General features: G+C 70.7%; 43 protein-coding genes. 27 read left to right on the top strand and 16 right to left on the bottom strand.

Annotated features, from left to right (window positions below; all coding sequences use genetic code 11):
• Positions 1 to 73 precede the first annotated feature (73 nt).
• The 3 genes from ACVMLK_RS06665 to ACVMLK_RS06655 form a co-directional block, all read right to left on the bottom strand.
• Positions 74 to 1,366 carry a hypothetical protein gene (locus ACVMLK_RS06665; RefSeq protein ID WP_457485941.1) on the bottom strand — a complete coding sequence of 431 codons (1,293 nt, stop codon included), beginning with the start codon at positions 1,364 to 1,366 and terminating at the stop codon, positions 74 to 76.
• A 1,169-nt stretch (positions 1,367 to 2,535) separates the two neighbouring features.
• Positions 2,536 to 3,228, bottom strand: a complete 693-nt coding sequence (locus ACVMLK_RS06660) for an anti-sigma factor (protein ID WP_198365811.1) — start codon at positions 3,226 to 3,228, stop codon at positions 2,536 to 2,538.
• Positions 3,225 to 3,767: a sigma-70 family RNA polymerase sigma factor gene (locus ACVMLK_RS06655; RefSeq protein WP_422921800.1), complete on the bottom strand. Its 543-nt coding sequence runs from the start codon at positions 3,765 to 3,767 to the stop codon at positions 3,225 to 3,227. Before ACVMLK_RS06655 ends, ACVMLK_RS06660 begins: the two co-directional genes overlap by 4 nt.
• A gap of 392 nt (positions 3,768 to 4,159) precedes the next feature.
• Between ACVMLK_RS06655 and ACVMLK_RS06650 the strand changes: the two genes are divergently transcribed.
• Both ACVMLK_RS06650 and ACVMLK_RS06645 read left to right on the top strand, forming a co-directional pair.
• The gene (locus tag ACVMLK_RS06650) at positions 4,160 to 5,401 is read left to right on the top strand and encodes an MFS transporter (protein WP_198365813.1); all 1,242 of its coding nucleotides are present in this window, start codon (positions 4,160 to 4,162) and stop codon (positions 5,399 to 5,401) included.
• A 132-nt stretch (positions 5,402 to 5,533) separates the two neighbouring features.
• Positions 5,534 to 6,010 carry a YqhA family protein gene (locus ACVMLK_RS06645; RefSeq protein WP_457485940.1) on the top strand — a complete coding sequence of 159 codons (477 nt, stop codon included), beginning with the start codon at positions 5,534 to 5,536 and terminating at the stop codon, positions 6,008 to 6,010.
• A gap of 65 nt (positions 6,011 to 6,075) precedes the next feature.
• Here the strand turns inward: ACVMLK_RS06645 and ACVMLK_RS06640 are convergent, their stop codons facing one another.
• Entirely contained in the window at positions 6,076 to 7,275 is a 1,200-nt protein-coding gene (locus tag ACVMLK_RS06640) for an MFS transporter (protein WP_457485939.1), read from the bottom strand.
• A 127-nt stretch (positions 7,276 to 7,402) separates the two neighbouring features.
• Here ACVMLK_RS06640 and ACVMLK_RS06635 point away from each other — a divergent pair, with 127 nt between their 5' ends.
• Positions 7,403 to 8,395 carry a lipid A deacylase LpxR family protein gene (locus ACVMLK_RS06635; protein WP_457485938.1) on the top strand — a complete coding sequence of 331 codons (993 nt, stop codon included), beginning with the start codon at positions 7,403 to 7,405 and terminating at the stop codon, positions 8,393 to 8,395.
• A gap of 32 nt (positions 8,396 to 8,427) precedes the next feature.
• Positions 8,428 to 9,483, top strand: a complete 1,056-nt coding sequence (locus ACVMLK_RS06630) for an AI-2E family transporter (protein WP_198365819.1) — start codon at positions 8,428 to 8,430, stop codon at positions 9,481 to 9,483.
• Between the two features lie 61 nt (positions 9,484 to 9,544).
• Here the strand turns inward: ACVMLK_RS06630 and ACVMLK_RS06625 are convergent, their stop codons facing one another.
• A complete protein-coding gene (locus ACVMLK_RS06625) occupies positions 9,545 to 11,179 on the bottom strand; it encodes an MFS transporter (RefSeq protein ID WP_422921795.1) in 1,635 nt (544 codons plus the stop codon).
• 42 nt (positions 11,180 to 11,221) lie between these two features.
• Positions 11,222 to 12,229 (bottom strand): glutaminase A, encoded by a 1,008-nt coding sequence (gene glsA / locus ACVMLK_RS06620; protein ID WP_457485937.1) that lies wholly within the window; start codon positions 12,227 to 12,229, stop codon positions 11,222 to 11,224.
• 314 nt (positions 12,230 to 12,543) lie between these two features.
• Here glsA and ACVMLK_RS06615 point away from each other — a divergent pair, with 314 nt between their 5' ends.
• Together ACVMLK_RS06615 and ACVMLK_RS06610 are read left to right on the top strand one after the other, a co-directional pair.
• A complete protein-coding gene (locus ACVMLK_RS06615) occupies positions 12,544 to 13,674 on the top strand; it encodes an efflux RND transporter periplasmic adaptor subunit (protein WP_457485936.1) in 1,131 nt (376 codons plus the stop codon).
• A complete protein-coding gene (locus tag ACVMLK_RS06610; RefSeq protein WP_457485935.1) occupies positions 13,671 to 16,802 on the top strand; it encodes an efflux RND transporter permease subunit in 3,132 nt (1,043 codons plus the stop codon). Before ACVMLK_RS06615 ends, ACVMLK_RS06610 begins: the two co-directional genes overlap by 4 nt.
• Here ACVMLK_RS06610 and ACVMLK_RS06605 read toward each other — a convergent pair.
• Entirely contained in the window at positions 16,759 to 17,358 is a 600-nt protein-coding gene (locus tag ACVMLK_RS06605) for a substrate-binding domain-containing protein (protein WP_457485934.1), read from the bottom strand. The genes ACVMLK_RS06610 and ACVMLK_RS06605 overlap by 44 nt on opposite strands.
• Before the next feature lie 103 nt (positions 17,359 to 17,461).
• Between ACVMLK_RS06605 and ACVMLK_RS06600 the strand changes: the two genes are divergently transcribed.
• Together ACVMLK_RS06600 and ACVMLK_RS06595 are read left to right on the top strand one after the other, a co-directional pair.
• Complete coding sequence (locus tag ACVMLK_RS06600) at positions 17,462 to 17,710, top strand: hypothetical protein (protein ID WP_457485933.1); 249 nt, start codon at positions 17,462 to 17,464, stop codon at positions 17,708 to 17,710.
• Between the two features lie 311 nt (positions 17,711 to 18,021).
• Complete coding sequence (locus tag ACVMLK_RS06595; RefSeq protein WP_457485932.1) at positions 18,022 to 19,404, top strand: aminotransferase family protein; 1,383 nt, start codon at positions 18,022 to 18,024, stop codon at positions 19,402 to 19,404.
• A gap of 47 nt (positions 19,405 to 19,451) precedes the next feature.
• On the opposite strand, the gene ACVMLK_RS06590 is transcribed toward ACVMLK_RS06595, so the two are convergent.
• Positions 19,452 to 20,057: a thiamine pyrophosphate-dependent enzyme gene (locus ACVMLK_RS06590; RefSeq protein WP_198365850.1), complete on the bottom strand. Its 606-nt coding sequence runs from the start codon at positions 20,055 to 20,057 to the stop codon at positions 19,452 to 19,454.
• A gap of 4 nt (positions 20,058 to 20,061) precedes the next feature.
• Positions 20,062 to 20,613 carry a phosphonopyruvate decarboxylase gene (locus tag ACVMLK_RS06585; protein ID WP_370591962.1) on the bottom strand — a complete coding sequence of 184 codons (552 nt, stop codon included), beginning with the start codon at positions 20,611 to 20,613 and terminating at the stop codon, positions 20,062 to 20,064.
• Between the two features lie 181 nt (positions 20,614 to 20,794).
• Here ACVMLK_RS06585 and ACVMLK_RS06580 point away from each other — a divergent pair, with 181 nt between their 5' ends.
• The 4 genes from ACVMLK_RS06580 to ACVMLK_RS06565 are packed head-to-tail and all read left to right on the top strand — an operon-like array spanning position 20,795 to position 24,612.
• Positions 20,795 to 21,826 (top strand): extracellular solute-binding protein, encoded by a 1,032-nt coding sequence (locus tag ACVMLK_RS06580; protein WP_422921788.1) that lies wholly within the window; start codon positions 20,795 to 20,797, stop codon positions 21,824 to 21,826.
• Complete coding sequence (locus tag ACVMLK_RS06575; protein WP_457485931.1) at positions 21,826 to 22,935, top strand: ABC transporter ATP-binding protein; 1,110 nt, start codon at positions 21,826 to 21,828, stop codon at positions 22,933 to 22,935. Before ACVMLK_RS06580 ends, ACVMLK_RS06575 begins: the two co-directional genes overlap by 1 nt.
• Positions 22,932 to 23,807: an ABC transporter permease gene (locus tag ACVMLK_RS06570; RefSeq protein ID WP_198365856.1), complete on the top strand. Its 876-nt coding sequence runs from the start codon at positions 22,932 to 22,934 to the stop codon at positions 23,805 to 23,807. The genes ACVMLK_RS06575 and ACVMLK_RS06570 overlap by 4 nt, the downstream gene beginning before the upstream one ends.
• Positions 23,808 to 23,817: 10 nt before the next feature.
• Positions 23,818 to 24,612, top strand: a complete 795-nt coding sequence (locus ACVMLK_RS06565; RefSeq protein ID WP_198365857.1) for an ABC transporter permease — start codon at positions 23,818 to 23,820, stop codon at positions 24,610 to 24,612.
• Positions 24,613 to 24,648: 36 nt separating this feature from the next.
• Here the strand turns inward: ACVMLK_RS06565 and hydA are convergent, their stop codons facing one another.
• Positions 24,649 to 26,103: a dihydropyrimidinase gene (hydA, locus tag ACVMLK_RS06560; protein WP_457485930.1), complete on the bottom strand. Its 1,455-nt coding sequence runs from the start codon at positions 26,101 to 26,103 to the stop codon at positions 24,649 to 24,651.
• A 115-nt stretch (positions 26,104 to 26,218) separates the two neighbouring features.
• Positions 26,219 to 27,169, bottom strand: a complete 951-nt coding sequence (locus tag ACVMLK_RS06555) for an MYG1 family protein (RefSeq protein ID WP_457485929.1) — start codon at positions 27,167 to 27,169, stop codon at positions 26,219 to 26,221.
• A 188-nt stretch (positions 27,170 to 27,357) separates the two neighbouring features.
• Between ACVMLK_RS06555 and ACVMLK_RS06550 the strand changes: the two genes are divergently transcribed.
• The 10 genes from ACVMLK_RS06550 to ACVMLK_RS06505 all read left to right on the top strand — a co-directional run bounded on the left by ACVMLK_RS06550 (position 27,358) and on the right by ACVMLK_RS06505 (position 38,643).
• Positions 27,358 to 29,037 (top strand): Na/Pi cotransporter family protein, encoded by a 1,680-nt coding sequence (locus ACVMLK_RS06550; RefSeq protein WP_457485928.1) that lies wholly within the window; start codon positions 27,358 to 27,360, stop codon positions 29,035 to 29,037.
• A 237-nt stretch (positions 29,038 to 29,274) separates the two neighbouring features.
• A complete protein-coding gene (locus tag ACVMLK_RS06545) occupies positions 29,275 to 31,188 on the top strand; it encodes a ribonucleoside-diphosphate reductase subunit alpha (protein ID WP_422921783.1) in 1,914 nt (637 codons plus the stop codon).
• 112 nt (positions 31,189 to 31,300) lie between these two features.
• Positions 31,301 to 32,338 (top strand): ribonucleotide-diphosphate reductase subunit beta, encoded by a 1,038-nt coding sequence (locus tag ACVMLK_RS06540; RefSeq protein ID WP_198365868.1) that lies wholly within the window; start codon positions 31,301 to 31,303, stop codon positions 32,336 to 32,338.
• A 76-nt stretch (positions 32,339 to 32,414) separates the two neighbouring features.
• Positions 32,415 to 33,092, top strand: coding sequence for an SCO family protein (locus tag ACVMLK_RS06535; RefSeq protein ID WP_198365870.1), 678 nt, complete (start codon positions 32,415 to 32,417; stop codon positions 33,090 to 33,092).
• Between the two features lie 230 nt (positions 33,093 to 33,322).
• Entirely contained in the window at positions 33,323 to 33,526 is a 204-nt protein-coding gene (locus tag ACVMLK_RS06530; RefSeq protein ID WP_457485927.1) for a hypothetical protein, read from the top strand.
• 130 nt (positions 33,527 to 33,656) lie between these two features.
• Positions 33,657 to 34,292, top strand: coding sequence for a peroxiredoxin (locus tag ACVMLK_RS06525; RefSeq protein WP_198365873.1), 636 nt, complete (start codon positions 33,657 to 33,659; stop codon positions 34,290 to 34,292).
• Positions 34,289 to 35,302, top strand: coding sequence for a cysteine synthase A (locus tag ACVMLK_RS06520; RefSeq protein WP_457485926.1), 1,014 nt, complete (start codon positions 34,289 to 34,291; stop codon positions 35,300 to 35,302). The genes ACVMLK_RS06525 and ACVMLK_RS06520 overlap by 4 nt, the downstream gene beginning before the upstream one ends.
• A 106-nt stretch (positions 35,303 to 35,408) precedes the next feature.
• Positions 35,409 to 36,950, top strand: coding sequence for an acetolactate synthase large subunit (locus tag ACVMLK_RS06515; protein ID WP_198365876.1), 1,542 nt, complete (start codon positions 35,409 to 35,411; stop codon positions 36,948 to 36,950).
• Between the two features lie 444 nt (positions 36,951 to 37,394).
• A complete protein-coding gene (locus ACVMLK_RS06510) occupies positions 37,395 to 37,700 on the top strand; it encodes a YciI family protein (RefSeq protein WP_457485925.1) in 306 nt (101 codons plus the stop codon).
• Positions 37,701 to 37,731: 31 nt separating this feature from the next.
• Positions 37,732 to 38,643, top strand: a complete 912-nt coding sequence (locus ACVMLK_RS06505; protein ID WP_457485924.1) for a cation diffusion facilitator family transporter — start codon at positions 37,732 to 37,734, stop codon at positions 38,641 to 38,643.
• A 23-nt stretch (positions 38,644 to 38,666) separates the two neighbouring features.
• Here the strand turns inward: ACVMLK_RS06505 and ACVMLK_RS06500 are convergent, their stop codons facing one another.
• The 5 genes from ACVMLK_RS06500 to ACVMLK_RS06480 form a co-directional block, all read right to left on the bottom strand.
• Positions 38,667 to 39,434, bottom strand: a complete 768-nt coding sequence (locus tag ACVMLK_RS06500) for an enoyl-CoA hydratase (RefSeq protein ID WP_457485923.1) — start codon at positions 39,432 to 39,434, stop codon at positions 38,667 to 38,669.
• 54 nt (positions 39,435 to 39,488) lie between these two features.
• Positions 39,489 to 40,802: a dGTP triphosphohydrolase gene (gene dgt, locus ACVMLK_RS06495; protein ID WP_198365889.1), complete on the bottom strand. Its 1,314-nt coding sequence runs from the start codon at positions 40,800 to 40,802 to the stop codon at positions 39,489 to 39,491.
• A gap of 6 nt (positions 40,803 to 40,808) precedes the next feature.
• Positions 40,809 to 42,353: a D-glycero-beta-D-manno-heptose-7-phosphate kinase gene (gene rfaE1, locus ACVMLK_RS06490; protein ID WP_198365890.1), complete on the bottom strand. Its 1,545-nt coding sequence runs from the start codon at positions 42,351 to 42,353 to the stop codon at positions 40,809 to 40,811.
• Positions 42,354 to 42,425: 72 nt separating this feature from the next.
• Entirely contained in the window at positions 42,426 to 43,121 is a 696-nt protein-coding gene (locus tag ACVMLK_RS06485) for a metallophosphoesterase family protein (RefSeq protein WP_198365891.1), read from the bottom strand.
• Between the two features lie 110 nt (positions 43,122 to 43,231).
• A complete protein-coding gene (locus ACVMLK_RS06480; RefSeq protein ID WP_457485922.1) occupies positions 43,232 to 44,554 on the bottom strand; it encodes a PQQ-dependent sugar dehydrogenase in 1,323 nt (440 codons plus the stop codon).
• Positions 44,555 to 44,622: 68 nt separating this feature from the next.
• On the opposite strand from ACVMLK_RS06480, the gene pqqA reads away from it, so the two are divergent.
• Genes pqqA through pqqE form a run of 5 tightly spaced genes read left to right on the top strand, consistent with a single transcriptional unit; the run spans position 44,623 to position 47,785 of the window.
• Positions 44,623 to 44,811: a pyrroloquinoline quinone precursor peptide PqqA gene (pqqA, locus tag ACVMLK_RS06475; RefSeq protein ID WP_422921779.1), complete on the top strand. Its 189-nt coding sequence runs from the start codon at positions 44,623 to 44,625 to the stop codon at positions 44,809 to 44,811.
• A gap of 10 nt (positions 44,812 to 44,821) precedes the next feature.
• Entirely contained in the window at positions 44,822 to 45,718 is an 897-nt protein-coding gene (gene pqqB, locus ACVMLK_RS06470; protein WP_457485921.1) for a pyrroloquinoline quinone biosynthesis protein PqqB, read from the top strand.
• A complete protein-coding gene (pqqC, locus tag ACVMLK_RS06465) occupies positions 45,715 to 46,443 on the top strand; it encodes a pyrroloquinoline-quinone synthase PqqC (RefSeq protein ID WP_198365894.1) in 729 nt (242 codons plus the stop codon). The genes pqqB and pqqC overlap by 4 nt, the downstream gene beginning before the upstream one ends.
• Positions 46,440 to 46,700: a pyrroloquinoline quinone biosynthesis peptide chaperone PqqD gene (gene pqqD / locus ACVMLK_RS06460; protein WP_422921777.1), complete on the top strand. Its 261-nt coding sequence runs from the start codon at positions 46,440 to 46,442 to the stop codon at positions 46,698 to 46,700. The genes pqqC and pqqD overlap by 4 nt, the downstream gene beginning before the upstream one ends.
• Positions 46,697 to 47,785, top strand: a complete 1,089-nt coding sequence (gene pqqE, locus ACVMLK_RS06455; RefSeq protein WP_457485920.1) for a pyrroloquinoline quinone biosynthesis protein PqqE — start codon at positions 46,697 to 46,699, stop codon at positions 47,783 to 47,785. Before pqqD ends, pqqE begins: the two co-directional genes overlap by 4 nt.
• Positions 47,786 to 47,899: the final 114 nt, after the last annotated feature.

Genomic DNA, 47,899 nt, shown 5'->3' with positions numbered 1-47,899 from the left:
GGGGTGAGCCCCACTGCTTGTTTCAGGGGGGGGGGGGGGCCCCCCGGGCCCCCCCCCCCCGCCCGGTCAACGCCTACCGCGACGCGATCCTGCAGGCGCGGGGCTGCAACTCCACCCGGCGATCGAGCGCATCCGAGAGATCGTCCGTCCCGGTGCCGATCAGCAGCGCCGCCGCGCCCAGGCCGGTGGCCGTGGAGCGCGGCTCCAGTTCCGGCGCGCGGGCGACAAGGCCGCGGCGCACGGTCTCGGCCCGTCCGGCGGACAGGTGCTCGTTCCAGGCGGCGGTGCCGGTCGGGCTGGAATGGCCGGTCAGGTCGAGGCAGACGGCACGCGGGGTGGTCTGCGCGGCGATCTGGCGCAGCCACATCGGATAGTCGCCGCTGATCTCGGGGTTGGGCCAGAAGGCGGGCGTGCCGGGGCGGAACAGGAACTTCATCGCCAGCCGCCCCTGGTCCAGGCCCTGCTTCACCACCTGGCCGAAGGCCGCCTCCGCCGCCTCCGCGCGGCCGAGGGCGCGGTTGCTGAGATAGAGGCCGTTGCGGGCCTTCATCGGGCTTCCGCCCGGCAGAGCGACGGCTGCCTCATAGGCGGCCAGCGCGGCGGCGTATCGCTCGTCCTCATAGGCGCGGATGCCATCGGCGATCAGCGCCTGGGCCGGCAAGGCCTCCAGGTAGCGGGGATCGATCGGCTCGCCGGGATCGCGCGCGCAGGTCTGCAGGTAGGCGGCGGTGATGGCCTCCGGCGACCAGGCGGGGCTGTCGCGGAAGAAGCCGGTCGGCGCCATGTCCACCGCCTCGGCGCGGACCCAGGCGGTCTCGTGCGAGACGACCTTGCCCGTGCGGAGATCGCCCAGCACGGCCCAGATGCGATAGGTGCCGGGTCGCGGCGCGCTGCTCGCCGGGATGACGCCCGGACCCGGGACCGGCGTGATGGCGCCCATCAGCACCACAGGCCTTGCCCGCAGGCTCTCCGTGCCGAAGGGTTGCAGGGCATAGTCCGGGTAGCGCTGGCCGATGATCTCCGCCATCCGCGCCTCCATCCCGCGTGTCGCGCCGGTCTGGATGCCGGTCGCGCGGTCGATCAGCGGATCGATCACCAGAGGATGCCGGCCGGAGGGGCCTGGCGGGTCGATCCGTGCCCGGTCGAACAGGGCGATGGTCAGGTCCCGTACCGCCTCGTCCAGCGTCTGGGCGTCCCTGGGCGGCTTCGGCGCTTCCGCCACCCGCATGGGCAGGGTCGGGGCGGCGGCTTCGGGGGAGGGAGGGGTGGTGCATCCGGCCAGCAGGCCGAGGAGGCCGAGGCAGGACATGGCGCGGAACAGGGCAGGGGGGAACAGGGCAGGGGGGAACAGGGCAGGGGGGGACATGGCTCGGATCTCCGGAGGCTTCGTGGTCTGGATGGAGGTCAGGGCTGCCGCTCGCCGCAGCCATCGCGCAGCCGTTGCCGGTCCGCTGCGCCAAGCGCCTCGCCCAACTGCGCGCGCAGGATCGTGGCACGGCAGGCCGCCAGGGCCTCGGACCGCGGCGGCGCCGGAGCTGCCCGGCCCGGCGAGCTCACCGGGGCGGATGGCACCGGCCGGGGCGAGGCCGACCGGGGCGGGGTCGGGCCGGCCCTGTCCGGCCCATCCGGCCGCGCCAGTGGCGCCGAGGCGGGGCCGGGAGATGGAGCCGGCGTCGCGTTCTCCGGCCCCGGCGGCATGTCCGGAGCCGGGACGGGCGCGGCCAGGGCGTTGAGCCCCGGCGCGGTGTCCAGGGGAGCCTCCGCCGGCGCCTCCCCCGGAACAGGGGGAATCGGCAGAGCGATCACGGCGGGAGGGGCGATGGAGCTCAGGTCCTGCGGCGGCGGAAGCGCGCGCGGCGCCAGGCCGGATGCCCAGCGGCGCAGTGGCTCGGCGGGTGGGTCGCCCGGCCATGGGATGGCCAGGACCATGGCCACCCCGAGCACGCAGCCGGCCAGGCCCAGGCCCACCCATCCCGCCGGCCGCCGCCAGGGCGGATCGGAGCGGTCCACCGGCGCCGCCCCCGACCGCACGACCCGATAGGGCCCCGGATAGGGCCCCGGTGCGGCCGTGGCCGCGGCGGGCCGCCCGATCCCCGCATGCCAGGCAGCGAGATGCGCCGTGGACGGCGCCGGTGTGGGCAGCACCACCTGCGACGGGTCCGGCTGTGCCGCCTGGCCGAAGGCGGGGATCGCCGGGCGCGGCGCGCGGGGGGAAAGCCGTCCTGCATCCCCTGAGGAAGCGGAGGAGGCAGGCCGGATGCGATGCGCCGTATCCAAGTTGTTCTTCCTCTCGCCAATGACCGCCCCGGGGCTACGGCGGGAGAGGAAGATCAGATGCAGTCATCGCGATGCCGTGATCGGGGAAGGTCGGCCGGCGACAGGAAGATCGAGCGGACAGAGATGACGGGGTTTGGAATCAGGCCGAGAACAACTTCTTGGGTAAAAAACTGTAAGCCGTTGTTCTGGAACAATTCATTGCCCCTTCATGGGCCTGCCGGCTTGGCGGGGATGACGTTCCGTCGGGGGGCACCGGGTTCATGCGCCCCCGACGGCGGTCAGCCGGCCGATGAACAGAATGGGTCCCGTCGGCCTGCCGGTGGGCGAGCCCCCCGGAGGTTCCAGGCTGATCTCGATCAGCATGCCGGGAGACGGCGCAAGGCCGCCCGGCGTAACCGTGACGCTGCCGTCCCCGGGAATCAGGCCGAGCGAGGTCGGTGCCGTAGCGCCCTGCGGCAGCGCCCAGAGCTGCAGCACCCGGCTCGGATCGACCGGCTGCGGATTGAGCGCGGCCAGCCGCAGCGCGCCGCCCTGCGCCTCGACCAGCCAGGCCGGCTGGTCGCGCTGGGTGAGCAGGACGGTGGTCAGGCGCTCCGGCGCCGGCCGCAGCCACAGGAAGGCGGCCAGCCCGGCGGCGAGCGCCGTGCTGCCGAGCGCCCAGCCCCGCCACATCCAGCCGGCCTTCTCCCGGCGCGGCGCGGCGCGCGAGGGGGCCGGCCCGAGTCCCGCCAGCGAGGCCTCGATGCGCGGCCAGAGCGCCGGGGGAGGGTCGAGCGCGGGCTGCAGATGGGAGAGCGGCGCCAGCCGGCGGCGCCACCGGTCCACCTCCTGCCGCAGCCCGGCATCGCCGGGCAGGGCCTCCTCCAGTGCCGCCGCCTCGCGCGCCTCCAGCGTGCCGAGCACGTATTCGGCGGCCAGCAGATCTCTCTCCTCGCGATCCTCGGGGATCATGTCATGCACTCCCGCAGCCGCAGCAGGCCGCGACGGATCATCGATTTCACCGTGCCGAGCGGCGCCTTGAGCCGTTCACCGATCTGCGGATGCGACAGGCCGTGCACGAAGGCCAGCAGGATGGCGCCGCGAGGATGGGCGTCGAGCTGGTCCAGGCATTCCTGCAGCCGCCGGCCGTCCTCCTGCTCCGCGATCCCCTCCAGGACGCGGGGCTCCAGCGCCGCGTCGCCCAGGCCGGGGTCGTCGGTCGGCAGTTCCCGCCCGCGCGCCCGGGCGCGGTCCAGCGCCGCGTTGCGGACGATGCCCATCATCCAGGCGGCTGCCGGGCCGCGCGCGGAATCGTACTGGCCCGCACGGCCCGCGATCTTGAGGAAGGCGTCGTGCACCGCATCGGCCGCGGCCTCGCGGTCGCGCAGGATCGCCATGGCGACGCCGAACATGCGGCTGGCCTGCGCATCATAGACCGGCCGCAGGGCGTCCCGGCGGCCGCGCGCGATATCCGCGAGCAGAAACTCCATGCTCTGGTGCTGACCGTCCATGCGCCCTCCGCCGCTTCCGGGAGGCGAGACGGATTTCGCCGGGAGCGCAAGGGCAGGCATGCCTGACATCTGCTTGATGGGCGGCGGGGAAGGGCCGTGCCGCCTGGCTGGACCAGCGGTCCGCATCCTTCCGGCATGGCGCCGCCGACCTTGGGCCCGCAGGGATGGCAGGGGAGGCCGCCGCGATGGCGCAGCAACCGGCGGATGAAGGCAAACGAAAATTTCCCCGCCTCCGGCGCGGCCCTGGCGTGGCCCCCCGCCATGCCGCAGACTGCGGCCAACGCCCGGCACGGACCGGCGATGGCGAGGGAAACGCAGGACATGAACGTGTTCGAGGCGCGCGGGGCGCCGTCCCGGCCCGGTGCGGCCGGCCTTCTCCCGGTGCCGGCCGCATGACGGGCGAGGCCCTGCTGGATTCGCGGACCGCCTGGATTCGTCTCTCCGCCATCATCACGCTCTCCATGCTGGGCGGCGTGGGAATGTGGTCCGTCATTGTCGCGCTGCCCTATGTGCAGGCCGAGTTCGGCGTGACGCGTGGCGCCGCCTCGCTGCCCTATACCCTGACCATGCTGGGCTTCGGCGCCGGCGGCATCCTGATGGGGCGGCTCACGGACCGGTTCGGCGCCATGCGGCCGCTGATGGGCGCGACCGTGATGCTGGCCGCCGGCTATGTCCTCGCCGGGATGGCGCCGGACCTGGCCTTCTACACCCTGGCCCAGGGTCTGATGATCGGCATGCTCGGCGCCTCCGCCGCCTTCGCGCCGCTGGTGGCCGATGCCTCGCTCTGGTTCCGGCGGCGGCGCGGCACCGCCGTGGCCCTGGCGGCCTCGGGCAACTATCTGGCGGGTGTCGTCTGGCCGCCGGTGCTGACCTGGCTGATCGGCGCGCATGGCTGGCGCGTGGCGCACATGATGGTGGGCGGCATCTGCCTGCTGACGATGCTGCCGCTGGCCCTGGTGCTGCGCGCCCGCGCGCCGGGATCGCGGGACGGCGAAGGCCCGGGCGAGGCGGGACGGGCCCGCCCGCTCGGCCTCTCGCGCAACGGCCTGACGGCGATCCTCTGCTGCGCCGGCGTGGCCTGCTGCGTCGCCATGTCGATGCCGCAGGTGCACATCGTCGCCTATTGCGGCGACCTCGGCTATGGCGTGGCGCGCGGGGCGGAGATGCTTTCCGTGATGCTCGCCTGCGGCATCGTGTCACGCATCGGCTCCGGCCTCATCGCCGACAGGATCGGCGGGCTGGCGACGCTGCTTCTGGGCTCGGTGCTGCAGGGGCTGGCCCTGTCGCTGTTCCTGTTCTTCGACGGCCTGGCCTCATTGTTCATGCTCTCGGCCCTCTTCGGCGTGGTGCAGGGGGGCATCGTGCCGTCCTACGCGGTGATCGTGCGCGAGAGCTTTCCGGCCTCGGAGGTCGGGACGCGCGTGGGCATCGTGCTGATGGCGACGCTGGTGGGGATGGCGCTGGGCGGCTGGCTCTCCGGCGTCATCTTCGATCTGACCGGCAGCTATGCCGCCGCCTTCCTGAACGGCGTCATCTGGAACGCGGCGAATGTGCTGATCGTCGCCTGGCTGCTGCTGCGGGGGCGGCGTGCCGCCGGACGGGTGCCGGCTTCCCCGGCGGGTTTGGTTCTTTAGCGCCGCCGGGCGGCGTGCTAGGGCCGCAGGATCGATGTTCCGTCGTGCCCGTCCAGGCTGGCGGCGGAACGGAGCAGACAACCAGGCGGGCGCGAGGCCTGCCGCGGCCCCGTTTTGCAAGGGTAGGGTCACATGATCCAGCGCCTTCTCTCCGTCAGTCGCTTCATCATGATCATCCCCTTCGCCGTGACGCTGGCATGCTCCTTCGTCATGCTGTTCTACCAGAGCGCCGTCACGATCGCCTCCGCGATCGAACTGGCGCAGCGGGGAGAGGTGAACCAGACGGTGATGAAGATCTTCGCCGTCGAGGTCATCCAGGCCATCGACGTCTTCCTGATCGCGATCGCCAGCTACATCACGAGCATCGGCCTCTACACGCTCTTCATCGATGAGAAGCTGCCCCGCCCGTCCTGGCTGCGGCTCCAGAACCTGGAGGATCTCAAGGACAATCTCATCAGCGTCGTCATCGCGGTCCTGGCGGTGCTGTTCCTGCGCGAGGCGGTCGCCTGGGAAGGCGATCTGGGCATCGCATCCTTCGGCGCGGCCTGCGCCCTGGTGATCGCCTCGCTGGTGTTCTTCCTGGTGAAGAGCCGCAGGAGCGACGACTGACGCGCGGCATTCCGGGCGCCTTCAGGAGAGGTCCGGAATGCCGCCTGGCGGGGATCACCGGCGGATCACCCCAGGTCCGGCGCCATCTGGATCGACTGTGGCGCGACGACAGCGAAAGGCCGCTCCTCGTGTTCCGGCTCGGCCCGCGTGGCGGCGCGGAGCAGCGAGGCGGCCATCAGGACCCCGGCGGCGCCCGCCATGAGGTACAGGACGCCATCGATGTCGAGGTGGCCCATGATCCAGGAGGCGGAGACCGGCCCGCAGGCCGAGCCTATGCCGCTCACCAGGATCATGCGGCCGCTGATGGAGACCACGCGTTCCGCCGGCAGGTGGTCCATCGCGTGGGAGACGCAGACCGGGTAGAGCGCCGACATGAACCCGCCCAGCAGGGCCGCCAGGGGCAGGATCGCGGCGAAGGTCTTCGGCGCGATGCTCAGGGCGAGCGCGGTGCCCGCCACGCCCGCCGCGAGGGCCCCCGCCAGCAGGCGCCGGTCCAGCCGGTCCGAGAGCAGGCCGACGGGGACCTGGAAGGCGAATCCGCCCAGCACGGCGGTGAGCATCAACAGCGAGATGGTCGTCTGCGGAATGTCGTTCACCAGCATCCAGGCCGGGAAGACGGCGTAGAAGGTCGCGCCCACCATGCCGGCGATGAAGCATCCCAGCACGGCCAGCGGCGCCGCGCGCAGCAGTTCGCCGTAGGTCAGCCCTTCCTCGACGGTGAGCGGTGGCGGCTCGGCGCGCGTGGTGCTCACCATGATCAGCGCCAGGGCGAAGGTCACCGAGATGATGCTGAACGGCAGGCTGCCCTCGACAGGAAAGGAGGCGATGAGCAGCTGGCCGACCGCCAGGGCCAGAAAGGTGCCGACCATGTAGAAGGCGAAGACCCGGCCCCGTATCGCGCGGGGCGCCTTGGCGTGCAGCCAGCTCTCCGTCGTCACGAAAAGGCCGGCGCAGCCGTAACCGATCGCGGCGCGCAACACGCTCCAGGCGGCGAGGTCGCTGACGGCCGACATCGCGGCCGTGGCGGCGATGACAATGCCCCCGAAGGCCGTATAGGATCGGATATGGCCGATCCTCTGCAGAAGTCGGCCACAGGAGACGGCGCCGATGGTGAAGCCGATGAAATAGGCGCTCAGGACAATACCCTCAAAGGCGGGATCGAAGGATTCGATGCCGAGCCGCAGCGAGACCACCGTCGTGAAGAAGCCGTTTGCCAGCTGGATCAGGCTGGTTGCCAGAATCAGGGTGCCAAGCTGTGCGCGCACCGGGGACTCCTTCGTGATCATGAACCACAGAGCTGCTTCCGCGGCATTCCCAACCCGATCAGACTGCCCCGCCGAGGACAAGCGCCATGTCGCGGATCCTCCCCCACGGCGCGCGCCGGCTCGGGCCATGGCCTGCCTGCTGTCCGTCCTGACGGTGGGCCTGATGACAGGATCGGCCGCCCGGGCGCAAGGGCCGGCGGAAGCGCCCCAGGACCGGGGCGTGCTGACACTGCTCAACGAGAACGACATGTGGGGCGGCACGGACCGCTACTACACCAACGGTCTGCGGCTGGGCTGGACCTCGCCCGTCGGCGCGCCTCCCGCCGCTCTCTCCTGGCTCGACCGGCAGTTCGACTGGCTGCTCGGCGATGGTGCGTTCCGATGGTCCCTGTCGCTCGACCAGGCGATCTTCACGCCGGAGGACATCCGAAACCGGCGTCCCGATCCCCGCGACCGCCCCTATGCCGGCCACCTGTCCCTCACGCTCGGCCTGGAGCGGGCCACGGAGCGCGAACGCACCGTGCTGGCCTTCCAGCTCGGCCTGGTCGGCCCCGGCGCCGGCGGCGAGTTCATCCAGAACCGCTGGCACGACGTCATCAACAAGTACCACGCCGAGGGCTGGGACACACAGTTGCGCGACGAGCCGACCTTCGGCGTCCTGGCGGAACGCAACTGGCGGGTTTCCACGGGCCGTCTCGGCACCTTCGACACCGAGATCATCCCGGCCGCGACCCTGTCGCTCGGAACGGCCCATACCTATGCCGGCGGCGGGATCACCTTCCGCCTGGGCGACGCGCTCGATGCGGACTGGGGCCCGTCCCGCCTGCGGCCCTCCCTCGGGGACAGCGTGCCGGGACGGCCGAGACAGGCCTTCGGCTGGTATGTCTTCGGCGGTATCGGAGGGCGCGGCGTGGCGCGCAACCTGTTCCTCGACGGCAGCACCTGGCGCGACAGCGCCAGTGTCGATCGGCGGCCCGTGGTCGGCGAGATCGAGGCGGGACTGGCCGTCTTCTGGCGCGGCATGCGGCTGGCCTATACCCAGGTCTGGCAGTCGAAGGAGTTCAGCGAGCAGAAGGGGGGGCAGAGTTTCGGCGCGATCAGCCTGACCATTCCGTTCTAGGATACCGGTCGTAACGACCGGGGACTCCCTTCATGAAGGCCGGCGGTTTTCTTCCCGTCCTGCTGGGACTCGGGGCGGTTGTGCTGGTGCTCGCCGGGCTTTGGGCGGCGGCGTCCCTGATGGCGCCGCTGACCGTCGCCCTGTTCATCATCGCATCGGTCGTCCCGTGGCAGCGGCAGCTGGAACGCATCCTGCCGCGCCCGCTGGCGATGCTGCTGATGCTGCTGGCCATCGTGACCGTCGTGGGCGCTTTCGGCAGCCTCGCCGTCTGGGCCGTCAACCGCGCCGGTCACTGGCTGGTCGAGAACAGCGCCAGCATCCTGGCCCTCTACGCGGCGGCGACGGCCATGCTCGACGCCCAGGGGCTGGACACGGCCGCCGCCCTGGCCGGGCAGCTCGATGTCTCCATGATGCTGCGCACCGCGCGCAGCCTGGCGGCCTATCTGCAAGGCTTCATCAGCTTCATGATGCTGATGCTGATCTTCATCATCCTGGGCCTGCCGGAGGCGGGGCCGGTGGCGCGCCGGCTGGAGGCGCTGGGGCCGGAGGGCCATGGCGGCCGGGCGTTGCGCGTCGCCAGGTCGACCTCGCGGAAGTTCCAGCACTACCTGCTGGTCCGCACGGTGATGAGCCTGGCGACAGGCCTCTGTGTCTATGGCATCGCACTGCTGTTTCATCTGGAACTGGCCCTGGAATGGGGTGTGCTGGCCTTCGTGCTGAACTACCTCCCCTTCATCGGCCCCCTGGTCGCGACGATCCTGCCGGCGCTGCTCGCCGGGGTGCAGTTCGGGGCCCTGACGCCGGCGGTCGGTGTCATGCTCGTCATGATCCTCACGCAGAATCTCATCGGCACCTATGTGGAACCGCGCGTGGCGGGCAATGCGCTGGCGATCTCGCCCTTCCTCATTCTGCTGGCGGTCTTCTTCTGGAGCTTCCTGTGGGGCATTGCCGGCGCCTTCATCGGCGTGCCGATCGCCATCGCCATCATGGAAGCCTGTGGCGCCTATCCCCGTACCCGCTGGGTCGCGGCCCTGCTTTCCGCCGCATCCTCCGATCCGGTGCCGCGCCGGGCTTCCGGGGAATCATGAAGGGGCGGGCGCCATGCCCTGGCGCCCGCCCCCTGGCCGATGTGTCTGACGAAGACGGGCGCTACCGGACCGCCTCGGGATCCGGCGGGATGTCGCCCGGACGATAGTTGGGCAGGCCGCCGGAGGGGATGATGGCGATGAGCGCCAGGCCGGCCATGATCAGCAGGCCGATCTTGAGGGCCCGCAACCGGGCCTCGGTGTTGATCCGCACCGCCTCGGTCACCTGCTCGGGCGAGGCCGTCGTGTTGCTGAGCACGGCCTGCAGGCGGTCGTTGCTGACGAAGTTGATGTTGTCGAGATTGACCTGGGCGCGCAGCTCCTCGGTCAGCACCGGGCTGGCCGTGACCCTGCCGAGGACGGCGCTGCTCAGCAGGCCGACCACGAGCGCCCCGGCGACGGCGGTGCCCACGGCGGAGGCCAGGTTCTGCGTGGTGCCCCGCAGCGAGCCGACATCGCTGGCCAGTTCCTTGGGCGAGGCGGTGACCAGCACGTTGAACAGCAGGGTGACAAGCGCGCCCTGGCCGATGCCGAAGAGGATCAGCCCGAGCAGGACAGGCCACTCGTTCCAGTCGTTGCGCACGACGAAGGCCAGCCAGAGCAGGGCCACGGTGCAGATGACGAAGCTGCACCGCGCGATCAGCCGCGGCGTCATCTTGTCGTAGAGATTGACGACCAGCATGGCGGTGAAGAAGACGGTGAGGTTGAAGGGCATCATGGCCACGGCCGTGGCGATCGGCGATCGGCCCTGCACGATCTGGATATAGAGGGGCACCAGGAAGTTCAGCGCCGCCTCCAGCGCCACGACGACGAACAGGGCATAGACCGCGGAGCGCTCCTTCGGCGAATCCACGACCTCCAGCGCCAGCAGGGGCGTCCGTCCCTGCGCCCTGGCGCGGTGCGTCCAGGCCAGGAAGGCCTGGCCCAGCACGATGCCGAGGATGATCAGCACCGGCGCGGGGGACAGGCCCAGGAGGTCGAACGGCGCCCCCGGCCGCGCCCATCCGAGGCCCCAGCGGTTCAGGTTGTTGAAGCCGAAGCTGATGCAGATGATGGCGGCGGCCGCGAGCACGACGCCCAGCAGGTCGATCCGGACATCGGGATGCGGGGTCGAGGGCTTGAGGCGCAGGCTGGCGGCGAAGGCGATGGCGGAGGCCACGATCAGGATGCCGAAGGAGGGCCGCCAGCCGATATGGGTGCCGAGAACGCCGCCGATCACGAAGGCCAGCACCCCCGCGGCGGCGCGGGCCGAACCCAGCGCGCCCACCGCCGTGGCCTGCTGGCGCCCGCGGTAGTTCTCGGCGATCAGCGCGACCAGGCAGGGAACGATCACGGCGGCCGAAAGGCCGCACAGGGCCTGCGCCGTGATCATCAGCGTCGCGGTCGGCGTGAGCGTCATCAGCACCTGTGCCGCGAGGAAAGCGAGGATGGCGCCACGGAAGACGCGGGACGGGCCGAAGCGCTGGGAAAGCTTCGCGCCCAGCATGACGAAGCCCGCGACCAGCATGCCGTACATCACGATGCCGGTGGCCACCGTGGTCGGCGGCACATCGAAGCTGGCCACCATGCCGCCCAGCGCCACGGGAAGGGAGGCCACGTTGAACGACATGATCATCTGGCCGAGCACGATGGCCATGAGGGGAACCCAGCTCTCGCGGCTCTCCGCGTCCTGGCCTGTCACATCGGCGTCGAGCGCCATGGCGTTCTCCAGTTCATGCTTGCCGAAAGAATCGGAATGGCCTCAGGCCGGCTTGGACACCAGCAGGTCGAGGCCGAGGCGATGCGACAGGAACCGCGCCACCTGCTGGCCCTTGACGCTGTTGCCCGCCTTGTCCAGCCGTGGCGCATAGGTGCCGAGGCCGCCTTTCCCGGGGGAGACGGTGACGATGCCGCCGCCGATGCCGCTCTTGCCCGGAAGGCCGATCTCGTAGAGCCAGTCTCCGGAGGTTTCGTAGAGCCCGGCGGTGATCATGACGGCCAGGGTGTAGTGGCAGACCTCCGGGCTGACGATCTGCTCGCCGGTCACCGGATTGACGCCGCCATCGGCCAGCGTGGCGCCCATGATCGCCAGATCCCGCGCGGTGACCTGAAGCGAGCATTGGCGGGTGTAGAGATCGGTCGCCTCGGCCGGGTCGGAGTAGATGGCGCCCATCCCCTGCAGCGCATTGGCGATGCCGCGGTTGCGGAAATTGGTCTCGCTGGCGCAGCGGTAGGTTTCCTCATCCAGCTCCAGCTGCCGGCCGGCGAAGCGGCTCAGGCCCTGATGAATGAAGCTCCACTTCTCCGCCTCCGACCGGCCGGGAACCAGGCTCGTCGTCGCGATGGCGCCTGGATTGACCATCGGATTCGTCTTGCCGTCGCGGCTGAACTCGATGGCCGCCAGCGAATTGAAGGGGCGGCCGGTGCCGTTCACGCCGAGCTTCTCGCGTGCGGCCTGCGGGCCCAGGAGCTGACAGACCAGCGCGAAGAGAAACGGCTTGGAGACGCTCATGATCGTGAATGGCGTCTCGACATCCCCGACGGCGGCGATCCCGCCGTCATTCGCCACGATGCAGATGCCGAACTGCTGAGGCGGCACCCGCGCCAGGGCGGGATAGACGGTGGAAACCTCGCCCTCCTCGGAGTCCTTGAAGCGGTTGTAGGCCTCGTCGATCAGGCGTTTGACCGGCTCCTCGTCGGGAAGCTGGCCGGTCGAGACGTAATCATAGCCTTCCTCCTCGGAAGGCTGGGGAAATGAGGACACCTCCATGGCGGACCTACTCCTCCCGATACCGACATCGTTGTTCTTCTGTTGAGTGGGCGTCGTCGAAGCCCGGGCACGCCGGAGCGCATACCTTCACCTCTGCAGTGAGGCTGCGCCTCCGAAAGGGTGTCGTCAATTTGCATGTCAACGTCCGCCACGCGACCGGGGATGACAAATTGGTGTGGTCAATCCTCCTCGGCGCGGGCTTTCGGGAGCCATCGTGGGGCAGGTCCGGCATGCTGACGGACCCCTGCGGTGGCCCGGCCCGTTGCGAGCCCGCAGCGGCCGTGACAGATTTGCGAGTGTTGGAGACGTCGCTGATGCAAACTGTAATCCTTCCCCGTGACAGCTACAGCTATGGAACGCCGCTGGCCATTCTGGCGGCCCTGCTGTCGCTGAGCGGGCCGGCGATGGCGCAGGCGCCGGCAGTGAGCGTCACGCCCGTGGCGGTCGAGGACGTCGCGCCGGGGGCTCGTTTCGTCGGACGCGTGGAGGCGATCAACGCGGTCGATATCCGCTCTCGCGTCGAAGGCTTCGTCGAGGCGCGCGGCTTCCGCGAAGGGCAGTTCGTCGAGCAGGGTCAGGACCTCTTCCGGATCGAGGGCGCGGGCTACGAGGCCGCCCTCTCCGCCGCGCGGGCCAGCCTGGCGGGCGCGGAGGCCGATCTGCGGGATGCCGAGGGGCGCTTCGAGCGCAGCCAGCAGCTCCGCCGGACGCAGGCGGCCTCCCAGGCGGCGCTGGAGGAAGCCCTGGCCGCGCGGGACCGCGGCCGCGCCAACGTCATGGCGGCGGAAGCCAACCTGCGGCAGGCCGAACTCAATCTCAGCTACACCACCATCCGCGCGCCGCTGGCGGGGCGGATCGGGCATACCACCGTCGCGGTGGGCAGTCTCGTCTCGCCCTCATCGGGGGTGCTCGCCCGCATCGTACAGGTCGATCCGATCCGCGTCGTCTTCTCGGTGAGCGACCAGAGCCTTCTGGAGTTCCGCGGCGGCGCCACGGCCGGGCCGGCGGAGACCTTCGTGCCGACGCTGACCCTGTCCTCCGGCCAGACCTATCCCGGCGCCGGCGAGATCGACTTCATCGGCAACGAGGTCGATCCCCGGACCGGTACGGTGCCGGTGCGCGTCCGCTTCGCGAATCCGGACGGCCTCCTGGTCCCCGGACAGTTCGTCACCGTGGCCGTGCAGCCGGATGCGCCCCGCCAGCGCCCCGTCGTGCCGCTGGGCGCGGTGCAGCTGGACCGGCAAGGGCGCTTCGTGCTCCTTGCCGATGACAGCGACAAGGTCGTGCTGCGGCGCATCCGGACAGGCGCGCAGCTCGATCAGAACTGGATCGTCGAGGAAGGGCTGAAGGGCGGCGAGCGGCTGATCGTCCAGGGCCTGCAGAATGCGCGGCCCGGCGCCGCCGTGACCGTCGTGCCCGTGGCCGGCGCGCCCGCCCGCCCATGATCGCCGCGCTCTTCGTCCGGCGGCCCCGCTTCGCGATGGTGATCGCGGTGGTCACCACCCTGGCCGGACTGCTGGCCCTCAGCATGATTCCCGTCGCGCAGTTCCCGCCGATCACGCCGCCGGAGGTCCAGGTCAGCGCCAGCTATCCCGGTGCCAGCGCCGAGGTGCTGATGAACAGCGTCGGCGCGCCGATCGAGGAGCAGGTCAACGGCGTGGATGACATGATGTACATGTCCTCCTCCGCCGGCAACAATGGCAGCTATTCGCTGACCGTCACCTTCCGCGTCGGCACCGATCCGGCCATGGCGCAGGTGAATGTGCAGAACCGTGTGGCGCTGGCGACGGCGCGGCTGCCGCCGGCCGTGACGCAGACGGGCGTGTCCGTCCGCGCCCGCTCCACCAGCATGCTGATGGGCGTGTCGCTCTACTCGCCGGGCGGCACGCGCGACGAGATCTTCATCAGCAACTACGCCTCGGTCAATCTGCGCGATGCCATCGCCCGGATCCCGGGCGTCGGGGATGTCGGCGTCTTCGGCCCGGTCTACAGCATGCGGGTCTGGATGAACCCCGACCGCATGCAGGCCCTGGGTATCACGGCGGCCGATATCACGGAGGCCATCCGCGCGCACAACGCGCAGGCCTCGGCGGGGCTGATCGGCGCGCCACCCGCGCCCGCCGGGCAGGAGCTGCAGATGGCGGTGATGGCGCGCGGGCGCCTGGAGACGGCGGAGGAGTTCGGCGACATCGTCCTGCGCACGAATGCCGATGGCGCGATCGTCAGCCTCCGCGACGTGGCCCGCCTCGAGCTCGGCGCGCAGTCCTATGACATCGGGTCGCGCTTCAACGGCCAGCCGAGCGCGACCCTCGTCGTCTATGCCGCGCCGGAGGCCAACGCCCTGAACGTCGCCTCCGCCGTCCGGTCGGAGCTGGCGCGCGCCGCACCGCAGTTTCCGGAGGACCTCGCGCAGACGGTCGTCTTCGACACCACGGCCTTCGTCAGCGAGACGATCCGCGAGATCGCCATCACGCTCGGCATCACCTTCCTGCTGGTCGTCCTGGTCACCTATGTCTTCCTGCAGGACTGGCGCGCCACGCTGATCCCGATGCTGACGATCCCGGTCTCGCTGCTCGGCGGATTCGTCATCCTCTACGCGCTGGGCTATTCGGCGAACACCGTCACCCTCTTCGCCATCGTGCTGGCCATCAGCCTGGTCGTCGATGATGCCATCATCGTCGTCGAGGGTGTGCAGCGCGCCATGCAGGAGCAGGGCCTCGCGGTCGTCGAGGCCACCCTGGAGACGATGCGCCAGGTCACCGGGCCCATTGTCGTGACGACCCTGGTGCTCGGCGCCCTGTTCCTGCCGATCGGCTTCATCTCCGGCGTCACCGGGCAGCTCTACGGACAGTTCGCCGTGACGATCATGGCGACCATCACGCTCTCGACCGTCAACGCGCTGACCCTGAGCCCCGCCCTCAGCGTGCTCCTCCTGCGGCGGCTGGCCGGCCCGCGGGGCGGGGTCTTCGCCCTTCTCGAGCGGGTCATCGGGCGGTCGCGGCGGGGCTACCTGGCCCTGCTCGGCCGCCTGGCACGGCGGCTGGTGCTGGCGGGCGGCATCATGGTGGCGGTCCTGGCCGGCGTGACCGGCCTGTTCCGCACGCTGCCGACGGGCTTCATCCCCTCCGAGGATCTCGGATACATCTTCGTGAATGTGCAGTTGCCGAGCGCCGCCTCGCTCGAGAGGACGCAGGCTGCGCTGGACGAGGTGGTGCGGATCGTGCGCGCGACGCCGGGCATCGACAATGTCATCGGCGTCGCGGGCGCCAGCCTTCTCGGCGGCGGCGGCTCCGATTCCGGCATGGTCATCGCGGCGCTCAGGCCCTGGCGCGAGCGCCGCGATGCGAGCGGGCGTCTCGACCATGTGCTGGCCCACCTGCGGGCCCGCTTCGCCACCGTGACGGCGGGGGCGGTCGTCGCCTTCGTGCCACCGGCCATTCCGGGGCTCGGCGCCACGGGCGGGTTCGACCTCCGCCTCCAGGCCCGCGGCGGACAGAGCCAGGAGGAACTGGCGGAGGCGATGCGGGGCCTGATCGTCCGGGCGAACCAGGCCCCGGACCTGACCGCCGTGTTCAGCACCTTCCGGGCCGACACGCCGCAGGTCCATCTGCAGATCGACCGCCACCGCGCGGAGTTGCTGGGCGTGACCCCGGGCGCGATCTTCCAGACGCTGCAGGCGCACCTCGGCTCCGCCTATGTGGACGACTTCAACATCCTCTCGCGCGTGTTCCAGGTCCGCATCCAGGACGAGGCGGGCTTCCGCAGCCAGGCGGCCGATATCGGGCGCCTGCATGTGCGCGCCAGCTCGGGCGAGCTGGTGCCGCTCCGTGCCCTGGTGACGACCCGCGCCACCCTCGGGCCGAGCGTCATCAACCGCTACAATCTTTTCCCCGCCGTCGCCATCAACGGGCAGGCCGCGGACGGCGCCAGCAGCGGCGCCGCGCTGGACCGCATGGAGGCACTGGCGCTGGAGAGCCTGCCGGAGGGCTTCGGCTTCGAATGGACCGGCCTCGCCCTGCAGGAACGGCAGGCCGGGGCGGAGACGATGATGATCATTCTCGTCGGCATCGTCTTCACCTACCTCTTCCTGGTCGCCCAGTATGAGAGCTGGAGCGTTCCCCTGGCGGTCATGCTGTCCGTGGCGCTGGCGGTGCTGGGCGCCCTCGCCAGCCTGGCCCTGGCGGGAATGCCGATCGACGTCTACTCGCAGATCGGCCTGCTTCTGCTGATCGGACTGGCCGCGAAGAACGCGATCCTCATCGTCGAATTCGCCAAGACCCGGCGGGAGCAGGGCATGAGCACGCTGGAGGCGGCGATCGACGCGACGCGGCAGCGTTTCCGCCCGCTGGTCATGACCGCCTTCAGCTCGGTCCTCGGTGTCGTTCCGCTGGTCATCGCGAGCGGGGCGGGGGCCGAGAGCCGGCGCTCGATCGGCATGACCCTCTTCGGCGGCCTGCTGATCGGAACCCTGCTCGGCCTGCTGATGATCCCGGTGCTCTATGTCATCGTCCAGACCGTCCGGGAAAGGCTCAAGGCGCGGTTCCTTGCCGCGCCCGTGGCGGAGCGGGGATAGGGATGGCGGCGCGGTCTTCCCGCCCCTGTTCCGTGCCATCCGCGGGCAGCCGTGCGGAGCGGCCCCGGATCAGCGCGCCCTGTAGAAGGACGCGCTCGCGCGGCAGGGCGGCGCCTCCGATGCGGGCGGCGAGCAGGTCCAGCCCCCGCGCGACCATGGCCTGCAGCGGCTGGGCCACGGTGGTCAGGCGATAGGGAGGCTGGCGGGCGGGTCCGATGCCGTCCATGCCGACCACCGAGATGTCGCCGGGCACCGCGACGCCGGCTTCCCGCAGGGCGTCCATGACTCCCATGGCCAGGATGTCGCTGACGCAGAAGACGGCGTCCGGGCGCCGCGCGGGCGCCAGGGCGGCCAGGGCGGTGCCCGTGGCGAAGCCGGCGGCGTGGCTGGCGCCGCGAGGGCGATACGCGCGGCCTGCCCGACGGCAGGCTGCAGGACCTCGCCGGAATGAACACGCTGATGGGCTTCGAGGAAGTCCGGGACTTCGACCGCCGCTGGGCCCGCCCCGCCTCCGGCACGACGGAGTAGCCTGACCGGACCCTGTGGTCCCCGACATCACGAGGAACGTCCATGACAACAAGAAACACGCTTACCCGCCGCGGGTTCGGCGGGATCGCGGCCGGCCTGGCGCTGGCGCCCGCTCTCGCGCGGCCGGGGTGGTGCCGGGCCTCGCCAATGCCGGGGCGGTGCTGGAGAACTGGCTGGCCGATTTCGACTACATGCGGCGGAACACCGACTGGGGCATGCTGGTCTATACCTTCCACCCCGATGTCAGCGGCCGGGGCCACCGCATGATGATGATGGAGCGGCTGATCGACGGTCTGGCGGCGCGGGGCGCCGAGTTCCTGACGCTGGACGAGGTGCAGCGGGCGTGCCGCGCCCGGCGCGCGCCGGGCGGCGGGGGTTGAGGCGGGAGGGCGCCATGGCCTAGGCTCCCGGCACAGGCCTTCCGGGACGTCCCTCGCGCCCGGCCGGGCGGCTTCTTCCCGACCGGCGGCCCCGCGCCGGCCCGGAGGAGGCCGCGCGGCCCTCCGCCGCGCCGGACCGCGCGGAGGGCCTGGGCGGCGGCCCGGGCGGGGGGGGGGCCGGGTGCGGCTGGAGGGCGGCCTGGGCGGAGGCCGGGCCGGGGACAGGACGCCCGACCCTGGCCGGTGGAGAGAGACAGGGATCCGATCGTACGGCGCATGTCCGGCTTGCACGATCCAGCGAAGGGCTGATCATGAACTACGTTCCGAAGAGCAACGACATCGCCGGGCTGATCGAGGCCGACCGCGCGCATGTCTGGCATCATCTCTCCCAGCACAAGCAGTACGAGACCGTCGACCCGCAGCTGATGGTCGAGGGCAAGGGCATGCGGATCTGGGATGCCACCGGCAAGGAGTATCTCGACGCCACCTCGGGCGGCGTCTGGACGGTGAATGTCGGCTACGGCCGCGAATCCATCGCCGATGTGGTGCGCGAGCAGCTGGTGACGCTGAACTACTTCGCCGGCGCCAAGGGCAGCGCGCCGGGCGCCGCCTTCGCCAAGCGGCTGATCGAGAAGATGCCGGGCATGACCCGCGTCTATTATTCGAACTCCGGCTCCGAGGCGAACGAGAAGGCCTTCAAGATGGTGCGGCAGATCGCCGCGCGCCATCACGGCGGCGGGAAGTGGAAGATCCTCTACCGCGAGCGCGACTATCACGGCACCACCTTCGGCGCCCTCGCCGCCTGCGGCCAGCCGCAGCGCAACGCCGATTACGGCCCCTACCCGGAGGGCTTCGTCGAGGTGCCGCACTGCCTCGAATACCGCAGCCAGTATCCGGACGCCGAGGATTACGGCATCGCCGCCGCCGATGCGATCGAGGCGGTGATCCTGCGCGAGGGGCCGGAGACGGTGGGCGCGATCTGCCTGGAGCCGATCACGGCGGGCGGCGGCGTCATCGTGCCGCCGGCCAGCTACTGGCCGCGCGTGCAGGAGATCTGCCGCAAGTACGACGTGCTGCTGCATATCGACGAGGTGGTCTGCGGTCTCGGCCGCACCGGCAAGTGGTTCGGCTACCAGCAGTTCGGCATCGAGCCGGATTTCGTGACCATGGCCAAGGGCGTGGCCTCGGGCTACGCGGCGATCTCCTGCACGGTGACGACCGAGAAGGTCTTCAACCTGTTCAAGGACAACCCCGCCGACCCGATGAGCTACTTCCGCGACATCTCCACCTTCGGCGGCTGCCTGGCCGGCCCGGCGGCGGCGCTCGAGAACATCCGCATCATCGAGGATGAGGGTCTGCTCGAGAACACCCAACGGATGGGCGCGCGGCTGCGCGACAACCTTCTGGCGCTGCAGGAGAAGCATGCCGTCATCGGCGAGGTGCGCGGCCTGGGCCTGTTCCAGGGCGCGGAGCTGGTGGCCGACCGAGCGACGAAGGAGCCGCTGGCCGAGGCCAAGGTGCAGGCCGTCGTGGCGAAGTGCATGGAGCTCGGCGTCATCATCGGCGCCACCAACCGCTCCCTGCCCGGGCTGAACAACACCCTGACGCTGAGCCCCGCGCTGATCGCCACCGAGGCGGAGATCGACCGCATCACCGAGGTCATCGGGCAGGCGCTGACCGCCGTCACCGGCTGAGGCGGCCCGCCGGCCACGGTCCCGGCCGGGACCGTGGCCGGGCGGCGTCAGGCCAGGTGCGCCTCCGGCCCGAGCAGGGATTCCCGCATCCGCGCCTGCAGCAGGGCGCCTTCGCGGGGCGGCAGCACCAGCGGAAGCGCTTCCGCGTTGATCTTCACCTGGGCGAAGAGCGGGCCGTCGCAGCGGTGGACCGCGTCGCGCAGGGCCGCGATATCGTCCATCGCCTCGACCCGGCTGGCCTGCGGGAAGCCGGCGGCGCGGGCGATCCCCGCCAGGTCCACGCCGGCGCCGGTATGGGTCGGCTGCATGCCGGTCTCGCCGTAGTGCTCGTTGTCCAGCACGACCACGGAGAGATTGGCGGGGCGGGCCACGGCGATGGTGGCCAGGGCGCCGAGGCTCATCAGCATCTCGCCGTCGCCGGTGATCACCAGCACCGGCACCTTCGGCTGCGCCAGGGCCAGGCCGAGGCCGATCATCGCCGCCCCGCCCATGCCGCCCCAGAGCGGCAGGTTGCGCGGGTGGTCGCCCGCCGCGGTGATGTCCCAGGCCGGCGCGCCGAGCCCGGCCACCACCAGCAATTCGCCCCGGTCGGCCAGCAGCGCCGGGACGACCTCGCGCCGGCGCAGCGTGCCGGAGGATGCGGTCTCGCTCATGGCGTCACTCCTTGCCGAAGGTCTTGGCGCCCAGCACGCGCTGGCCGATCAGCGTCGCCGTGGGGCGGAAGGTGTTGAAGGCCATGCGCAGCGTGGCATCCGCGGTGGGTGCGATGTCGGCGGCGTGGTCGGCGCGGCACACCAGCGTCCCCATGGCCTCCAGCACGGCCTGCGTGGCCTGGCCCATGGGCATCTGCGCCGGGTTGAACTCGCCGAAATCGCCGCGCATCGTCACCAGCATCGGCATGGGCGTGCGGTGCAGGATGCCGAGCGACAACATGTTGACGCAGTTGCCGACGCCCGAGCTCTGCATCAGCAGCACGCTCCTCTCGCCGCCGAGCCAGGCGCCGAGCATCAGCGCGATGCCTTCTTCCTCGGTGGTCAGCGAGACGGCCCGGATCGCGGGATCGGCCTGGCAGCGGCGGATCAGGCGTGAGTGTCCGGCATCCGGGACATAGGCGACCTGGCGGACCTTGTGGGCCCTGAGCAGTTCGAACAATTCGTCCGGCCAGGTGTCGGCCGGCGCCGGCGCCACGTCCATGGCTGTGTCGTTCACGCGTTTTCCTCCTGCGAAAAGAGCGAGTGCTCCTGCCTTATCCCGGCCGCTGTCCGCTCCTGAGCGGGGACGAGGGTCGAGGAAGCGGCAGCCGCTGTCAATCGGGCAAGGCGCCGCCGATGCGGGCATGGATCTTGCTTCCGGTCCCGGCGTGTCCTTTCGCCGAACAGGAGGCTTGCCGATGCCCCGCTTCACCCGCCGCCATGTCCTGGCCGCATCCTCCGGTATGGCGCTCGGCCTGGCGGCCCCCTCCGTCGTGCGCGCGCAGCCGCGGGAGATCTTCGTCGGCGGCCCCGCCTCGCCTGGCCTGACCGACATGCTGTTCCCGCTGATCGAGCGCAAGCACGGCTTCAAGATCCTGTTCGAGGGCAGCAACTCCCTCATCAACCTGGAGAAGATCCGCGCTAACAAGGCGCGCCCGACCATGACGGTGACGATGATGGACGATCCGGTCCTCATCCTCGCCGAGCGGGAGAAGGTGATCGCCCCGCTGAAGGGCGCTAATATCCCCAACCTCGCGGATGTGCGGGCGGACGCGAAGCCGCGCGACGCGATGTGGGTGAACTGGTGCCAGCCTGCCTCCTCGATTGCCTACAACACGGACAGCGTGAGGCCCGGCCCGGCCTCCTACGCCGAGGCCTGGGACAGCAGGCACCGCGACAAGATCATCCTGATCTCCATGCGCATCACCCAGGCGGTGGTGCCGCTCCTGGCGGCGGCGCATCTGGCCACCGGCAAGCCGCTCGCCGAATGCCTGAAGGAGGCGGATGCGGGGTTCGAGAAGCTGAAGGAACTGAAGCCCAACGTGCTGCAGGTGACGAGCAACGCGCCGCAGGCGCAACAGCTCCTGGAAACCGGCGAGATCGACTTCTTTCTCAGCCCCGACACGCGCACGGTGCTGTTCCGCAAGGCCCAGGGCGCGCCGGTCGACCAGGCGCAGCCGAAGGAGGGGATGGTCGCCATGCCGGCCGGCGCCGCGCTGGTCGCCAATGGCCCGAACCCCGAGCTGGGGATGACCTTCATCAACGAGCTGCTGGACCCCGAGACCCAGGCGCTGATCGCCAAGACCTTCTACTCCAACCCGACCAACACCAAGACGGTGAAGCCGGCCGGGCTCGACCTGCCGGAGCTGGCGGTGCTGGACTGGGAGTACTTCGCCGACAACCGCAACCGCTGGATCGAGCGCTTCGAGCGCGAGATCTCGGGCGGCTGATGCTGATCGGCACGAGGCCCGGCGCCGCCGCGCCGGGCGGCCTCACCGCGCCCGACCATCTCCGCGTCGCGGGTCTGGGCAAGCGCTTCGGCGCGGCCAGCGTGCTGGACGACCTCTCGCTGACCGTCGCGCGGGGCGAGTTCGTCTCGCTGCTCGGGCCCTCGGGCTGCGGCAAGACCACGCTGCTGCGCCTGATCGCCGGGCTGATGCGCCCCGACCGCGGCAGCATCGTGGTGGGCGGCGCCGAGATCACCCGCCTCCCGGCGCACCGGCGCAACATCGGCGTGGTGTTCCAGAACTACGCGCTGTTCCCGCATCTGACCGTGGCGGAGAACCTGGCCTTCGGCCTGCGTGCCCAGGGCGTGCCGCGCCGCGAGCAGGCGGCGCGCGTCGAGGAGGCGCTGGCGCTGGTCCGCATGGGCGAGCATGCCGGCAAGCCGGTGACGGCGCTCTCGGGCGGCCAGCAGCAGCGCGTCGCGGTGGCGCGCGCGCTGGTGGTGCGCCCCTCGCTGCTGCTGCTGGACGAGCCCTTCTCGGCGCTGGACCGCAAGCTGCGCGACACGATGCAGGTCGAGCTCAAGGGGCTGCTGCGCGAGGTCGGCATCACCGCCATCTTCGTCACCCATGACCAGGAGGAGGCGCTGGTCGTCAGCGATCGCATCGCGGTGATGAACGCCGGCCGCATCGAGCAGCTGGCCGATCCGGCGACGCTCTACCGGCAGCCGGCCACGCTCTATGTGCTGGACTTCGTCGGTCGCTCCACGCGCCTTGCCGGACGGGTGGCGGAGAGCCGGGGCGGCGGGCTGGTGGTGGAGACGGCGCTGGGCCGGCTGCGCGCCCGGGGCAGCTACCTGCCCGGCTCGCCGGTGGTGGCGGCCATCCGGCCGGAGGCGATCCTGCTAGACCCGGCGGCGGAGGAGGGGCTGGCGGCGCGCATCGCCGATGTCAGCTTCCTTGGCTCCCGCGTGCAGCTGCACCTGGATCTGCCGGCGGGCGGGCCGGATCGCGGCATGGTCGAGCTGGCCCGCCTGCCGGAGGGCATCGCGCCCGGCCGCCCGGTGCGGCTGGCCTTCCCGGAGGCCGAGGTCATGGTCTTTCCCGCGCCATGAGCACCACCGCGCCGACGGTCCTGGCACCGGCCGCCGCACCCGCCGCGCGGCCGGCGATCGACCCGCTGGCCCTGCTGGCGCTGCCGGCCGTGGCCTTCATGGTCACGGTCTTCGCGCTGCCGGTGCTGCTGCTGCTCATCACCTCATTGCGTTCGGAGGCGGGCTTCAGCCTTGACGGCTATGCCCGGCTGCTGGGCGATCCCTATTACCTCCGGGTGATCGGACGCTCGCTCTGGCTGGGGCTCGCGACGACGCTCGGCGCCGCGCTGATCGGCTATCCCGCCGCCTTCGCCCTGGCGCGGGCGCGCGGCTACTGGCAGGTGGCGCTCTTCGCCCTGGTCTTCCTGCCGATGACCGTCAGCGTCATCGTCAAGTCCTTCGGCTGGGCCATCATGCTGCGGCGCGACGGCATCGTGAACTGGGCGCTGCTCTCGGCGGGATGGATCGAGCGGCCGCTGCGCCTGCTCTTCACCGAGGAGACGCTCTACATCGGCATGATCAACGTCTTCCTGCCGTTCATGCTGCTGCCGGTCTATTCCGGCGTGCGGATGATGGACAGCCGGCTGCCGGAGGCCGCGGCGACGCTCGGCGCCGGGCCGGTCTTCCGCTTCCTGCACGTGATCCTGCCGCTCAGCCTGCCGGGCCTGGTCGCCGGCGCGACGCTGGTCTTCTCGCTCGCGGTGGCGGCCTATGTGACGCCGCAGCTGCTGATCGGCGAGCGCTACATGACGATGTCGATGGTCATGGCCAAGGCCTTCCTGAACCTGCGCGACTGGCAGCTGGGCGCCGCCATGGCCGCCGTGCTGCTGGCGGTGGCGGTGGCGGTGGTGGTGGGCGCCGCGCTGCTGCAGCGCCGCCTGGCCCGGCGATGAGGAGGGACGGATGATCGAACGGATGGGACGCGGCTTCTGCGCCGCCATGCTGGCGCTGGCCATCCTCTTCCTGCTGCTGCCGATCCTGGTGGTGATCCCGGTCTCCTTCACCGACACCGCGGTGTTCCGCTTCCCGCCGACCGGCTTCTCCTTCCGCTGGTACGCGCGGGTCCTGGAGATCGACGCGCTGCTCGGGGCGCTCTGGCTCTCGGCCAGCATCGCCGCCCTCTCGACCGTTATCTCCCTCGTCCTCGGCACGCTCTGCGCCGTGGCGCTGGTGCGCGGGCAGGTGCCCTGGGGGCAGGCGGTGGCGACCTTCATGATCTCGCCGCTGATGCTGCCGGGCCTCGTGCTCGGCATCGCCCTGTTGCAGGCGGCGCGCGAGATCGGCCTGCGGGATGCCTGGTGGTCGCTGCTCCTGGCGCACGTGGTCATCACCATGCCCTTCGTCATGCGCACCGTGCTGGCGAGCCTCTCGCTCTTCGACTTCACGCTGGTCGACGCGGCGCGGACGCTCGGCTGCTCCTATCCGATCGCCCTCTGGCGCGTGCTGGTGCCGGCCATCCTGCCGGGCTTCCTCAGCGGGGCGCTCTTCGCCTTCTTCGCCTCCTTCGACAACTACCCGATCTCGATGTTCCTGGTGGATGTCCGCACCAAGACCCTGCCCATCCAGTTGCTGAACCAGCTCGAGGTGTCGCCCGATCCGACACTCGCGGCGGTTTCGGTCCTGCTGATCGGTCTGACGGTGCTGATGCTGCTGTTCTGCGACCGGCTGGTCGGGCTGCGGCGGATGGCGGCGCTGTAGCGGTGCCATCCGCCGGCGGGGCAGGTCGCCTTCCCGTCAGGCCGGCACGCCATCCACCGGGTTGAACGGCCCGGGGAAGACGCCGCGCGGCGCGATCAGCGGATAGGGGCCGCGGGCGAGGAAGCGGCCGCCGCCCGGCGCGGTGGCGATCTCGCCCCCGTCACAGACGACGGTGCCGCGCACCAGGGTCGTCACCGGCCAGCCCTTCACCGCCATGCCTTCATAGGGCGTGTAGTCGCTGCCGTGATGCAGCAGGCTGTTGGTGATGGTGACCTCCTTCTCGGGGTCCCAGATCGTCAGATCGGCATCCGCGCCGACGGCGATGGTGCCCTTGCGCGGATGCAGGCCGAAGAGCTTGGCCGGATTGGTGGCGGTGATGGCGACGAAGGTCTGCAGGTCGATCCGCCCCTTCGAGACCCCTTCGGAGAACAGCACCGGCAGCCGGGTCGCCAGGCCGGGCAGGCCGTTCGGCACCTTGGTGAAGGGCGCGTCCTCGCCATGGGCCTTCTTGCCGTCCGGCCCCTCGTAGCGGCTGGGCGCGTGGTCGGAGGAGACATTGCCGATCACGCCGGCGCGGATCGCGGCCCAGAGCGCCTCCTGGTCCGCCGTCGTCCGCGCGGCGGGGCTGAAGATGAACTTCGCGCCCTCAAAGCCCGGGCGGTCCATGTCCGCTGTCGTCAGCGTCAGGTATTGCGGGCATGTCTCGGCCCAGACCTTCAGCCCGCGCGCCTGGCCGCGCGCCACCTCCTCGGCCGATTCCGCGCCGGAGACGTGAAAGACCTGGATCGGCGTGTCCAGCGCCTCGGCCATGGCGATGATGCGGTGGGTGCACTCGCGCTCCACCACCATGGGCTTGACCCAGCCATGGTACTTCGGCGCGGTCAGCCCGGCGGCGAGCAGCGCGTCGCGGTAGAATTCGATCAGGTCGTTGTGCTCGGCGTGCACGCAGACCAGCGCGCCGAGCCGGCGCGCGGCGGCGAGGACGCGCAGCGCCTCCGCATCCGTCACCTTCGCGCCCTCGTAGGTGAGGAAGATCTTGAGCGAGCGGTGCCCCGCCTCGACCAGCGGCGGCAGCTCCCGCTCCAGCAGCTCCGGCGTCGGGTCGGTGAGGATCAGGTGGAAGGAGTAGTCGACGCGCGAGGCCTTCGCGAGCTCGTGGTAGGCGGCGACCTTGTCCGCCAGCGTGCCGCCGCGCGGCTGCCGCGCGAAGCAGATCACCGTCGTCGTGCCGCCGGCGGCGGCCGAGGCGGAGGCGGTGTCGAAACTGTCGGCGTTGCGGGCCGGGCCTTTCGCGGGCTCCTCGATATGCGTGTGCGTGTCCACGCCACCCGGCAGGACCAGCCGGCCGGAGGCGTCGATCTCGCGCCGGCCGGCCGGCAGGTCGCGGCCCAGCGCGGCCACGACGCCGTCGACAATGCCTATATCACAGGCGACCGTGTCGCTCGCCGTGACCACCGTGCCGTTGCGGACCACGCAATCGAAGGATGCCATCTGCCGTTCTCTCCTCGGTTCTGCCGTCACATGCCGCCCGGAAGCCGCCATGTCGCAAGCGGCCACGCTGCAAGCGGCATGCCGGGGCGCCGGCGCCCGGGCGGGTGGGGCGGTCTCAGCCCGCCCCGTGCCGGGCGATGGTGCGCCGTGCCATCTCCACCGCGCCCGCGCGCGAGCGGGCGGCGCCGACGAAGCGGCGCAGATGCACGAAGACGGCGTCCGGCACGCCGGAGGCCGCGGCCAGGGCGGCGTCCTGCAGCCCGGCCCAGTCCTGCGGCAGCGGCAGGCGCTGGGCGAAGGAGCCCGGCTCGGGGGGCATGGCATCGACCATCCAGTTGCCGTTCGGCACCGGGTAGACGGCGAAGAGCACCGGCAGGTCGTGGGCGAAGACGGCACCCTTCCAGGGCATGCCGCGATCCAGCTCCAGGATGCGCGGATCGGCCGAGGCGGCATGCGCCGCCGCCACCAGGGCATCGGCCGCCAGCCGGGCGCGCAGCACGGCGACGCGGCGGCGCAGCACCTGCTCCACCAGGGCGACGGCGTCCAGGAAGGCGGCATCCTCCGCCGCCTGGCGGCCCTCGGCGGGAACGTCCCAGGGCAGGTTGCAGTCACCCACCAGGGAGGCGAGGTCGAGCGGCTCGCGGCTGCCGGCCACCCCATTGTCGATCTCGTCGATCCGGCGCACCAGGCTGCGGTCCAGCTCGGCGGCGATGGCCGGGGCCAGGCCCTCCTCTCCGCCGCCGGCGCGCAGGAGGGCCGCCACTGCCGCCTCGCCGTACTGCTGCCAGACCAGGCCGGCCGAGCTGAAGGGCGTGCCGTCCGGCCGCACCGGGGCGCCGCGCTGGTGGTGGTCGAAGCGGCGGGCGGCGGGATCGAAGACCGTCCCGACATCCCAGACGTAGTCGCCCTGGGCGATGGCCGCCGGGTCCCGCGTGCGCAGCAGGCGGTGGTCGCCGCCCGGCCGGTGCAGGCCGAGCGCCTGTCGCAGCACCACATAGGCGAAGGCCTCGTCGCAGTGGAAGCCGCCGCTATGGGTGACGAGCAGGGGCAGGGCGGTGTCGGTCATGCGGATCCTTCGCGTGGGCTGGGCCAGGAGGTGGAGGCCAGGGGGTGGAGGCCAGGGGGCCTGGGGCCTGGGTGCTCCCGGAAGGCAGGCCTTATCCGCCAGCGGCCCGGCCGGCGCCACCCCCCCCCCCTTCCGCTTTGCGCCCTGTCCTGCCGCGTGCTTCCCTGATGACAGGAGGATGACGGGAGATGAGCCTGATCGTCGTGCTGATCAGCCTGTCGGGGACGGTGGCTCTCCTGCTCTGGGGCACCCGCATGGTCCAGACCGGGGTGCAGCGCGCCTTCGGCGCCCGGTTGCGGGGGCTGCTGGGCCGCGCTCTGAGCAGCCGGCTCAGGGCTTTCCTGGCGGGTCTCGGCGTCACCGCCCTGTTGCAGAGCAGCACGGCGACCGGCCTGATGGTCGCGGGCTTCGCGGCCGGCGGGGTTGTGGGGCTGGTGCCGGCGCTGGCGGTCATGCTGGGCGCCAATCTGGGCACCACGCTGATCGTCCAGCTCCTGTCCTTCGACATGGCGATGGTGGCGCCGGCCCTCATCCTGCTGGGCTTTATCCTGTTTCGGCGGGAGGCGCCGCTGCCGCATGACCTCGGGCGGGCGGTGATCGGCCTCGGGCTGATGCTGATGGCGCTGCACCAGCTCGTGGCGCTGATGGGCCCCTACGAAGCCACGCCTCAGCTGCGGGCCCTGCTCGGCCTGATCGCCGCCGTGCCGCTGCTCGACGTCCTCGTGGCGGCGCTGATGAGCTGGGCCCTGCATTCCAGTGTGGCCACCGTGCTGCTGATCATGTCCCTGGCCGAGCATGGCGTCGTGTCGCCGGAGGCGGCGCTGGCCATGGTGATCGGGGCCAATCTCGGCAGCGCCCTGAACCCGCTGCTGGAGGGCGGCGGCGGGGACCCGGCCGGGAGGCGCCTGCCGCTGGGCAACCTGCTCAACCGCCTGGTGGGGCTGGCCATCGCCATGCCGCTGCTGGGGCCGGCGGCGGCGCTGCTGGGCGGCGGGTCCGGCGATGCCGGCCGGGCGGTGGCGCAGTTCCACAGCCTGTTCAACCTGGTGCTGGCGGCGCTTTTCCTGCCCCTGCTGACGCCCTACGCGGCGCTGCTGCGGCGCCTTCTGCCACGCCGGGAGAACCCCGCCGATCCCGCCCGCCCGCTCTATCTCGATCCCGCCGCGCGGGAGGTGCCGGTGGTGGCGCTGGGCGGCGCGGCGCGGGAGGCGCTGCGGCTGGCGGACCTGGTCGAGGCGATGCTGCGCGACGCGCGGGGGGTGCTGGCGACGCCCGGCGCCCGGCCGGCGGCCGTGTCGCGTCAGGCGGAGGATGCGCTGGACCGGCTGAACCGGGAGCTCAAGACCTATCTCGCGGGGCTCGACACCGAGGAGCTGAGCGAGGCGGACCAGCGGCGGGTGCAGGAGATCCTGCTTTTCGCCATGCATCTGGAGCAGGCCGGGGACGTGGTGCAGGGCGGCTTGCTGCCGCATGCCGACAAGCTCCGCAAACGCGGCCTGATGCTGTCCGCCGAGGGGAGGGACGAGCTTCTCGGGCTGATCGATCGGGTGATCGGCAATCTCCGGATCGCGGCCTCGCTGCTGATGACCGAGGATGCCCGCGCGGCGCGGCTGCTCGCTGCCGAGAAGGCCGCCTTCCGCGACGTCGAGGCACAGGCCACCGCGCGGCATTTCGAACGGCTGCGCGCCGGGCGGCTGGAGAGCCTGGACAGTGGCGGCCTGCATCTCGACCTGCTGCGCGATCTCAAGCTGGTGAACAGCCACGTAGTCGCGGCGGCGGCCTATCCCGTGCTGGAGCGGGAGGGGGAATTGCGGCCGAGCCGACTGGTCGAGGCGGAGGAGGCCACGGCCGGACCGGCGGCAGGCTGAAAGAAATTTTTTACGTGAGAATGTGTTCGCGGCGCCTGGGAAGGTGGCGGTGGATAACCCTGGCTTTGCCAGATTTTTCCGTGAGTCGCGGCGCGGTGGGTGCTGTGGGCAAAACGCCAGGCAAGCAAATTGTGGGGGGACGTCCTGCATCCGACCCACCAGATATGGGTTGAAGCTCCGGGCGACGCGGTGCAAACCTGCGCCTCACCAAACTACAACCCATCAGGGATTCTCGCCGTGTTCGATGCCATTCAGCTTGCCGATGACATTCAGCTCGCGGGGCATGGCCAGGTGCATGTGGACCGGTCGCGGGATGCGCTGCTGACCGATTTCGGCAAGGCGACGCTGGACGACCGGTACCTGATGCCGGGCGAATCCTATCAGGATCTTTTCGCGCGCGTGGCCAGCGCCTATGGCGACGACGCGGCGCATGCGCAGCGCATCTACGATTACATCTCGCAGCTCTGGTTCATGCCGGCGACGCCGGTGCTGTCGAATGGCGGCACGACGCGCGGCCTGCCCATCTCCTGCTTCCTGAACGAGGCGAATGACAGCCTGAACGGCATTGTCGACCTGTGGAACGAGAATGTCTGGCTGGCCTCCAAGGGTGGCGGCATCGGTTCCTACTGGGGCAATCTGCGTTCGATCGGCGAGAAGGTCGGGCAGAACGGCAAGACCAGCGGCATCATCCCCTTCATCCGCGTGATGGACAGCCTGACGCTGGCGATCAGCCAGGGCTCGCTGCGGCGCGGCTCGGCGGCGGTCTATCTGCCGGTCTCGCACCCCGAGATCGAGGAATTCATCGACATGCGCCGCCCGACCGGCGGCGATCCGAACCGCAAGGCGCTGAACCTGCACCACGGCATCCTGATCCCGGATGCCTTCATGCGCGCCGTCGAGGCGGATGAGGAATGGGCGCTGACCTCGCCCAAGGACGGCGCCGTCATTCGCAAGATCCCGGCGCGCGGGCTGTGGATCCGCATCCTGATGGCCCGCATCGAGCAGGGCGAGCCCTACATCATCTATTCCGACCACGTGAACCGTGCGCAGCCGGAGCACCAGAAGCTCGCCGGCCTGGAGGTCAAGACCTCCAACCTGTGCTCCGAGATCACCCTGCCCACCGGGCGCGACCAGCATGGCCAGGAGCGCACCGCGGTGTGCTGCCTCTCCTCGCTGAACCTCGAGACCTGGTTCCAGTGGAAGGATGAGCCGCGCTTCATCCCCGACGTGATGCGCTTCCTGGACAACGTGCTGCAGAGCTTCATCGACAACGCCCCCGACAGCATGGCGCGCGCCAAGTACAGCGCCATGCGCGAGCGCTCGGTGGGCCTCGGCGTGATGGGCTTCCACTCCTTCCTGCAGGCGCAGAACGTGCCGTTCGAAAGCGTTATCGCGAAGGTGTGGAACAAGCGGATGTTCCGGCACATCCGCGAGCAGGCCGATGTCGCCAGCCGGCAGCTCGCCGAGGAGCGCGGGCCCTGCCCGGATGCCGCCGAATACGGTTTCATGGAGCGTTTCTCGAACAAGATGGCGATCGCGCCGACGGCGTCGATCAGCATCATCTGCGGTGGCGCCAGCCCGGGCATCGAGCCGATCGCGGCCAATGTCTACAACCACAAGACTCTGTCCGGCAGCTTCATCGTGCGCAACCCGTATCTGAAGAAGCTGCTTCAGAAGCACGGCCGCGACGATGACGAGACCTGGACCAACATCACCGTCACGAAGGGCAGTGTGCAGCACCTGGATTTCCTGGACGAGCAGGAGAAGGCTGTCTTCAAGACGGCCTTCGAGCTGGACCAGCGCTGGGTGGTGGAACATGCCGCCGACCGCACGCCGTTCATCTGCCAGAGCCAGTCGGTGAACCTCTTCCTGCCGGCCGATGTGCACAAGCGCGACCTGCACCAGATCCACTTCCAGGCCTGGAAGAAGGGTGTGAAGTCGCTCTACTACTGCCGCTCGCTGTCGATCCAGCGCGCCGACACCATCAGCGAGAAGGTCTCGGCCCAGCCCGCGCTCGGCTTCGCCGCGGCCAACAGCCTGGAGGCCGTGTTGCCGAGCGCGCCGCTTCCCGGTGTGGCGCCGGTGCGCGCCGTGGCCGCGGAGGCGGGCGGCAACGGCACGAATTACGAGGAATGCCTCGCCTGTCAGTGAGACCGGTCTGGCCTTCCACCCCCGACCAAGCCTTTTCCTGACCAGCGATGGCGCCGCCGGCCCGTGATCCGGGTCGGCCGGGCGCCTCGCGTCCAGACGCCGGAGACATGCCATGTCCGCGACCACCGATGCCGCCCCCGAGAGGTTGGACCTGCTGACCGCCAACCCGGTCTACAAGCCCTTCCGCTATCCTTGGGCCTATGATGCCTGGATGACGCAGCAGCGCGTCCACTGGCTGCCGGAAGAGGTTCCGATGGCCGATGACGTGAAGGACTGGCAGAAGAACCTGACCGAGGCCGAGCGGAACCTTCTGACGCAGATCTTCCGCTTCTTCACCCAGGCCGATGTCGAGGTGAACAACTGCTACATGAAGCACTATTCCCAGGTGTTCAAGCCGACGGAAGTGCTGATGATGCTCTCGGCCTTCTCCAACATCGAGACCATCCATATCGCGGCGTATTCGCATCTCCTCGACACCATCGGGATGCCGGAAATCGAGTACACGGCCTTCCTGAAGTACAAGGAGATGAAGGACAAGTACGACTACATGCAGTCCTTCTCGGTCGAGAACAAGACCGAGATCGCCAAGACGCTGGCCGCCTTCGGCGCCTTCACCGAGGGGCTGCAGCTCTTCGCCTCCTTCGCCATCCTGATGAACTTCCCGCGCTTCAACAAGATGAAGGGCATGGGACAGATCGTCTCCTGGTCGGTGCGCGACGAAACGCTGCATTGTCTCTCCGTCATCCGGCTGTTCCGTACCTTCGTGCAGGAGAACCCGGAGATCTGGACGCCGCAGCTGAAGCGGGAGCTGCTGGAGATCTGCACCACGATCGTCGAGCACGAGGACGCCTTCATCGACCTCGCCTTCGAGCTGGGCGGCGTGCAGGGCATGACGGCGGAGGATGTGAAACTCTATATCCGCTTCATCGCCGACCGCCGCCTGCAGCAGCTCGGCCTCGACCCCCATTACGGGATCGAGAAGAACCCGCTGCCCTGGCTGGACGAGATCCTGAATGCCGTCGAGCACATGAACTTCTTCGAGGGGCGCGCCACCGAGTATTCCAAGGCCAGCACCCAGGGTAGCTGGGAGGAGGCCTTCGCCGACGGTGTCTTCGCCGACAAGCAGCCGGAAGGGCAGCTGCTGCCCTGATCCGTCCGCCGGCCGGGGGGCGGGTGGGACAATCGGTCCCCTCCGCTTCCGGCGCCGGATCGGCTAAGCAGGCGGGATGCAAAGGCTGATCCGCATCCTCGTGCTCTTCCTGATCCTGGGCCTCGGCGCGCTCTGGGGCGCCGCGGCCTTCAACCGCCAGCCGGGCGAGCCGCTCGGCGATGCCTTCATGCGCCAGGTCGCCGGGCTGATGGGGCAGGAGGCGGCGGTGCCCTCCGTGGGGGGCGTGCAGCTCCCCGAGGGCATGGTGCTGGGCGGCCCCTTCCGCCTGACCGACCAGGAGGGGCGCAGCGTCACCCAGGCCGAACTGGGCGGCGCGCTGATGGTGGGCTACTTCGGCTTCACCTACTGCCCCGACGTCTGCCCGACCGAGCTTGGCGCCATCGCCAGCGCCCTGGACCTGCTGCCCGCGGCCCAGGCCGAGCGGGTCACGCCGGTCCTGTTCAGCGTCGATCCCGAGCGGGATACGCCCGAGCAGCTCAAGGCCTACGTGACCAACTTCCATCCGCGCATGGTCGGGCTGACCGGGACGCCGGAGCAGGTCGCCGAGGTGGCACGCCGGTTCCGGGTCTTCTACGCCAAGGTCAAGCGCCCCGAGATGACCGAGTACCTCGTCGACCATTCCTCCTTCATCTACCTGATCGGCAAGGATGGGCGCGTGCGCATGCTGCTGCGCCCGCAATCGACGCCGGAAGACATCGCCAAGGCCGTTCAGGCGCAGCTCGCGACACTATAGACACAGTTGGGCCTTACATCTTTAAAGGGCAACGCGATCGTGATCACCACCCTGTGCAGCCGGGGCTTTGTCGCGTACATGTCCTTGATGCGAAGCTTGCGTGAGCCCGTGGCGCGCGCGGCACGCCTGCGAAAGCAAGGAGGCTAGGCAGCATGGCGGAAGATTGGTCAGAAGGGCAGGGCGTTCAGGAGCCAGCCAAGGTCCAGCCGGCTCCGCGTCACACGCGTCGGTTGTCGGACAAGATCCTGATCGCCTTCCACCAGGCCTGCGACCAGAGCGACTACGAGGTTGCCGAGGAGCTGCTGCGGATCCTGGAGAAGATGGTGACCCGGCGGCCGAACTCCCCGGACACCAACCGCCGCAAGAACATGGAGAGCCTGGTCGCGGCGCATGAGCGCCTCTGGCTTCTCCGGCATCCGGAGCCGGGCAACTAGACCGTCAATTGACGAATTGAGATCGCGGAATTGCGGGGATCATCTGATATCCCCGTCCTCGGTACGTATTTCAGAATTGATGTTCAGCACGAGTCGTGATTTCCTTCCTGAACGCCAGGGAGATCGCGGCATGACCCTTCAGCTGGGCCAAACGGCCCCCGATTTCAGCGCCGAGACGTCGGAGGGGCCGATCCGCTTCCATGACTGGGCGGAGGAGTCCTGGGTGGTGCTGTTCAGCCACCCCCGTGATTTCACGCCGGTCTGCACCACCGAGCTGGGCGAGGCCGCCCGGCTGAAGCCGGAATTCGACCGGCGCGGCGTCAAGGTGATCGGCCTCTCGGTGGATACCCTGGACAATCACGCCGGCTGGAACGCGGATATCGCCGACACGCAGGGCGCGGCCGTCAACTTCCCGCTGATCTCCGACGCGGACCGTGCGGTGTCCCACCTCTATGGCATGATCCATCCCGAGGCGGACGCGGCCGTCACGGTCCGCACCGTCTTCGTCATCGATCCGGCGAAGAAGGTACGCCTGACCCTGGCCTATCCGCCCTCGACCGGGCGGAACTTCCAGGAAGTGCTGCGGGTGATCGACAGTCTCCAGTTGACGGATCGCCACAAGGTCGCGACTCCGGTGAACTGGCAGCCGGGCGAGCGGGCGATCATCGTTCCCTCCATCCCGGACGAGCAGGCCCGGGAGCGGTTCCCGCAGGGCTGGGAGGCCGAGAGGCCGTATCTGCGTTGGGTGGATGTGGAGAAGGCATGATGCTGGCACCGGTCTCGCAGGCGGTCGAAGGCTTCTGGGGCGCGGTCGGCCGGACACCGCTGATCCGGCTTCGCCGGGCCTCGGAGGAGACCGGCTGCGAGATCCTGGGCAAGGCCGAGTTCATGAATCCCGGCGGCTCGGTGAAGGACCGGGCGGCGCTCGGCATCCTGCAGGATGCGGTGGAACGCGGCCTGCTGACCCCGGGCCGGCCGGGCACCGTGGTCGAGGGCACGGCCGGCAATACCGGCATCGGCCTGGCGCTCGCCGCCAATGCCCGCGGCTGGAAGAGCATCATCGTCGTGCCCGAGACGCAGAGCCGGGAAAAGCTCGATTTCCTGCGCATGATCGGCGCCGACCTCCGCCTGGTGCCGGCCAGGCCCTATGCCGATCCGGGCAACTACGTCCATGTCTCCCGCCGGCTGGCCGAGGAGCTGGGCGCGGTCTGGGCCAACCAATTCGACAACCTGGCCAATGCGCGGGCGCACGAGGCGACCACCGGGCCGGAGATCTGGGACCAGACCGGCGGGCGGATCGACGCCTTCACCTGCTCCTGCGGCACCGGCGGGACGCTGGCGGGCATCGCCCGGGCCCTGAAGGCGCGGCATTCCGGCGTGCGCGTCGTGCTGGCCGATCCCGAGGGCAGCGCCCTGGCGCCCTGGGTCAGGAATGGCACGGTCAAGGCGACGGCGGGCAGCTCCATCACGGAGGGAATCGGCCAGGCGGCGCGGGTGCCCGGCAATCTGGACGGCGCGCCGATCGATGGCGCCGAGACCATCCTGGATGCCGAGGCGCTGCGGCAGGTCTTCTCCCTGCTGGTGGAGGAGGGGCTCTCGGTCGGCGGCAGCGCCGGGCTGAACGTGGCGGCCGCGGTGCGCGTGGCGAAGGCGCTGGGGCCCGGCCACACGGTGGTGACCATCCTCTGCGACGGCGGCGCCCGCTATCAGTCCAAGCTCTTCAACCCCGCCTTCCTGCGCGAGAAGGGGCTGCCGGTCCCGCCCTGGCTGGACTGACGCGGGTTTTCACGCCGCCGTATCGGAATGCGATCGCGCCGGGCTTGGCCGCCCGCCGCTTTGGCGTCACCCTGGCCGCCGCCGATGGCTGCAAGGGAGAACGCCGGTGAACGGAGCTGAAAGCCTGGTCCACACGCTGCTCAAGAGCGAGGTGGACACCTGTTTTGCCAATCCTGGCACCAGCGAGATGCACTTCGTCGCGGCACTCGACCGGATCCCCGGCATGCGCTGCGTGCTGGGGCTGCAGGAGAACATCGTCACCGGCATGGCCGACGGCTACTGGCGCATGGCGCAGAAGCCGGCGGCCACCCTGTTGCATTGCGGCCCCGGCCTCGCCAACGGCCTGGCCAACCTGCACAACGCCCGTCGCGCCCGCAGCGGGATCGTCAACATCGTCGGCGATCAGGCCACCTATCACCGCCCGCTGGATGCCCAGCTCACCGCCGACACCGAGGGCTGGGCGCGCGGCGTCTCCGGCTGGGTGCGGACCGCGATGGATGCCCGCCGCGTCGGTGCCGATGCCGCCGTGGCGGTGCAGGCCGCGCGGACCTCGCCGGGGCAGATCGCGACCCTGATCCTGCCGGCGGACACGGCCTGGAACGAGGGCGGCGAAGTCGCCGCCGCCCTGCCGGTGCCGCCCGCCCCGGCGCCCGACCCGCATGCGGTGAAGACCGCCGCGCGGGTGCTGCGCGAGAAGAAGAACGTGCTGATCCTGCTGGGCGGCGCGGCCCTGCGCGGCGAGGCGCAGGCTTTCGCCTGGCGCGCCGCCCAGGCCACCGGCCAGCGCGTCATGGCCGAGATGTCGAATGCCCGGCATGAGCGCGGGCGGGGCCGGCTGCCGCTGGAGCGCGTGCCCTATCCGGTCGACCAGGCGATCGAGGCGCTGAAGTGGGTCGAGCACCTGATCCTGGTGAACGCCAAGGCGCCGGTCGGCTTCTTCGCCTATCCCGGAAAGCCCAGCCTGCACTATCCCGAGACCGCCGAGGTGCATGTCCTGGCGCGCTACGAGCAGGACGGGCTTGCGGCGCTCCGGGCGCTGGTCGAGGAGCTGGGCGCGGCCGAGGCGGCCATCCCCGACCCCGGCCCGAGGCCGGAGATCGCCCGCGGCGCGCCGACGCCGGAAGGGCTGGCGCGGACGCTGGCGGCGGTGATGCCGGAAGGCGCCATCATCGCCGACGAGAGCGTCTCCTTCGGACGCGGCTTCTTCAAGGAGACGCACGCGGCGCCGGCGCATGACTGGCTGCAGATCACCGGCGGCGCCATCGGCTGCGGCATGCCGCTCGCCACCGGTGCCGCGATCGGCGCCGGGCGGCAGCGGCGGGTGATCAACCTGCAGGCCGATGGCTCGGCCATGTACACGCTTCAGTCGCTCTGGACCCAGGCCCGCGAGAAGCTGCCGGTGACCACGGTCATCCTCTCCAACCGCAAGTACCAGATCCTCATCGGCGAGTATCAGAATGTCGGCGCCAATCCCGGACCGACGGCGATGAGCATGCTCGACCTTGGCAATCCCGATCTCGATTGGCTGAAGCTCGCCGGCGGCATGGGGGTCGCGGCGGCGCGGGCCACCTCGCTGGAGCAGTGCGCGGACCTGATGAGCCAGTCCTTCTCCAGCGACGCGCCCTTCCTGATCGAGCTGATGATCTGAACCGGCGGGGCCGGGGGGCCTCGTTCCCCCGGCCCCCGGCAGCCCCTCCGGGGGGCTTGACCCGGCCGCCAGGTCGGTTTAATTGAGAATAACTCGCAGTTGCAGAAGATGAGGTGGAACGCGGTCACGACCGTCCCACCGCGGAACCGGATCCCGCACTACTCTCCCCGGCTCCCCGCCTTCTCTGCCTGACATTGCGGGATCCGGCGCTCCGCCTGCAGGGGAGGCGAAGCGCCGGAAGCGGACCGGGATGAAGCGCGCCGCTCCTCAGGCGCGCTTCCGGCCTGGGGAGCCCGAAGGGGGCGCCACAGGCTCTGTCGATTGGCACGCGGGCAGGGCGTGCCGGTCCCGGTCCGCGCCCCTTCCTCCCGAGGTTGCCGGACGCTTTCCTCTCCGGGCGGGGAGGGGCCAGAATGGGCCGGCCGGCAATCAGGAGGAATCGCCATGCCCTATCTCATCGAAACCTGGGACAAGGCCGACAGCCAGGCGCTGCGCCAGTCCACCCGGGCCGTGCACATCGATTTCCTGGACCGCAACGCCGCCCTGCTCCTGGCCTGCGGCGCCAAGCTGACCGATGACGGCGCCGATGCCGGTGGCGGCCTCTACATCGTCAATGTCGAGAACCGGGCCGAGGCGGAGGCCTTCATCCAGCAGGACCCCTTCACCCAGGCCGGCCTGTTCGAGACCATCCGCATCACGCGGTGGCGCAAGGCCTATCTGGACGGCAGGCGCCACCTGCCGCCGTGCTGAGCCGCCAGGAGCAGGAGCAGGAGCAGCGGACATGCCGCAGGGCCAGTCCAGGGCGGAGGAGAAGGTGCTCCGCCGCTCCTTCGGCGTCACGCTCGTCGTGGCGGCGGCGGGCGTGCTGTTTGGCCTGCTGTCCGGCTCGCTCTCCATCGTCTTCGACGGCGTCTTCTCGCTGATCGACGCCACCATGTCGCTGCTGGCGCTGTTCGTCGCCCGCCTGCTGGCGCGCGGCGACAGCCGGCGCTTCCAGCACGGCTTCTGGCACATCGAGCCCATGGTGCTCGTCTTCAACGGCTTCGTGCTGATGCTGACCTGCGCCTATGCCTTCCTCAACGCGGTGGGCAGCCTGCTGCAGGGCGGCCGCGACCTCGCCTTCGGCTGGGCCGTCGGCTACGCCGCGGCCATCGCCGCGGTGAGCTTCGCCATGGCCGCCTATGGCCGCCGCGCCAACCGCCGCATCGGCTCGGATCTGGTGGCGCTGGACGTGCAGGGCTGGATCATGGCGGGGACGATCACCGGGGCGCTGCTGCTGGCCTTCCTCGCCGGGCTGCTGCTGGGCCGGGGGCCCTACGCGCATCTGACGCCCTATGCCGATCCGCTGGCCCTGGCGGTGCTGACGCTCTGCCTGCTGCCCGTGCCGGTCCGCACGGTGCGCAAGGCGATGTCGGAGGTGCTGCTGGTCACGCCCACCTCCCTCGACCGCCGGGTGCGCGCCATCCTGGACGAGGTGACGGCGCGGCACGGCTTCCCCGCCTATTCCAGCTATGTCGCCAAGATCGGGCGCGGCCTCTTTGTCGAGGCCCATATCCTGGTGCCGCCCGGCCATCCGCTGGACGGTGTCCAGGGCTTCGACGCCGTGCGGGAGGAGATCAGCGCGGCGCTGGGGAGCGACGGGCCGCATCGCTGGCTGACCGTGGATTTCGTCGGCGACCGGCGCTGGTTCTGAAGCGCCCGGCGCCCTTCCGGGCCTCAGCCCTTCCGCGCCAGGGCGCCGCGCATCGCCCGGCCCGGGGCATCGGTCGTGAAGGCCTCGGCGAAGACCGGCACGCTGGCGGCGACGGAGGCCGTCAGCGGCAGCTCCTCCCATTGCCGCAGGAGGGCCTTCTGCGCCGCGATGGCGCGCGGCTCGCATTCCAGGATCGGCGCCAGCGCCGCCTCGACGGCCGAGTCCAGCCCTTCCGGCCCGGCCACCGCGTCGATCAGCCCCCAGTCCAGCGCCGTGGCGGCGTCGATGGTGGCGGCGGTCATCAGCATCCAGCGCGCCCGGCCCCAGCCGATCAGCCGCGGCATCAGCGCCGCATGGATCACGGAGGGAATGCCGACCTTCACCTCCGGCATGGCGAACTGGGCCCCGGGTGCCGCGACGCGCAGATCGCAGGCCATGGCCAGTTCCAGCCCGCCGCCCAGGGCCCAGCCCTGGATGCGCGCCACCACCGGCAGCGGGCATTGCCGCGCCGCCTCGCAAAGCCCGCCCAGGCGGGTGATGAAGGCCTCGGCGGAGGCAGGGTCCAGCGCCGCCATCTCGCGCAGGTCGGCGCCGCCGATGAAGCTGCGCTCGCCCGATCCGGTCAGCACGATGGCGCGCAACCCGGCCTCCCGGCCCAGCAGCCCGATCCCCTCGGTCAGCGCCAGGATCACCGCGGTGCTCAGGATATTGGCCCGGCCGGCCTCATGGATGGTCAGCCAGGCCACCTCGCCCCGGCGCTCGACGGCGCAATGCCGGTTCAGCAGTTCCATGCGTTCCTCCCGCGTTTCGTGCGCCGCCGCGCCGGCGCCGGGCGGCCGGTGCGGCTACAGGCCGCGCAGCCGGGCGGCCAGATAGGCGGCGTAGTTGTCCGTCATGCCGGCGACGAAATCGACGGCGCAGCGGATGGTCTCGCTCGGGCTGTAATCCCGCTTCGGATGATAGTCGCGCATCAGCGACAGGGCCTGCCGTGCCGGGCCGGAGACGCGCTCGACATCGCCCCCGGCCTGGACGAAGGCGAGGCAGGCCTCCAGGAAGACGCTGAGCGTCTTCTCCAGCACGTCGCGCGCGCCGATCTCAAACTCCGCCTTGCGCGGGTGGAAGTAGAGCGTGTCGCGGTTGGTGCGGCGGATGGCGTCGAAGGGCTCCAGGAGGTCCGGCGCGCAGAGGCCGATCAGCGACTGTCCGGGCGCCATCCGGCCTTCCAGGATGGGCTCGCGATGCCGGGCGAAGGCCACCGCCACGGCGCCGATCATCCGGCCGATGGCCTTGGAGCGCAGCAGGGCGACCTTCTGCACCTCGGTGTCCTCGCCCGCCAGCCGGGCGCGGTCGGCCTGGGCGAGGGGAGCGACCAGGGCCTCGTAGTCGCGATAGGGCACCATATCGAGCTCGACCGCGTCCTCGAGATCGGCCAGGCCATAGGTGATGTCGTCCGCCGCCTCCATCAGCCAGACGGCGGGATGGCGCGGATGCGGCCCGTCGAGCCCGCAGCCCGCCAGCACCTCCCCGAAGGCGGCGCGCTCGGTGGCGAAATGGTTGAACTTCACGCCGGGCCGGCCGCGCCGCTCGGCCCGCGGGTCGGTCGCGTCCCAGGGGTATTTTAGGAAGGCGCCGAGGCTGGCCAGCGTCAGCTTCAGGCCGCCGCGCTCGCGGTAGCCGTCGGCCCGGGTCAGGATGCGGAAGCCCTGGGCATTGCCGTCGAAGAAGCGCAGATCCGCGTCCAGCTCCAGACCGGCGGCGCCTGGCCCCTGCAGCCACTGGGCCATGAAGCCGGCGATCACCTCCTCGCCGGCATGGCCGAAGGGCGGATTGCCGATGTCATGCGCCAGGCAGACCGCCTGCACCAGATAGCCGAGGTCGTCCGGCGTATGGCCGCTGCCGGCCAACTCGGCGGCGCAGTCGGTGCCGACGGTGAAGCCGAGCGAGCGCCCGACCGAGGCCACCTCCAGCGTGTGCAGCAGGCGGTTGCGGACATGCGCGTTGAAGGGCAGGGGATGGACCTGGGTCTTCTGCTGCAGCCGGCGGAAGGGGCGGCTGAAGACGATGCGGTCCTGGTCGATCTGGAAGGCGTTGCGGTTGGCGGCGACGCGGGCGGAGGGCTCGGTGAAGCGGCGGGTCTCGAACAGGCGGGACCAGCGCACCGGCGCTCAGCCCCGCATCCGCGCCACGGTCGCGGTGGTGGAATTGCCCGGCAGCAACTCGGCGAGCTTCACCACCCCGCCCCAGTCCTGCAGCAACTCACCGCCCACCACCTGATCCACGGTATAGTCGGCGCCCTTCACCAGCACCTCGGGCTGCAGCAGCCGGATCAGGTCCAGCGGCGTGTCCTCCTCGAAGATGGTGACGAGGTCGACGGTGGCGAGGGAGGCCAGCACGGCAGCGCGCGCCGCCTCGGGCTGCACCGGGCGGGAGGGGCCCTTCAGCCGCTTGACGCTGGAATCGGCGTTGAGCCCGACCACCAGACGGTCACACCAGGAGCGCGCCTGCTCCAGCAGATGCACATGTCCCGGATGCAGCAGGTCGAAGCAGCCATTGGTGAAGCCGACGCGCCAGCCGCGCTGGCGCCAGCGCTCCACCTGCTCGGCGGCGGCGGCGCGGCGCATCACCTTGCGCAGCGCGCCACGCTCGGGCGTCAGGGCCTCCAGCAGATCGGCCTCCCGGGCCACCGCGGTGCCGACCTTTCCCACCACGAGCCCGGCGGCGATATTGGCGAGGCGCGCCGCCAGCGGCAGCGGCAGGCCGGCGGCGAAGCCGGCCGCCAGCACGGCGACCACCGTATCCCCCGCGCCCGAGACGTCATGCACCTCGGGGGCCTCGGCCGGCAGGTGATGCACCGCCTCCCCCTCAAGCAGGGTCATGCCGTCCTCGCTGCGCGTCACCAGCACGGCGTGGAAGCCGTGGCGCGCCTGCAGGGCGCGGGCGGCGGCGACGATGGCCGCCTCGCTGTCCACCGGCATCTGGGTGGCGAGCGCCAGCTCGGCGCGGTTCGGCGTGATGACATCGGCCCCCGCGTAGCGGGAGAAATCCTCGCCCTTGGGGTCCACGACGACGCGCCGGCCGGCCGCCCTGGCGGCGGCGATCAGCTTCTCCGTCGTGCCGCCGGAGAGCACGCCCTTGCGGTAGTCGGAGAGCACCATGACACTGGTGGCGGCCACGGTGTCGGTGGCGATGCGGATCAGCCGCTCGGCCAGCCGCTCATGGATCGGCCGCGCCACCTCCTGGTCGGCGCGCAGCATCTGCTGGCCGGCGGCGATGAAGCGGGTCTTGGTGGTGGTGATGCGCCCGCCCTGGACCAGCAGCCAGGGCTCGACGCCGGGCTGGCCGCCGATCAGCCCGGTCAGGTCGCTGCCCGCCTGGTCGTCCCCCACGACGGAGAGGAAGGCCACGGCGGAGCCCAGCGCCGTCAGGTTGCGCACCACATTGCCCGCCCCGCCCGGCATGGCCAACTCCCGCTCCACCGTCAGCACGGGGACGGGCGCCTCCGGGCTGATGCGGCGGACATGGCCGTAGACGTAGCGGTCCAGCATGGCGTCGCCCACCACGAGGACGGAGGCGCGCTTCAGCTGCCGCACCGCATCGGCCAGATCCGGCTGGGTGCCGGGGCCGGGCCGCGGATCGTCCTGCGTGTTCGGCCGGGGAGCATCCGGCAGGGGTGCGTCCGGCAGGGGGGAGGGGGGCACGGGGCCTTGCATCGGCAAGGGCCTAGCGCAGCCCTGGCGCTGCACGCAAGGCGCCCTGGCGGCCCGGCCTCCGGGGCGGCGGCCTCATGCCGAGAGAAACCGCAGGCTGGCGGCGTCCAGCGCCAGGGCGGTGAGGGCGCCTCCGGCCACCGCGCCGGTGTCGATGCCGATTCGCCAGCGCCGCAGTTCCGGGGCGCGGGAGGGGGTATGGCCGTGGACGACGATGCGCGGCAGCGGCCGGGGCCAGGAGAGGAAGGGCTCGCGGATCCACATCAGGTCCAGCTCGCGCTGGCTCTCGAGGGCGCGACGCGGGTCGATGCCGGCATGGACGAAGAAATAGTCGCCCGCCGACCAGGACGGCCGCAGGCCGCGCAGCAGCGCCAGATGCGCCTCCGGCAGCACCAGGCGGCTGTCCTCGGCGCCGTAGCTGGCCAGGGTGGCGTCGCCGCCATTCCACAGCCAGAGATCCTCGGCCACCGTTCCGGGCCCCGCCGTCAGGGCGTCGAGCATCATCGCCTCGTGATTGCCGCGCAGCAGAATCCATTCCGCCCCCGCGATCGGCCCGGGCCCGGCGAGGCGGTCGAGCACCGCCGCGCTGGCCTCGCCGCGATCGATGTAGTCGCCCAGATGGACGATGGCGCAGCGCGCCGCCGGGCGGTCGCGCCAGTCCCGCGCGATGCGGGCATGCAGGGCCTCCAGCCGGTCGGCGCAGCCATGCACGTCGCCGATGGCGTAGACGCGGAGGCCGTCCGGCAGCAGGCCGGGGGCGGGTAGATCCATGACGATGAAGCCCCCAGGAGACAGCGGCGCCAGCGTGGCGCCGCCGCATCATGCGCCCGCGGCGGCGGGGGTTCAACGCATCCGCGTCACGCGGCCCCAGGCGGCGCCTTTCAGACGGCGGGCGCGACGCGCCAGATGCGGTTGCCGGTGTCGTCCGTCACCAGCACGGCGCCGCGCGCGTCCTGGATCACGCCGACCGGCCGGCCGTGGGTCTCGCCCCGCTCCGGGTCAGGCATGAAGCCGGTCAGGAAGTCCTCCGCCAGACCGCTCGGCCGGCCCCCGGCGAAGGGGACGAAGGCGACGCGATAGCCGCTGAACGCGCTGCGGTTCCAGGAGCCGCGCTGCGCCACCAGGGCGCCGCCCCGGTAGCGTTCCGGCACCGCCGTGCCGCGCAGGAACTGCAGGCCGATGCAGGCCGTGTGGCTGCCCAGCGCGTAGTCCGGCGCGATGGCGGCGCGCACCAGGTCGGGCCGCTCATGCGCCATTCGGGGGTCGGGATGGCTGCCCCAGTAGCTGTAGGGCCACCCGTAGAAGCCGCCCTCGCGCACGTGGGTGATATAATCCGGCACCAGGTTGTCGCCGATGTTGTCGCGCTCGTTCACCGCGGTCCAGAGCGCGCCGGTCACGGGCTCCCAGTCCATGCCATTGGGGTTGCGCAGGCCATGGGCGAAGATCCGCTGGCCGCCGCCGTCGGGATCGATCTCCAGGATCGCGGCGCGGCGCCGCTCCTCCTCCATGCCATACTCGCCATTGTTGCTGGCCGAGCCGACCGAGACGTAGAGGCGCCGCCCATCGGGACTGGCGATGATGTTGCGCGTCCAGTGGTTGTTGTAGCCGCCTGCGGGCAGGTCGAGGATGCGCTCGGCCCGGCTGCCGTCGATGCGCGTCTCGCCGGGCCGGAAGGGGAAGCGAAGCACGCCGTCCGTGTTCGCCACGTAGAGCCGCCCCTCGCGATAGAGCATCCCGAAAGGCTGGTTCAGATCGGTCAGCAGCACGTGGCGCTCCGGCTGCCCGGTGCCATCCACGTCACGCAGGAGCGTGATCCGGTTGGCGCTGCCGCCCGTCACGGTGCCCGCGCGCTCCTGCTGTGCCTGCTGCTCCCGCTCCTCCGCCGTCCGGGCCGGCTTCGGCAGGGTACGCGCCTCGGCGACCAGAACGTCGCCATTCGGCAGGAGATGCATCCAGCGCGGGCTGTCGAGGTCGCGCGCATATTCGGTCACGGCGAAGCCTGGCGCGGCGCGCGGCGTCTTGCCCTCCGGCCAGCCGATCTGGCGGGAGAAGTTGCGTGTCTCGTGACGAAGATCGGGCGCCGGCAGGGCGGGAGCGCGGCCGATGCCGGCGACAGGAACCTCCTGGGCCCCGGCCCTTCCGGCCAATAGGCCGCCGGCGCCGAGGGCCGAGGCCAGGATCAGCCGGCGCGAGGTGATGGGCATGGGCAACTCCCGTCTCAGACAGCGATGCCGCCTCAATCCTGCCCGGCAGGATAGGTTTCCGATATGTCATGTTTCATCATCCCCACGGCAACTCCCGCTTCCGGGGCCGCGTTGAGCGGGATGCCAGGCCATGGGGCGCCCTGACCCCGGCCAGGGCGCAACCGCTGAGGAGCAGCCGCATGAAGATCTGGAAGAAGCCTCGAATCGTCGAGATCCGTACCGGCATGGAGATCAATTCCTACGCCGTTGCGGAGTGATCCGCGAGGGATGCGCTGGCTCGTGCTGGGCGCCGCGGCCGGTGGCGGGTTTCCCCAATGGAACTGCGCCTGTCCGAACTGCCGGGCGGCGCGGGCCGGTGATCCGCATCTCCGTCCGCGCAGTCAGTCCTCCCTGGCCATGGCCTTGCAGGGGGGGGACTGGCTGCTGGTGAATGCCGCGCCGGAGCTGCTGCAGCAGATCGCGCGGCAGCCTGTCCTGCATCCGAACAACCGGCAGCCGCGCCATAGTCCGCTCTCGCATGTTCTGCTCACGGGGGGCGAGATTGACCAGCTTGCCGGCCTGCTATCCCTGCGGGAGCGGCACGCCTTCGAGTTGCGGGCGACGCAGCGCGTCTTGGGCATTCTGGCGGAGAACCGCATCTTCGATGCGCTATCCGGCGAATGCGTGACGCGCCGGCCACTGCCTCTGGAGGAGGTCTGGAACCTGCCCGGCGGAGCCCGTCTGCGACTCTTCGCCATCCCCGGCAAGCCGCCGCTCTACCTTGAGGCGCAGGCGGAGGCCGAGGCCGAGGACACCGTCGCGGTGGAGGTCGAGGCGCGGGATGGCCGGCGCGCCTACTACATTCCCGCCTGTCATGCCGTGACAGCGGCGCTGCGCGAACGGATTCAGGGGGCGGAACTCCTGCTCTTCGACGGCACGGTCTGGACCGACGACGAGATGGCGCGGGCCGGCGTCGGAAGCAGGACAGGGCGTCAGATGGGCCATCAGCCACTCTCGGGCGCCGACGGGTCGCTCGCCGCCTTGTCCGGCCTCGACATCGGCCGGAAGGTGCTGATCCATGTCAACAACACCAACCCCGTGCTGCGCGAGGGCTCCCCCGAGCGGAACGAGGCGACGGCAGGAGGGTGGGAGATCGCGGAGGATGGCCTGGAGCTGTCATGGTGAGCCCGCTGCTGTCCCCGGAGGAGCTGGAGGTCGCGCTGCGCGCCATCGGCGCCGAGCGCTACCACAACCTGCATCCCTTCCATCGCCTGCTGCATGACGGGGCGTTGACCCGGGGCCAAGTGCAGGCCTGGGCGCTGAACAGATACTACTACCAGAGCCGCATCCCGCTGAAGGACGCCGCCTTCCTGTCCCGCGCCGAGGACCCGGCGCTGCGCCGCGTATGGCGGCAGCGGCTGGAGGATCATGACGGCGACGCGGACAACCCGGGCGGCATCCGACGCTGGCTGGCATTGACCGATGGCGTGGGGCTGGAGCGTGGCCAGGTGGAGGCCGGGACCGGCATCCTCCCGGCGACGCGCTTCGCCGTGGATGCTTATGTCCGCTTCGTTCGCGACCGCCCGCTTCTGGAGGCCGTCGCCTCCTCGCTGACGGAACTCTTCTCGCCCATCATCATCTCCGAACGCGTCGCCGGCATGTTGCGGCACTACGACTTCATCGACGCCGCGGCCCTGGACTATTTCTCGCACCGCATGGAGCAGGCGCCGCGCGATTCCGATTTCGCCCTGGACTATGTCCGCCGCGAGGCGAGAACGCCGGAGCAGCAGGCCCAGGTGCTGGAGGCCTTGCGCTTCAAGTGTGATGTCCTGTGGGCGCAGCTCGACGCCCTGCATCACGCCTATGTCGTGCCGGGCCTGATCCCGCCTGGCGGCTTCCGCCCGACGTGAGCGCGCCCCGCCTCTCGCCGCATGTGCGGCTGCATTACGACAGGCGCCGCGAGAGCTGGGTGCTGCTGGCGCCTGAACGCGTCCTGGTGCTGGACGACGTGGCCTACGCCATCCTGCGGCGGCTGGACGGACAGCACGATGTCGCGCGGCTCGCCGCCGCGCTGGCCGAGGAATACGACGCGCCGGCCTCCGCCATCGCCGAGGACGTCCGCGAGGTCCTGGAGGATTTGCGGCGGAAGGGGCTGGTGCAGCCGTGAACGTCCCAGGACCGCCCGCGATCCCGCCACCGCTGGGCCTGCTGGCCGAACTCACCCACCGCTGCCCGCTCGGGTGCCCCTACTGCTCCAACCCCGTGGACCTGGAGCGGCGGAACGCCGAACTCGACACGGCCACTTGGCAGCGGGTGCTGCGCGAGGCGGCGGCGCTCGGCGTGCTGCAACTGCATCTCTCGGGCGGCGAGCCGGCAGCGCGGCCGGATCTGGAGGCGATCACCGCCACGGCCACGGAAGTCGGCCTCTATGCCAATCTTATCACCTCCGGCGTGCTGCTGGACGCGGCACGGCTCAAGGCGCTTGCCGCCGCCGGCCTGCCGCATGTGCAGCTTTCCATCCAGCATGCCGATGCGCAGGCGGCGGACCGCATCGCGCGTTTCCGCGGCGCCCATGCGCGCAAGCTCGCGCTCGCCGAGGCGGTCCATGCCGCCGGCATGGCGCTCACCGTCAACGCCGTGCTGCACCGGGAGAACGTGGACGCGCTGGAGGCGATGATCGCCCTGGCCGAGCAGATGGGCGCCACGCGGCTGGAAGTCGCGCATACGCAGTATCATGGCTGGGCGCTGCGTAACCGCGCGGCCCTGATGCCGGACGCCTCGCAGGTCGCGCGGTCACGGCAGATCGTGGCCGGAGCGGAGCGGCGCCTGGCGGGTCGGATGGCGATCGACTTCGTCACGCCGGACTATCATGCCAGCCGGCCCAAGGCCTGCATGGGCGGCTGGGGGCGGCGCTTCCTCAACGTGACGCCGAGCGGCGCCGTGCTGCCCTGTCATGCCGCCGAAAGCATTCCCGGATTGTCCTTCGACCGTGTCACCGAGCGCAGCCTGGAGCAGATCTGGTATGGCTCGGCCGCCTTCAACCGCTTCCGCGGCACTGGATGGATGTCTGAGCCCTGCCGGAGCTGCGAGCGCCGCGAGCTGGACTGGGGCGGCTGCCGCTGTCAGGCGCTGGCGCTGACCGGCGACGCGGCGCGGACCGATCCGGCCTGCGCTCTCTCGCCGGACCGCCGCCGGCTGGACGAGGCGCTGGCCGTGATGCCGGCGGAGGGCTTCGCTTGGCGCCGGCCATGACGCAGTAGGCTCGGCGCCGCCTGGCGGCGCCCTCCGCCGCGCCGCGGCCGTGATCGAGCCGCCGCCCCGGGGGGGGGGGGGGGGGGGGGGGGGGGGGGGGGGGGGGGGGGGGGG

Source organism: Teichococcus aerofrigidensis (assembly GCF_054073225.1).
The sequence above is the reverse complement of the archived record's forward strand: the minus strand, read 5'-3'. Positions and strand labels throughout refer to the sequence as shown.

Coding starts and splice junctions, on each gene's coding strand:
- ACVMLK_RS06665 (WP_457485941.1), bottom strand. CDS start 1,366: ATGTCCCCCCCTGCCCTGTTCCCCCCTGCCCTGTTCCCCCCTGCCCTG.
- ACVMLK_RS06660 (WP_198365811.1), bottom strand. CDS start 3,228: ATGATCCCCGAGGATCGCGAGGAGAGAGATCTGCTGGCCGCCGAATAC.
- ACVMLK_RS06655 (WP_422921800.1), bottom strand. CDS start 3,767: ATGGACGGTCAGCACCAGAGCATGGAGTTTCTGCTCGCGGATATCGCG.
- ACVMLK_RS06650 (WP_198365813.1), top strand. CDS start 4,160: ATGACGGGCGAGGCCCTGCTGGATTCGCGGACCGCCTGGATTCGTCTC.
- ACVMLK_RS06645 (WP_457485940.1), top strand. CDS start 5,534: ATGATCCAGCGCCTTCTCTCCGTCAGTCGCTTCATCATGATCATCCCC.
- ACVMLK_RS06635 (WP_457485938.1), top strand. CDS start 7,403: ATGGCCTGCCTGCTGTCCGTCCTGACGGTGGGCCTGATGACAGGATCG.
- ACVMLK_RS06630 (WP_198365819.1), top strand. CDS start 8,428: ATGAAGGCCGGCGGTTTTCTTCCCGTCCTGCTGGGACTCGGGGCGGTT.
- ACVMLK_RS06625 (WP_422921795.1), bottom strand. CDS start 11,179: ATGGCGCTCGACGCCGATGTGACAGGCCAGGACGCGGAGAGCCGCGAG.
- glsA (WP_457485937.1), bottom strand. CDS start 12,229: ATGGAGGTGTCCTCATTTCCCCAGCCTTCCGAGGAGGAAGGCTATGAT.
- ACVMLK_RS06615 (WP_457485936.1), top strand. CDS start 12,544: ATGCAAACTGTAATCCTTCCCCGTGACAGCTACAGCTATGGAACGCCG.
- ACVMLK_RS06610 (WP_457485935.1), top strand. CDS start 13,671: ATGATCGCCGCGCTCTTCGTCCGGCGGCCCCGCTTCGCGATGGTGATC.
- ACVMLK_RS06605 (WP_457485934.1), bottom strand. CDS start 17,358: ATGTCGGGGACCACAGGGTCCGGTCAGGCTACTCCGTCGTGCCGGAGG.
- ACVMLK_RS06595 (WP_457485932.1), top strand. CDS start 18,022: ATGAACTACGTTCCGAAGAGCAACGACATCGCCGGGCTGATCGAGGCC.
- ACVMLK_RS06590 (WP_198365850.1), bottom strand. CDS start 20,057: ATGAGCGAGACCGCATCCTCCGGCACGCTGCGCCGGCGCGAGGTCGTC.
- ACVMLK_RS06580 (WP_422921788.1), top strand. CDS start 20,795: ATGCCCCGCTTCACCCGCCGCCATGTCCTGGCCGCATCCTCCGGTATG.
- ACVMLK_RS06575 (WP_457485931.1), top strand. CDS start 21,826: ATGCTGATCGGCACGAGGCCCGGCGCCGCCGCGCCGGGCGGCCTCACC.
- ACVMLK_RS06570 (WP_198365856.1), top strand. CDS start 22,932: ATGAGCACCACCGCGCCGACGGTCCTGGCACCGGCCGCCGCACCCGCC.
- ACVMLK_RS06565 (WP_198365857.1), top strand. CDS start 23,818: ATGATCGAACGGATGGGACGCGGCTTCTGCGCCGCCATGCTGGCGCTG.
- hydA (WP_457485930.1), bottom strand. CDS start 26,103: ATGGCATCCTTCGATTGCGTGGTCCGCAACGGCACGGTGGTCACGGCG.
- ACVMLK_RS06555 (WP_457485929.1), bottom strand. CDS start 27,169: ATGACCGACACCGCCCTGCCCCTGCTCGTCACCCATAGCGGCGGCTTC.
- ACVMLK_RS06550 (WP_457485928.1), top strand. CDS start 27,358: ATGAGCCTGATCGTCGTGCTGATCAGCCTGTCGGGGACGGTGGCTCTC.
- ACVMLK_RS06540 (WP_198365868.1), top strand. CDS start 31,301: ATGTCCGCGACCACCGATGCCGCCCCCGAGAGGTTGGACCTGCTGACC.
- ACVMLK_RS06535 (WP_198365870.1), top strand. CDS start 32,415: ATGCAAAGGCTGATCCGCATCCTCGTGCTCTTCCTGATCCTGGGCCTC.
- ACVMLK_RS06525 (WP_198365873.1), top strand. CDS start 33,657: ATGACCCTTCAGCTGGGCCAAACGGCCCCCGATTTCAGCGCCGAGACG.
- ACVMLK_RS06520 (WP_457485926.1), top strand. CDS start 34,289: ATGATGCTGGCACCGGTCTCGCAGGCGGTCGAAGGCTTCTGGGGCGCG.
- ACVMLK_RS06510 (WP_457485925.1), top strand. CDS start 37,395: ATGCCCTATCTCATCGAAACCTGGGACAAGGCCGACAGCCAGGCGCTG.
- ACVMLK_RS06505 (WP_457485924.1), top strand. CDS start 37,732: ATGCCGCAGGGCCAGTCCAGGGCGGAGGAGAAGGTGCTCCGCCGCTCC.
- ACVMLK_RS06500 (WP_457485923.1), bottom strand. CDS start 39,434: ATGGAACTGCTGAACCGGCATTGCGCCGTCGAGCGCCGGGGCGAGGTG.
- rfaE1 (WP_198365890.1), bottom strand. CDS start 42,353: ATGCAAGGCCCCGTGCCCCCCTCCCCCCTGCCGGACGCACCCCTGCCG.
- ACVMLK_RS06485 (WP_198365891.1), bottom strand. CDS start 43,121: ATGGATCTACCCGCCCCCGGCCTGCTGCCGGACGGCCTCCGCGTCTAC.
- ACVMLK_RS06480 (WP_457485922.1), bottom strand. CDS start 44,554: ATGCCCATCACCTCGCGCCGGCTGATCCTGGCCTCGGCCCTCGGCGCC.
- pqqA (WP_422921779.1), top strand. CDS start 44,623: ATGTTTCATCATCCCCACGGCAACTCCCGCTTCCGGGGCCGCGTTGAG.
- pqqB (WP_457485921.1), top strand. CDS start 44,822: ATGCGCTGGCTCGTGCTGGGCGCCGCGGCCGGTGGCGGGTTTCCCCAA.